Annotated in this window: 49 protein-coding genes (1 of these 49 running past the window's edge); 25 read left to right on the top strand and 24 right to left on the bottom strand. The window is 39.0% G+C overall.

The genetic code is table 11. The annotated features are described in order from the left end of the window. From JN080_RS14805 to JN080_RS14775, 7 genes are all read left to right on the top strand, one after another. Window positions 1-609, top strand: the final stretch of a protein-coding gene (locus JN080_RS14805) for an EAL domain-containing protein (protein ID WP_256236784.1). Its footprint begins 1494 nt before the window's first position; 609 of the gene's 2103 nt are visible here — the last part of the coding sequence; its start codon lies off the left edge, out of view; it ends in the stop codon at window positions 607-609. A 69-nt stretch (window positions 610-678) separates the two neighbouring features. Further along, window positions 679-1101 (top strand): MCP four helix bundle domain-containing protein, encoded by a 423-nt coding sequence (locus JN080_RS14800; RefSeq protein WP_256236783.1) that lies wholly within the window; start codon window positions 679-681, stop codon window positions 1099-1101. 77 nt (window positions 1102-1178) lie between these two features. Beyond that, window positions 1179-3923, top strand: a complete 2745-nt coding sequence (locus JN080_RS14795) for a response regulator (protein ID WP_256236782.1) — start codon at window positions 1179-1181, stop codon at window positions 3921-3923. 26 nt (window positions 3924-3949) lie between these two features. Further along, complete coding sequence (locus JN080_RS14790; RefSeq protein WP_256236781.1) at window positions 3950-4792, top strand: CheR family methyltransferase; 843 nt, start codon at window positions 3950-3952, stop codon at window positions 4790-4792. 209 nt (window positions 4793-5001) lie between these two features. Next, window positions 5002-5199 (top strand): aspartyl-phosphate phosphatase Spo0E family protein, encoded by a 198-nt coding sequence (locus JN080_RS14785; RefSeq protein ID WP_256236780.1) that lies wholly within the window; start codon window positions 5002-5004, stop codon window positions 5197-5199. A gap of 401 nt (window positions 5200-5600) precedes the next feature. Continuing rightward, window positions 5601-6584 carry a tRNA dihydrouridine synthase gene (locus JN080_RS14780; protein ID WP_256236779.1) on the top strand — a complete coding sequence of 328 codons (984 nt, stop codon included), beginning with the start codon at window positions 5601-5603 and terminating at the stop codon, window positions 6582-6584. 203 nt (window positions 6585-6787) lie between these two features. After that, window positions 6788-9067, top strand: a complete 2280-nt coding sequence (locus tag JN080_RS14775) for an excinuclease ABC subunit UvrA (RefSeq protein WP_256236778.1) — start codon at window positions 6788-6790, stop codon at window positions 9065-9067. 367 nt (window positions 9068-9434) lie between these two features. Here the strand turns inward: JN080_RS14775 and JN080_RS14770 are convergent, their stop codons facing one another. Beyond that, complete coding sequence (locus JN080_RS14770) at window positions 9435-10394, bottom strand: aldolase catalytic domain-containing protein (RefSeq protein WP_256236777.1); 960 nt, start codon at window positions 10392-10394, stop codon at window positions 9435-9437. Between the two features lie 457 nt (window positions 10395-10851). Beyond that, window positions 10852-11505 (bottom strand): carboxymuconolactone decarboxylase family protein, encoded by a 654-nt coding sequence (locus JN080_RS14765; RefSeq protein WP_256236776.1) that lies wholly within the window; start codon window positions 11503-11505, stop codon window positions 10852-10854. 316 nt (window positions 11506-11821) lie between these two features. Between JN080_RS14765 and JN080_RS14760 the strand changes: the two genes are divergently transcribed. The 5 genes from JN080_RS14760 (at window position 11822) to JN080_RS14740 (ending at window position 16977) form a co-directional block, all read left to right on the top strand. Then, a complete protein-coding gene (locus JN080_RS14760) occupies window positions 11822-14206 on the top strand; it encodes a polyprenyl synthetase family protein (protein ID WP_256236775.1) in 2385 nt (794 codons plus the stop codon). Window positions 14207-14366: 160 nt separating this feature from the next. After that, window positions 14367-14531, top strand: coding sequence for an aspartyl-phosphate phosphatase Spo0E family protein (locus JN080_RS14755; protein ID WP_256236774.1), 165 nt, complete (start codon window positions 14367-14369; stop codon window positions 14529-14531). Between the two features lie 97 nt (window positions 14532-14628). Then, window positions 14629-14802, top strand: a complete 174-nt coding sequence (locus JN080_RS14750; protein WP_256236773.1) for a hypothetical protein — start codon at window positions 14629-14631, stop codon at window positions 14800-14802. A gap of 140 nt (window positions 14803-14942) precedes the next feature. Continuing rightward, window positions 14943-15704, top strand: coding sequence for an SDR family NAD(P)-dependent oxidoreductase (locus JN080_RS14745; protein WP_256236772.1), 762 nt, complete (start codon window positions 14943-14945; stop codon window positions 15702-15704). Between the two features lie 163 nt (window positions 15705-15867). Then, a complete protein-coding gene (locus tag JN080_RS14740; protein ID WP_256236771.1) occupies window positions 15868-16977 on the top strand; it encodes an FtsZ/tubulin family protein in 1110 nt (369 codons plus the stop codon). 297 nt (window positions 16978-17274) lie between these two features. Here the strand turns inward: JN080_RS14740 and JN080_RS14735 are convergent, their stop codons facing one another. The 5 genes from JN080_RS14735 to JN080_RS14715 form a co-directional block, all read right to left on the bottom strand. Beyond that, on the bottom strand, window positions 17275-18768 hold the full coding sequence (locus JN080_RS14735; protein ID WP_256236770.1) for a peptide MFS transporter: 1494 nt from the start codon (window positions 18766-18768) through the stop codon (window positions 17275-17277). Window positions 18769-19038: 270 nt separating this feature from the next. Beyond that, a complete protein-coding gene (locus JN080_RS14730) occupies window positions 19039-19464 on the bottom strand; it encodes an HIT family protein (RefSeq protein WP_256236769.1) in 426 nt (141 codons plus the stop codon). A 459-nt stretch (window positions 19465-19923) separates the two neighbouring features. Further along, complete coding sequence (gene bcaP / locus JN080_RS14725; RefSeq protein WP_256236768.1) at window positions 19924-21318, bottom strand: branched-chain amino acid transporter BcaP; 1395 nt, start codon at window positions 21316-21318, stop codon at window positions 19924-19926. Window positions 21319-21625: 307 nt separating this feature from the next. Beyond that, entirely contained in the window at window positions 21626-22024 is a 399-nt protein-coding gene (locus JN080_RS14720; RefSeq protein WP_256236767.1) for a hypothetical protein, read from the bottom strand. 33 nt (window positions 22025-22057) lie between these two features. Next, the gene (locus JN080_RS14715) at window positions 22058-22642 is read right to left on the bottom strand and encodes a helix-turn-helix domain-containing protein (RefSeq protein ID WP_256236766.1); all 585 of its coding nucleotides are present in this window, start codon (window positions 22640-22642) and stop codon (window positions 22058-22060) included. Between the two features lie 306 nt (window positions 22643-22948). Here JN080_RS14715 and pruA point away from each other — a divergent pair, with 306 nt between their 5' ends. From pruA to JN080_RS14700, 3 genes are all read left to right on the top strand, one after another. Beyond that, on the top strand, window positions 22949-24490 hold the full coding sequence (gene pruA / locus JN080_RS14710; protein WP_256236765.1) for an L-glutamate gamma-semialdehyde dehydrogenase: 1542 nt from the start codon (window positions 22949-22951) through the stop codon (window positions 24488-24490). A gap of 88 nt (window positions 24491-24578) precedes the next feature. Then, window positions 24579-25778: an ornithine--oxo-acid transaminase gene (locus JN080_RS14705; protein WP_256236832.1), complete on the top strand. Its 1200-nt coding sequence runs from the start codon at window positions 24579-24581 to the stop codon at window positions 25776-25778. A gap of 224 nt (window positions 25779-26002) precedes the next feature. Next, window positions 26003-26875, top strand: a complete 873-nt coding sequence (locus JN080_RS14700) for a DMT family transporter (protein WP_256236764.1) — start codon at window positions 26003-26005, stop codon at window positions 26873-26875. A gap of 97 nt (window positions 26876-26972) precedes the next feature. Here JN080_RS14700 and JN080_RS14695 read toward each other — a convergent pair whose 3' ends face one another. Then, entirely contained in the window at window positions 26973-27119 is a 147-nt protein-coding gene (locus JN080_RS14695) for a hypothetical protein (RefSeq protein WP_256236763.1), read from the bottom strand. 366 nt (window positions 27120-27485) lie between these two features. Here JN080_RS14695 and JN080_RS14690 point away from each other — a divergent pair, with 366 nt between their 5' ends. Together JN080_RS14690 and JN080_RS14685 are read left to right on the top strand one after the other, a co-directional pair. After that, window positions 27486-29051, top strand: coding sequence for an NAD(P)H-hydrate dehydratase (locus JN080_RS14690; protein ID WP_256236762.1), 1566 nt, complete (start codon window positions 27486-27488; stop codon window positions 29049-29051). Window positions 29052-29080: 29 nt separating this feature from the next. Beyond that, window positions 29081-30526, top strand: a complete 1446-nt coding sequence (locus JN080_RS14685) for an HD-GYP domain-containing protein (RefSeq protein ID WP_256236761.1) — start codon at window positions 29081-29083, stop codon at window positions 30524-30526. 165 nt (window positions 30527-30691) lie between these two features. On the opposite strand, the gene JN080_RS14680 is transcribed toward JN080_RS14685, so the two are convergent. The 5 genes from JN080_RS14680 to JN080_RS14660 form a co-directional block, all read right to left on the bottom strand. Beyond that, window positions 30692-31849 (bottom strand): ABC transporter permease, encoded by a 1158-nt coding sequence (locus tag JN080_RS14680; protein ID WP_256236760.1) that lies wholly within the window; start codon window positions 31847-31849, stop codon window positions 30692-30694. Between the two features lie 9 nt (window positions 31850-31858). Next, window positions 31859-33058 carry an ABC transporter permease gene (locus JN080_RS14675; protein ID WP_256236831.1) on the bottom strand — a complete coding sequence of 400 codons (1200 nt, stop codon included), beginning with the start codon at window positions 33056-33058 and terminating at the stop codon, window positions 31859-31861. A 15-nt stretch (window positions 33059-33073) separates the two neighbouring features. After that, the gene (locus JN080_RS14670) at window positions 33074-34009 is read right to left on the bottom strand and encodes an ABC transporter ATP-binding protein (RefSeq protein ID WP_256236759.1); all 936 of its coding nucleotides are present in this window, start codon (window positions 34007-34009) and stop codon (window positions 33074-33076) included. 139 nt (window positions 34010-34148) lie between these two features. Further along, on the bottom strand, window positions 34149-34784 hold the full coding sequence (locus JN080_RS14665; protein ID WP_256236758.1) for a response regulator: 636 nt from the start codon (window positions 34782-34784) through the stop codon (window positions 34149-34151). A gap of 32 nt (window positions 34785-34816) precedes the next feature. Next, a complete protein-coding gene (locus tag JN080_RS14660; protein ID WP_256236757.1) occupies window positions 34817-36034 on the bottom strand; it encodes a sensor histidine kinase in 1218 nt (405 codons plus the stop codon). A 224-nt stretch (window positions 36035-36258) separates the two neighbouring features. Here JN080_RS14660 and JN080_RS14655 point away from each other — a divergent pair, with 224 nt between their 5' ends. The 7 genes from JN080_RS14655 (at window position 36259) to JN080_RS14625 (ending at window position 43877) form a co-directional block, all read left to right on the top strand. Next, window positions 36259-37023, top strand: coding sequence for a MerR family transcriptional regulator (locus JN080_RS14655; protein WP_256236756.1), 765 nt, complete (start codon window positions 36259-36261; stop codon window positions 37021-37023). Between the two features lie 13 nt (window positions 37024-37036). After that, window positions 37037-38707, top strand: a complete 1671-nt coding sequence (locus tag JN080_RS14650) for a glycoside hydrolase family 13 protein (protein WP_256236755.1) — start codon at window positions 37037-37039, stop codon at window positions 38705-38707. A 115-nt stretch (window positions 38708-38822) separates the two neighbouring features. Beyond that, window positions 38823-40883 (top strand): Na+/H+ antiporter, encoded by a 2061-nt coding sequence (locus tag JN080_RS14645; RefSeq protein ID WP_256236754.1) that lies wholly within the window; start codon window positions 38823-38825, stop codon window positions 40881-40883. Between the two features lie 37 nt (window positions 40884-40920). Beyond that, window positions 40921-41079 (top strand): hypothetical protein, encoded by a 159-nt coding sequence (locus tag JN080_RS14640; RefSeq protein WP_256236753.1) that lies wholly within the window; start codon window positions 40921-40923, stop codon window positions 41077-41079. 236 nt (window positions 41080-41315) lie between these two features. Continuing rightward, window positions 41316-41726: a hypothetical protein gene (locus tag JN080_RS14635; protein ID WP_256236752.1), complete on the top strand. Its 411-nt coding sequence runs from the start codon at window positions 41316-41318 to the stop codon at window positions 41724-41726. Then, entirely contained in the window at window positions 41726-43000 is a 1275-nt protein-coding gene (locus JN080_RS14630; protein ID WP_256236751.1) for an ammonium transporter, read from the top strand. Before JN080_RS14635 ends, JN080_RS14630 begins: the two co-directional genes overlap by 1 nt. A gap of 223 nt (window positions 43001-43223) precedes the next feature. Continuing rightward, window positions 43224-43877: a M50 family metallopeptidase gene (locus JN080_RS14625; RefSeq protein WP_256236750.1), complete on the top strand. Its 654-nt coding sequence runs from the start codon at window positions 43224-43226 to the stop codon at window positions 43875-43877. A 36-nt stretch (window positions 43878-43913) separates the two neighbouring features. Here the strand turns inward: JN080_RS14625 and JN080_RS14620 are convergent, their stop codons facing one another. The 11 genes from JN080_RS14620 to JN080_RS14570 form a co-directional block, all read right to left on the bottom strand. After that, a complete protein-coding gene (locus JN080_RS14620) occupies window positions 43914-44444 on the bottom strand; it encodes a phosphatase PAP2 family protein (RefSeq protein WP_256236749.1) in 531 nt (176 codons plus the stop codon). A 313-nt stretch (window positions 44445-44757) separates the two neighbouring features. Continuing rightward, window positions 44758-45129, bottom strand: coding sequence for a hypothetical protein (locus JN080_RS14615; protein WP_256236748.1), 372 nt, complete (start codon window positions 45127-45129; stop codon window positions 44758-44760). Window positions 45130-45574: 445 nt separating this feature from the next. Continuing rightward, complete coding sequence (cidR, locus tag JN080_RS14610; RefSeq protein ID WP_256236747.1) at window positions 45575-46471, bottom strand: cidABC operon transcriptional activator CidR; 897 nt, start codon at window positions 46469-46471, stop codon at window positions 45575-45577. 296 nt (window positions 46472-46767) lie between these two features. Then, on the bottom strand, window positions 46768-47691 hold the full coding sequence (locus JN080_RS14605) for an AEC family transporter (protein ID WP_256236746.1): 924 nt from the start codon (window positions 47689-47691) through the stop codon (window positions 46768-46770). A gap of 498 nt (window positions 47692-48189) precedes the next feature. Next, window positions 48190-49287 carry an acetyl-CoA C-acyltransferase gene (locus JN080_RS14600; RefSeq protein WP_256236830.1) on the bottom strand — a complete coding sequence of 366 codons (1098 nt, stop codon included), beginning with the start codon at window positions 49285-49287 and terminating at the stop codon, window positions 48190-48192. Then, window positions 49283-50743 (bottom strand): AMP-binding protein, encoded by a 1461-nt coding sequence (locus JN080_RS14595; protein ID WP_256236745.1) that lies wholly within the window; start codon window positions 50741-50743, stop codon window positions 49283-49285. Before JN080_RS14595 ends, JN080_RS14600 begins: the two co-directional genes overlap by 5 nt. 33 nt (window positions 50744-50776) lie before the next feature. Next, the gene (locus tag JN080_RS14590; RefSeq protein WP_256236744.1) at window positions 50777-51340 is read right to left on the bottom strand and encodes a biotin transporter BioY; all 564 of its coding nucleotides are present in this window, start codon (window positions 51338-51340) and stop codon (window positions 50777-50779) included. A 241-nt stretch (window positions 51341-51581) separates the two neighbouring features. Beyond that, a complete protein-coding gene (locus tag JN080_RS14585) occupies window positions 51582-52691 on the bottom strand; it encodes a GerAB/ArcD/ProY family transporter (protein ID WP_256236743.1) in 1110 nt (369 codons plus the stop codon). A 19-nt stretch (window positions 52692-52710) separates the two neighbouring features. Next, on the bottom strand, window positions 52711-52944 hold the full coding sequence (locus tag JN080_RS14580) for a hypothetical protein (RefSeq protein WP_256236742.1): 234 nt from the start codon (window positions 52942-52944) through the stop codon (window positions 52711-52713). A gap of 6 nt (window positions 52945-52950) precedes the next feature. Then, window positions 52951-54144: a Ger(x)C family spore germination protein gene (locus JN080_RS14575; RefSeq protein WP_256236741.1), complete on the bottom strand. Its 1194-nt coding sequence runs from the start codon at window positions 54142-54144 to the stop codon at window positions 52951-52953. Window positions 54145-54170: 26 nt separating this feature from the next. Next, window positions 54171-55769: a spore germination protein gene (locus JN080_RS14570; RefSeq protein WP_256236740.1), complete on the bottom strand. Its 1599-nt coding sequence runs from the start codon at window positions 55767-55769 to the stop codon at window positions 54171-54173. A gap of 253 nt (window positions 55770-56022) precedes the next feature. Here JN080_RS14570 and glpK point away from each other — a divergent pair, with 253 nt between their 5' ends. Then, on the top strand, window positions 56023-57513 hold the full coding sequence (gene glpK / locus JN080_RS14565) for a glycerol kinase GlpK (protein ID WP_256236739.1): 1491 nt from the start codon (window positions 56023-56025) through the stop codon (window positions 57511-57513). The last annotated feature ends 158 nt before the right edge of the window (window positions 57514-57671 follow it).

Genomic DNA, 57671 nt, shown 5'->3' with positions numbered 1-57671 from the left:
TTAAAGATTGATCGGTCTTTTACAAAAGAGTTAACTGACACTCAATCGAATGGCGAGCTGTTAATCGCGGCCATTGTTTCATTAGCGCATAATTTAAATATGTCCGTTGTTGCGGAAGGTGTCGAAACAGAAGATCAGTTAAATATAGTAAAAAAGTATCAATGCGAAGAAGTCCAAGGGTATTTATACAGCCCACCCGTTTCTCCTGAAAAATTTGAGGCCTTTTTATTAAAATCGCAGCCCAATCTGTCCTCAAAACGAAAAGGGATTGTTTATTTAGAAAATAAGAAGACCATCATCCGTTCCAAATCTTCTCCTGATGAGCGGAAAAATGTACCAGAGTTTGATCCTGCCCTTAAGGTGCTCGATGCAGCGCTTGTTCGCACAAAGGTTTTATTTTCCCTCTCAACAAGAGAAATGGATGTTTTTAAACTATTAGTCAACGGACTCAGTAATAAAGAGATTTCAGATGAATTGTTTATAAGCGAGCATACAGTAAAGAACCATATTACCCGAATTTTTCAAAAACTAAATGTCAGTGATCGTCTTCAGGCAATGGCGAAAGTATACCAAGCATGTATCGAAGAAGGGGGAAACCTTCGGGCTTAAAATATCATTTAACTTTATTGGATTGACGACTATTCCGGGAGAAGAAAATTTAGTCCGAGGAGTTTCAACATGAAAATCAAAACGAAGCTGTTACTGGGCTTTAGTTCAAAACCACTGCTGATTATCCTTCTTATTGTAATTGGTTTTTTACAGGTCTCCAGTTTTGATAAATTAAGTAATGTAACGAAAAATAACTATGAATTATCGTTGTTAACGGAACAAATCCAAAGGGAAGTTAAAGATGAAGCGATAAGTTTAAGAAACATGGTGATTTTTACCGACAAAGATTCGATTCAGAAGGAAAGGACGATTTTACAAGCGTCCAGTGATTCTGTTTTTCAGGATATTGCCGAGCTTGAATCGAAGGTGAAAACACCGGAGCAAAAAAATATGGTGGATAACCTTAAGAAAACCAATAAAAAATTCAATGAATATAAAGATAAAGTAATCAATTTAGTATTAAAGGGCCAAAGGAAGAGGCGGTTCGGTTAATTGATAATAATAGCCATTCGATCCACGATGAATTTCTTAATATTACCTCTGTCATCACAAAAAATATGGAATCGAATATGATATCTTCATATGATGACATTTCACAAGGCTTTAAACGTCAAATCTTTATCACTACACTTATTTCTTTAATCAGCGTCATTCTTTCCTCCAGTTTTGTGATTTTAACAGTTTGGAAGTTTGCCAAACGGTTAGGAAAAGTTTCAAGTGCTATGAAGAATGTCGCGAACGGGAATGCCGACTTAACAACAAAGGTTGAGGTTCAATCGAACGATGAAATTGGCGATGTAGCAATTTCCTTTAATCAGATGGCGGAGTCGCTGGAGGTTCAAATGAAAAAGGAACAAAATCTCCTTTGGAGTAAGTCTAATATCGCAGAGATTGCAACGAGCCTGTCCGGAATGCGGGATTTGGATTCATTCGGAAAAACTTTACTATCCAAATTAGTCCCCTTACTGGGGGCAAGCCAGGCTGTGTTTTATGTGAAAAATATGGACGAGGAAGATCATCGGCCTTGCTTTACATTTTGTGCAGCTTATGCGGCGCAGGAAAGAAAACACCTTTCTGAAAAATTTAAGCTTGGAGAAGGATTAATTGGACAAGCAGCGCTTGAAAAAAAGCCAATCATTTTAACCGAAGTCCCAGCTGATTATCCGCAAGTGAACTCCGGGTTAGGTGGAGCAGCGCCGGGTGCGATCTATGTTTATCCGGTCCATTTTGAGGGAGAAGTGAATGCTGTTCTAGAACTTGCAACTTTTAAACCATTTAGTGAAACACAGCAAAGTTTCTTAGCAGAAACGATCAATTCCTTTGGAATCATTCTTGAGGGTATGTTGGGGAGAATCCAATTGGCTAAGCTGCTCGAGGAATCTCAGGTATTAAATGAAGAGATTCAGGCACAGTCTGAGGAGCTGCAAATGCAGCAAGAGGAATTAAGAGTTACAAACGAAGAGTTAGAAGAACAAGCCGAAGCGCTTCGCCATTCAGAACAAATGCTGCAGATTCAACAGGAAGAGTTGGAACAAACGAATTTAGAATTGAAGGAAAAGGCAGAAAGCTTAGAAGTTCAGAACAAAAAATTCGAACATACCAACAGGGAAGTGGAAAAGGCACGAGCTGAACTGGAAGAAAAAGCAAAACAGCTTGCTTTAAGTTCGAAATATAAATCGGAGTTCTTAGCCAATATGTCTCACGAGCTTCGGACGCCGTTAAACAGTTTATTAATTCTTTCAAAGCTGCTTGCAGATAATCAAGAGGGAAATCTTTCGGAAAAACAAGTGAAATACTCAAAAACCCTCTATTCCTCCGGTTGTGATTTATTAACACTTATAAATGATATTTTGGACCTTGCCAAAATTGAGTCCGGGAAAACTGAGGTAAATCCAAGTAAAGTAGTAATACAGGATATTGTTGAATTTGTTGAGAACCGTTTTCGGCCGATTGCAAATGAAAAAAATCTGCGATTCAACATTGTTTTCGAAAAGGATGTTCCACCATTTATCTATAGCGATGAACAACGACTCCTGCAGGTATTGAAAAACCTATTGTCCAATGCATTTAAGTTTACCCATGAAGGAGAGGTAACACTTGAAATTGGCAGGGTTTCAAAGGACCTATCTGTGTATTCATTTTCTATTTTGGATACAGGGATTGGGATTCCAATGGACAAGCAGGAACTTATATTTGAAGCGTTCCAACAAGCTGATGGGACGACAAGCCGGAGATATGGCGGAACTGGTTTGGGGTTGTCAATTTGCCGGGAGCTTTCTATTCTCTTAAAAGGGGAGATAGAGGTTCAGAGTGAAGAAGGAAAAGGAAGCAGGTTTACTTTTTATGTTCCCGATTACTTCGAGGAAGAGATTCATACGGAATTGCCGGAATACGCGAACGAGGTCGCAAGTACGGCAGAAATTAAGGAAAAAACAGGAGACATTACGAATCCTTCACCTGTTCAAATAGACTCTAAAAGCGATTTTGTTTCAGAGACCAACGGAATTAAGCGGCTATTAATTGTTGATGATGATATAAGGCAGCGCAACAGTCTAATGGAACTGATAGGGGATATCGATGTCATTATAAAAGCCGTTTCTTCGGGTGCGGAAGCACTGGAAGAGCTAAAAGTAAACAAATTTGATTGTATGATATTGGATTTAGGTTTAACCGACACTAATAGATTTGATTTATTAAAAAAAATCAAAACGAACGATGACAATCAAAATATTCAAGTATTCATTTATACAGGGCGAGATTTAACAGCGAAAGAAGAAATGGAACTTAATAAATATGCTCACACCATTATCATTAAAGATGCACATGCGCCGCAGCGTTTGAAAACTGAATTGGAATTGTATTTACAATCAAATGGTGAAAAACAAGAGAGCAATGAATCGGCGGAACCGAGTATTTCTCACACCCCAACAGGTCTCGAAGGAAAAAGAATTCTCCTTGTTGACGATGATGTCCGTAATGTCTATGCCATCATGAGTTACCTTGAACGGTATAAAATGGATATTACTTTTGCAGAAAATGGCAGGGAATGTCTTGAGGTTCTAAGGAAGAGACATGATTTTGACATCGTCCTTATGGATATCATGATGCCTGAAATGGACGGATACGAAGCAATCCACAGAATAAGACAGAATCCGGCTCTCACCGGTTTGCCCATCATTGCGTTAACCGCAAAAGCAATGAAAGAGGATCGTGATAAATGTATCAGTGCAGGTGCTTCGGATTATATTGTGAAACCATTTGATCCCGACCAGCTTATTTCTTTGATCAAGGTTTGGCTTTATCAGAAAAAATAACAAAATGAACAGTTTTGAGGGAAAATATGAAGAATGACCTAAACGATTCAAATAAGACGCTTGAGAAAATCGAAATCGATCTACTGCTGCAGGGATTGTATTCCTGGTGCGGGTATGATTTTAGAAATTACGCCTATCAATCAATTAAGAGAAGAATTTGGCACCGGGTTCATGCTGAAAATTTATCGAGTATTACAGGATTACTTGAAAAGATTTTGCATGATCCTGCCTGTTTAAAAAGATTGATCAGCGACTTTTCTATTAATGTAACGGAAATGTTTCGTGACCCGATATTCTTTTTAACATTCAGGGAAAAGGTTGTACCGTTATTACGCACATATCCCTCCATTCGTATCTGGCATGCAGGATGTTCAACAGGTGAAGAGGCCTATTCCATGGCTATCCTCCTTCAGGAGGAAGGCTTATATGAAAAAGTAAAAATATATGCTACGGACATCAATGCGGAAGTTCTTAAAAAGGCGAAAGCAGGAATTTTTCCAATTGAAAATATGAGAAAATACACCAATAACTATATTGCTGCCGGTGGGAAAAGGGCCTTTTCTGATTACTACAATGTAACGAATAACGGTGTTAAGTTTCACCCGTATTTAACGAAGAATGTAGTTTTTGCTCAGCATAATTTGGTTACTGACAGTTCATTTAATGAGTTTCATGTGATTTTATGCAGAAATGTATTAATCTATTTTAATAAAACTTTACAAAAAAAAGTGCATGATCTATTTTATCAAAGCTTGGGGATACTTGGCATCCTTGGCCTCGGGGATAAAGAAACTATCATGTATACAGATAAAGCTGATCGGTATGAATCGATTAGTGTAAGCGGGAAGATATATAAGAAGGTTAAATAAAAAAGGCGGCTGATGCCTTTTTTATTTTGCCATGAGAATATCCAGAAGGTATTCCTATATAATAAACCACTAATTTTTCTTATATAGGAATACCTTCCTTATTTCCGGGATTTAAAAAGATGGGAATGACAGGGGATATTTAATTTTCTTCGATTCTTTCATAATGAATATACCAAACTTAGACAGTATGAAGAAGACGGAGGGAGAAAATGGCGGACTCCTTATTGCAAATTGAAAAAATATTGGAACGGATCAAAGAAAAGAAAATCGAGTTGCAAAAACTGGTCTCAATAAATGGGTTTAATAACCCAACAGTTTTAAGATGCAGCGAGGAGTTAGATAAGTTAATATATCAATTTCAGTTAATAGATCACAGTCTATCCAGTTACGAAATGGAACAATTTTAATAAATTAAAAAGGGGGATTTTGAGTAGGAACTGGAATTGAGAACGGTTTTTTTCTAAAAAGGGATTGTTCGCATACACTCCGTACAAGTGGAATGTGCAGCCAAAATAATGATAAAATAAATTGAAAGGGCCAATTATTTGGCCCTTTTCACCGCTAAAATGGAAACAATCAATGATTACATAATTATATTAATTCTTCGACAAAATCCAACAAACTTCGGGTCGTGCCAGGCACCAAAAATCTAAAAAATTTTTTACAAATAATAAATGTCCAAATGTATTTGTGTTTGATAATAAGTTATTAAGCATGATATAAGTGTAAAAGAAGTGGAACATTTGGCTTTATATTTTTTGACCGAGAGTTTGAAGTTGTATCCATAGTGAGAGGATTTGAGTTTGAAATGATAGATAATTTTTGGCGTGATTTACCACGACCATTTTTTGTACTTGCACCAATGGAAGATGTGACAGATGTTGTTTTTCGTCACGTAGTAATTGAAGCCGGTCGACCGGATGTATTTTTCACAGAATTTACAAACTCGGATAGCTATTGTCATCCAGAGGGCATGAAAAGTGTGCGTGGCCGTTTGATTTTTACAGAAGATGAACAGCCGATGGTGGCACATATTTGGGGGGATAATCCCAAATATTTCCGCCAAATGAGTATTGGTATGGCAGAGCTAGGATTTAAAGGCATCGATATTAATATGGGCTGCCCTGTACCGAATGTGGCATCGAGAGGGAAGGGCAGTGGCCTTATTCTGCGTCCAGACGTTGCGGCAGAACTTATTCAAGCAGCAAAGATAAGCGGACTGCCTGTCAGCGTGAAAACACGACTTGGCTATAAGGAGGTTCAGGAGTGGGAGGAGTGGCTAACGCATATTTTAAAACAGGATATTGCGAACCTTTCTATTCATTTACGTACAAGAAAGGAAATGAGCCAAGTAGATGCGCATTGGGAGCTAATTCCGGAAATCAAAAAAGTACGTGACCGTATCGCACCAAATACCCTGTTAACAATCAATGGAGATATTCCTGACCGTCAAACTGGGCTGCAGCTTGCTGAACAATATGGTATTGATGGCGTTATGATCGGACGAGGTATTTTTAAAAATCCTTTTGCTTTTGAAAAGGAGCCAAAAGAGCATAGCAGTAAAGAATACCTTGATCTTTTAAAACTGCAGCTTGATCTTCAAGATCGATATGCGGAAGTACTGCCGCGTTCAATCACAGGGCTTCATCGCTTTTTCAAAATTTATGTCAAAGGATTCCCTGGAGCTGCTGAATTAAGAAATCAATTGATGAACACGAAATCAACAGATGAAGTGCGTGCATTGCTTGATCACTTTGAGAAAAATATTGATGTAACGGGGACAGTGAAATGATGTAACTCTCAAAAAGTTAGAGAAAAATAAAAAACAGCCCAATTGAAGATGTTTGGGCTTTTTGCTGAAAATTTCGTGGAACAAACCTGTTCTTCGGGTTGTCACAGGGACTTTTTGTTAAAAGGTATTCCCCTTGTCAGAGTTGGCTAGACTTGTAGCGAACTGAAAGAAGCATAGTAGATAAAATCAGAAAGGTTGACAAAATGTCAGAAATAAAAGATGAAATTATTTTAAGAGGGCTTAAAGAACATAATTTAAAAAATGTAGATTTAAACATACCAAAAGAAAAAGTCATTGTATTTACTGGGCTTTCAGGCTCAGGAAAGAGCTCAGTCGTTTTTGATACATTAGCAACAGAAAGTAGAAGACAAATGACTTTGAACTACCCTCTCTATGTCAGAAATCAAATGCCAAGGTATGAGCGACCCCACGCCGATCTTATGCAAAACGTAAGCCCTGTTGTAGTAGTGGAACAAAGACCTATTGGGGGCAATTCCCGCTCAACAGTAGGCACCTATATGGATATAAATCCATTAATTAGGCTTTTGTTCTCGAGAATAGGAAATCCATCAATCGGTTCTGCCAACGATTTTTCGAGCCAAAGTTCTTTTGGTAGATGCCCAGAATGTGGTGGATATGGGGAGGTAATTGCGCCAGACCTAAATAAGATGATCGATTATGATAAGTCACTTCGAGATTATGCAGTGAAATTCAAGCCATTATCGCCTGCTGGTTGGCAAGGTAATTGGATGATGACCTGTGGATTATTCGATCCAGATAAACCCTTAAAGGACTACTCAGAAGAAGAACTCCACCTACTATTATATGGTCCCCGAGAAGGTGAGAGAGCCTATGCGCCGTTTCACACAAAACATGGAGATCAAAACGCAGAGTGGGATGGGTTATTGCCTAGATTTACGCGCCTTTATATAAATAGAGACATCTCAAAACTAAAACAAGTATCCCAAGATGACGTCTTAGAAGTGTCAACACATTCATTATGCCCTACCTGCCAAGGTTTAGGCCTAAACCCAATGGTATTAGAGTGTAGAATAAATGGCCTAAATATCGCAGAATACGATCAATTAGAGCTTCCAGAAATACTAGAAGAACTAAAGAACATAAAAGATCCAATGGGAGAATCGATCGCACAACAAGCATTCCCACATGTAAAACAACTAGTCGACATGGGACTAGGATATTTGAGTCTATCAAGAAAAATGGGCACCCTGTCCGGTGGTGAAGCCCAAAGGGTAAAAATCGCTCGTCATTTAGGAAGCAGTCTAAACAATATCACATACATTTTCGATGAACCAAGTGCAGGACTCCATCCAGAAGAAGTGGATCTGTTAATTCAGATGCTAAAAAGGCTAAAAGACCAACATAATACTGTCATCGTAATCGAACACAATCTAGCAGTAATACAAATAGCGGATGAAATAATAGAAATGGGACCAGGAGCAGGTGTAAATGGAGGAGAAGTTGTCTATCAAGGAAAATTAGAAGGACTAAAAAACTCTCCCACCGCAACAGCCCTAAACCACAAGCTAAAAATAAATAAAAATCCAAGGGATATAAAAAGTTATTTTACAATAAACAGAGCAAGAAACAATAACTTAAAAAATATAAGCGTAAATATTCCCAAAAATGCCTTAGTCTCCATTTGCGGAGTATCAGGTTCAGGTAAAAGCTCCTTGATGATGGAAGCATTCACAGAAAAATATCCAGAAACCATTATGGTAGGACAAGGCGGTATAGGAATCTCCAACCGTTCGACCCTAGCTACATATATGGGAATAATGGACGATATTCGTGCCACATTTTCAAAAGAAACAGGACAACCAGCAGGTTTGTTCAGCTTTAACTCGCGAGGAGCATGTCCTATCTGCAAAGGAAAAGGAGTCCTAACGCCAGATGTAGCATTTGCAGATCCGGTGACAATCCCTTGTGAAGCATGTGGCGGTACGAGATATTCAGACGAAGCTCTTGTATATCGATATCAAGATAAAAATATTGTAGAGATTTTAGATTTAACAATAGACGAGGCTATTCATTACTTTAAAATACCAAAGATCATAAAAAGAGTGCATACGCTAAAAGACGTAGGATTAGGGTATCTGACCTTAGGACAGACGACAAGTTCTCTAAGCGGAGGAGAAATTCAACGACTAAAACTCGCAAGCCACTTACAAAAAGAAGGACAAATTTACCTATTAGACGAGCCATCCTTAGGACTACACACAGAAGATAATGAAAGACTCTTAGACGTATTTCAAAATCTCGTAAACAGAGGGAATTCTGTCATAATAATCGAACACAATCTAACCTTTATAGCGGCGAGCGACTGGGTAATAGAATTGGGACCAGGAGGAGGAAAACAAGGCGGACAAATAATATTTGAAGGTACACCAGAAGAGATGTTAAATGCAGAGACGTTGACAGCGAAATGGTTAAAGGATGGAGTTAGAAAACATTTTATTTAAAATGTGGATTTATTATTTGAACCTCCCCACTTATCGAAGTGGGTGATTCTTGCTAATGAAAGATAAATTGCAGGTGTTGTCCGTAACCAATCGAGACTCCAACCGAACCGTTACTGCAAGAAGTCGTTCCCGCTTCTCTAAGTCTAGTAATTCAGTCATAAACGGCAGAAAGACCTTGTCTAATGATTGCTACGTTGATTTCATGCATCGGCTCGATTTTCCATCCGATTGCTAAAATACTCAACTAAGCAATTGATCCGAAGAAAAATCATGCAGTTCATGCGGCATAGGAACTCGCCACATGGACTGCATGATTTCGGTTTCTCCATGAACTGTAATCAACCAAAGGTGCCTTTTGTAATCTAACCTACTTCGAAGCAGGAGCCAGAGTGGCTTCAGGTGATGTTACCTTGTCATAAAAGTCTACGAATTTGTCGCGATCGGCGCTATCACGATAAGCCATGGCTACGCGTGGGTGTTCATTAAGTGCACCAGAAATCATGTAAGGAATGATATAGCCCCACTCCCACTTTTGACGCATTTCTAACATATGCTTTTCAATTACACCAAGAACTGGCTTAATCTCATAGTTTGCTTTTTGTATGTAGCTAACGAGAAGCTCTGTGTGACAATTGCCAGCCGCACGACCCATACCATAAACAGACGAATCAAGGAAAGTAACCCCATTTCGCATTGCCGTTAATGTATTGGCGAATGCTAACTGCATGTTGTTATGCGTATGGATTCCAAGCTGTTTATTAGGGATCATCGCCTTAAACTTTTTCACTTGATGTTCAATATCTAAAGGATCCAGGCTTCCAAAAGAGTCGACAATATAGACAACATCTACTGGGCTTTCCTTTACCAATTCAAACGCTTCAAGAAGCTGATGTTCAGGTACACTGGATAAAGCCATTATGTTAAGTGTAGTTTCATATCCCAAATTATGAAACATTTGTACCAGCTCAAGGCCTTTATCAACTTCACGGACATAACATGCTACTCGAATCATATCTAAAACACTTTGCTCACGTGGTAAAATGTCATTTGGATCTACACGCCCAATATCAACTAAAGCAGATAGTTTCGTAAATTTTTTTTCAGGGATAACTTCCTTCAGAAAATTATCATCAAGAAATCTCCACGGATTAGGCTCAGTCGCTTTTAAAAGCTTAGGGGAATTTTTGTAGCCAAGCTCCATGTATTCCACACCGGCTGCACTAAGGCTATTATACAAGTCTTGAACAAATTCGACGCTAAAATCCCAATTGTTAACCAAACCTCCATCGCGAATGGTACAGTCTAAAATTTTGCTGCAATGTTCCATGGTAGTAATTACCTCCTGTTTATCATTTTTGTAGTATTTTCCTTAATGCTTTTATGCTTTTAAGCTTTTACGTAATAAAGTATCTTACTACTATATCATGATTCCTTAAAATATTCAATATTTTTAAAAAGTTTGTCGTTATAAGGAAATAGGATATATCAATCCATTTTAAACACATTCCGTTAAGGCAGCTTTTCAAAGATGATTAGCTTTCATTTACTTTCATTTCGACTAAATTCATTACTATTGATGAATCTTGACAATCACAAATAATAGTAGCATCTATATATAAATGCTTTCCTTGGAACACTATTCTTTCTGTAATATTATAGAAAGAATAGTGTTTTTTTATGTACCTTGCAAATAGCTGTTTGAATACCAACAGATTTTCAACTAAAAAAGCCGATTCCCTGAATTGATAATGAATCGACTTTTTTAAAGTTTGCTTGTTTTATGATTACTCTCCGAAGCTTTCAATCATATTTGACAAGTGAGCGTATGCTCCACCAGCAAGTAATGCAGAGGTTACTAAAACAGCTTCTGAAAGTTCTGCATTGGTAGCTCCGGCTTTAACAGCATTTTTCGTATGAACATCGATACAATAAGGGCATTGTGTCGCATGGGCAACCGCTACTGCAATAATCTCTTTAAATTTTGCGCTTAGTTTTCCTGTTTTCGTAGAGGCAGCACTGAAATTAGAATAGCCTTTAAAACCAACAGGTGCATTTTTACTTAAGGTCCCAAGTTTTTTTAGATTGGATCTAGCATAAAGTGTATCCTGAGCTTCGGGGTCTTGAGCATTTTGTATATGTGTACTGTGGGTAACAGCTCCGCCTGCTTCCACGCCAGCAACAACAAATACAGCCTCCACTAGTTCTTCAAGTGTTGCATCTTCTTTTTTTGCTTTACGTGTATGGGAATCAATGCAATAAGGACATTCCGTTACATGGGCAATTGCCACTGCAATAATTTCTTTTTCCTTCCGGCTTAGTGCGCCTTCTAAAAAAACGGCTTTATTAAATTCATTAAACGCCTCAACTTGTTCAGGAGCTAAATCTTTTAATTTATTTAGATGACGTGTATTTGCTTTATCATATAAATTGTTTGACATTTTCAAACATCCTCTCTACTTGTTGCATTTATTAGTATTTACAGTTCAGTAACTAAGAATTCGGAGAAGTAAACCGTCAAATATAATTTTAATGGCTATATGTATTATAAAATAGAATGGAAAAAAAAAACAAATGATTGATCTTAAATATCATTAGTAGCTTCTGGTTATAAAGCTGCTTTTTTAGTACTATATTTAACTATATTTTGGTAGTCTTAAAGAAAAAACAGCTGGGACCATGCTTGGAATATTAATCTTGGATTTAGTTATTTTGAAAAAAAAATATATAAGCCAATAGTAAGTAGAGGTATATGGTATGAATGAGGAGTTAATAAAAAATGTCGATGCATGTTATCGGCTAGCTGAGCAGAAGGCTGCAGATTATTTTAAATCACTCACTGTGCAGGTTTTAGAAAAGACCTATGTGACTACCCTAATAAAGGATATACAATCCTGGAAACGCAACCATATTCATCATCATTCATGGTTATCTTTTTTTTCGGGTAGAAAGGGAAAACCTAATCACATGGGATATTACAATTATATCCAATGGCTGGATTACACAGGCAAGCTAGATAATTACTTAGATCGAAGCATCTCCTATCTTTTCATGCGGGATCTAGGTAAAGCCCTAGACTCGGCTGAGACGCAGACCAGGGTTCGGAGTGTAGTCGACAGTTTAAAAGATTATCTGACTCATTCCACTTCAACAGACCGAGGAGACAAAACAGAAACGTTTAGCATGGCAGGGCTGTACCGGATGGCCCAGAAGGAAGGCATTGAATCCACCATAATCTGGGTGTTCAACAAACTTAAGATGGTATCCTCCAACATCCCAAAGGGGATGGATGCTGAGCAGGCCCAGCGAAAACTTATTAAAATCATTGCTGGGGTACTCATGCACGAGGTTGAAGAGATGGACGATGAGATATCATCTGCAGAACGTTCACAGAAACTTGATAAAGCAATTAGGCTAGGCTATTCCTATGGTCTGACCTATCCCTTTGTTGACGATCTTCTGGACGCCAAAGTCTTATCACCCAAAGAGAAAAAACAATATTCCGATTTGATACGGACCACGCTAATTACAGGATCTGTACCGGAAATGGATGAGTGGACTGGAAATAACAAGGACCTGATCAGATTTATTCATTCGGAATTACGAGATGCTTTTGAGTATATTAAGGCCCATCAGCGACAAGAGACAAGAAAAAATTTTTTTGAGCAATCCTATGTTTTTTTTAATTCTCAGGAAGTGGACCGTGAAAAGGAGCTATCAAATGCAAATTACACAAATGAAGAGCTTTATATCCCGGTCATTTTAAAATCCTCATCATCAAGATTGATTGTCCGTTCAATAATCAGTGCTCCTATGGATGCAGGCTTTGACTATCGAACATTTTATTATGGAATTTACAACCAGCTGGCTGATGATTTTGCAGATATGTTTGATGACATGAAGGATGGCGCGGTAACACCTTATACCTACTATATGAAATACCATGATATGCGGCCCGATCTTATAAACCCCTTTGAATTATACTGGACGGTCATCAGCTATTTGATCCATAATGTGTACCACTCAAACACAAAGACCTGTGAAGTTATTCTGGATCGTGCAATAAACGGTTTAAAACGATTTAAAGAGCGGATGGGAACCAATAAATACAACGAAGTTATGGAACTGTTTGCCTCGGGAAGTCCGAAATTCAATAATGTTATCCAAAAGATGGTTCGCAAAGCAGATGATGTGGATTTCTTTGATAAGCTGCTTCGGGATCATATCATTTCCATTCTAAAGAATGAACAGAAGGAGCAGGAAGATTTCCTTGATACTATTGAAACCGTGCGTAATCATATCTGTAACATCATACCTATCCCTAAAGCCGATCAAATTTCTTTACTGAAAGAGCCAATAATTGCTGCTGCTAACTACAGTCTGAAAGGTGATGGTAAGCGACTCCGACCAATCATGACTTGGGTCATGGCCGTTGACGGATATGGATTAAATAGTTCAGCAATCGTGCCACTTATGAGATCATTGGAATATATGCACACCGCATCCTTAATCTTCGATGATTTGCCTTCCCAGGATAATGCGCCGATCCGCAGAGGACGTCCAACCCTGCATGAGCTGTATAATACAGCCATTGCTGAATTAACAGGTCTCTTTCTGACGCAGAAGGCAATTGAGGAACAAGCATCTCTTGATCAGTTCGATTCGAAAACTGTGCTTAGCCTGATTAAATATTCGGCTAAAATGACAGAGGATATGTGTAAAGGACAGGCGATGGACTTGGATTCCAAAGGGAAACAATTGACACTGGAACAATTGAATATGATGAGCTTTTTCAAAACTGGAATCGGATTCGAAGCTTCGCTCATAATGCCCGCAATTCTTGCTCATGCAAAGGAGCTGGAAATGGAAGCTTTGAAAAAATTCGCCTATCATACCGGCATTGCGTTTCAGATTAAGGATGATCTGCTTGATGTTGAGGGAATTCCGTCCCTACTCGGAAAACCTATTGGAAAAGATGCTGAAAACAACAATTCGACTTTTGTGTCAATGCTAGGTTCTGATGGTGCCAGAAAAGCGATGTGGGAACATTATTGTCTTGCATTGGAAGCACTGAAAGAAGTACCACGTACGACCACTTTTCTGAAGCATTTATTGAACTATATTGTGAATCGGGAACATTAAGTTTGTTATGGCTATTAATCGGGTGGAATAACTAGTCATTAGAAAATTGCCTTTTTATCTAATTCGCAAAAGATTGTCGATATTTGGTGATAGGTTACATATTACCGAATCTTCTTTTTCTTGGTAGAATAGTATTGTTGTATACAAGGGGCGGTTAACAATGAATAATGAAACTTTACTTAAAGATATAGAAAAGCTTCGGAAAAGAATGATTGCAGTTGGGGAGTCCCAGGGACTTGCTTCTGAAGAAACGATCAAGCTTAGTAAAAAACTTGATATTTTAATCAATTTGCAAATGAGAAACCGCGGGAAGATATCTGCTTAATAATAACGAGAAAAGCAATTTTAAACCTGTAAATAAATATTTTAATGATTTTGTGCAGATACTACTTTTGAAAATATTTTAAAAGGAAGTGTTATAAATGCCAAAAGCTAAACAATACGTTGACCAAAGCATTTCATCAGTACAAACGACTGTTAGCACATTAGAACAAGCACTAAATTCTGCGGAAAAACCAGATAACAAAGAAAAGATTCAACAAGCAATCAATTCGCTTAACTCTGCAAAGCAGCAATTATCCGGGTTTCAAGATTAGCAAATGGCTAGATATAGATTGTTAAGAAATTACATGCAAACACTTTATTCTTAGTAAAACAGAATAAAGTGTTTTTTTGATTCTTAATGATAGCCAATATAAACTATATCTAGTTAGCTGCATAAAAAGGAGTTTTAAAAATGGACTTGCATTTACAAGGGAAAAATATTCTTATTACAGGTGGTTCAATGGGGATAGGAAAAGCCATTGCCCAGGGATTTGTCTCAGAAGGGGCCAAGGTTTCGATTGCTGCTCGCGGGTTGGAGGCTTTAGAAAAAACGAAACTAGAACTAGGTGGGAACATAGCAATTTTTCAAGCAGATCTAACAAATGCAAATGAGCGGGAAAAACTAATCCAATCGTATATTGAGCAAAACGGATCGATAGATGTGTTAATCAATAATGCTGGTGGCAGTAATGGGGGGAGTGCAACGGAAACGGAGATGGATTTATTCTATCAGGCACTGGAGCTAAATTATTTTTCAGCTGTCCATTTAAGTAAATTAGCTGTCAAGAATATGAAAAAATTTCAAACAGGATCGATTATCAATATTACGTCTGTTTTCGGGCGGGAGAGTGGCGGAAAAGTAACCTATAACAATGCAAAGGCCGCCCTCATTAGCTTTACCAAATCATTGGCTGATGAAGTGATTCCATTTGGAATTAGAGTAAACAGTATTGCCCCTGGAAGTATCCTTCATGAAACAGGGAACTGGAAAAAACGCCAAGAGGCAGATCCGAAAGGCATAGAAGAGTTTATTCGTCGAGAAATTCCGGCTGGACGATTTGGCACGCCTGAAGAAATTGCCAATGTAGCTGTATTCTTAGCTTCTGAAAAAGCTTCTTGGGTTGTGGGAGCGAGTATGAATGTAGATGGTGGGCAGTCAAAAATGAATTTTTAAATAAAGCTGCCTAGTGAGCGGAAAAGGCTGTCGGGTTATCGAACAGCCAATTAGGCGGTAAAAAAAGTGCTTTTTTCTCCCACTTTTTTTACCTATTCTAAAATGAAAAAGTCTAATTTCATAAAATTTGAGTATTATCATAGTAAGACAAGGAGGGGATATGGTGAAATCAATTGGAATCTTGGGTGTCGGTCAAGCAGGCGGTAATATAGCTGAGATAGCATCAACCATGGGCTTTCAAACCGCCCTTATTAATACGAACCAAAGGGATGGAATCGTTAACACAAGAGTAGATAAGAAGTTTTTTCTCCCAGGTTTTAATGGTGCCGGGCAAAATAGGTCCATAGGAATAAAAGCCGTTAAGGATAACCATCGTGAGATAACTGAGTTTGTAAAGCGTTCCTTTAAAAATATTAAGCTATTACTGGTGGCCTTCTCTACTGATGGCGGGACTGGATCCGGTATGAGTCCACTCTTAATTGATTTGTTAGTGGATCAACTGCCAGGCGTCATTATCGGGGCTATTGCGATTTTACCTGACCGAAACGTATTAGCAGGCAACAGGATCAATGCAGCGGAGTGCATTGAAGAAATTTCAAAGATAGAGGCGATTTCTTCTGTGTTTCTGGTAGATAATGATCAAATGCGTAAGTTGAACCCACAATCCAGTAAACATCAAATCTACCTTTCTTCCAATTATCAAGTCATGGAAGCAATTAGTGGTGTACTGCAGGTAACGAAAATGAGTTCTTTATACGGTAACTTTGATGAGACTGATCTTTTTAATATCCTTAACACTAGAGGAGTAACAATTATATCCTCAGCAACGATCACTGACGCTAAAACTACCTCAGATGTATCCAGTAAAATTCAACAATCCTGGGCAAGTACCATATTTTGTCCCGTCGAATCAACTGGCGTCATTCGAGCTGGTCTCATTTATAATGGGCCCGAAAAAATGTCGAAGCTAATTAATGTTCCATCAATCTTTGAAAAAGTCGGAGAACCGCTTGAATTATTCGAAGGGACCTATATCTCGGAGTCTGATCCTGCGATCATCACCATCCTAGCGGGTCTTCCTTTCCCAACCCGCCGGCTGTTGGCTCTTGAGGATTTTCTTGAAAAGAATAAAGAGCGATTACAAAACCTAGTCAACAAGGAGCATACTCAGAAGTATGAATCGAAAATAGCTTGGGCATCCCACCTAAAAGCCAGATCACCAGAGAGACAGGCAGGATCTATATCAGCTAAGATATCTAAGTACAAAAGTTAACTAAAGGGGCATTCGTTTTTTGCCACAATTTCCATTCAGGATTGATTTCCATATTTAAAAATAAACAATGTGTCTACAGGTATTCACTTTCATATGAAGAAGAAACCGACCGAGTGGAAAAGTTTGTCGGTTTCTTTTATATTAAATTGAAGGGCTACTGTAGCAATTGGATTTGTCGCATCCTACGTGGATGTTAATTGGGAGAAAGAGGGTATTACTTAAAAAAGGCTACAGTGCTGATTCAGCTCCGTAACTTTTTTATCAGGTTGTGCTATTGCATGATGAAGGAAAAGGCTTTTACCTGATTCCTTTCATATAGCCTTGAATTTTTGGTGATAGTACAAATAATAAAATTGAGAGGATAATTGATGCGACACCGATCACTCCAAAGTAGGTCATTTCGGTCGCTGGTGTGTAAAATTTAACCAATTGTGCATTAAGTGCCTGGGCAGCAGAGTTAGATAAAAACCATAAACTCATCATTTGCGCCGAGAAAGCAGCAGGTGCTAATTTCGTCGTAGCCGAGAGTCCAACAGGTGATAAGCACAATTCCCCAATGACAACAATGAAATAACTAAGTACGAGCCATAATGGGTTCACGAGTGCGTGAGCTCCGCCAAACCATGCTGGCACTAAAATAATAAGGAATGATAAACCGGCAAACAATAAACCAAACGAGAATTTTTTGGGGATCGTTGGCTGGCGGTCATTTAATTTTACCCAAAGTGCACCAACGATTGGTGCAAAAACAATGATAAATAGTGGATTCAATGATTGAAACCATGCAGGTGAAATATGCATTCCTGCAAAATCCAATTGCGTCCGTTTATCAGCAAAATTCGCCAGAATGGTTGATCCTTGCTCCTCAATTGCCCAAAACATAACAGATGCTATAAAAAGTGGAATATAAGCAATAATCCGTGAACGCTCTTCGCGGGTTGTTTTTGGACTGCGATACATTACAACGAAGTAACTGGCGGGAATTAAAAATCCTAAGATCCCGACAAGGCCAATAAAGGATTGAACAGTTAAAAGTCCGGTGGAAATAGCAACCGCAACTAAAATGGCAATAATAATGAAAGCGACCACGATTTGCGTGAAAACTTTTTTCTTTTCAGTTTTGGCGATAGGGTTTGTAACATACCTGCCGGCAAGACCGAGACTAGTTTTCTTTGTAAAAATAAAGACCATTAAACCGATGAACATGCCGATTGCAGCCAAGCCAAAGCCTAGGTGGAAATTATACTTCATGCCAACCGTTCCGACAATTAGCGGGGAAAGGAAGGCTCCAGCGTTAATTCCCGTGTAAAAAATACTGAATCCGGCATCACGACGGACGTCTTTAATACTATACAATTCACCAACAATCGTTGATACATTCGGTTTCAGCAGCCCTGTACCAAGGATAATCAGAACCATCGATACAAAGAACATAGGTAAGCTCCCTGGTATAGACAAAGCGATGTGACCAAACATGATCAATATACCGCCGTAAAATACAGCTTTTGATGTTCCGAAAATCCTATCAGCCAGCCAGCCGCCGATAATTCCTGACATATAAACTAATGATCCATATATGGACGTAATGGCAAGGGCAGTCTGCTGGTCAAGTCCTAAACCACCTTTTGACACTTCATAATACAAGTAGTAAACAAGGATCGCTTTCATACCATAGTAAGAAAATCTTTCCCAGAATTCCGTGAAGAAAAGAGTGAATAAGCCTTTAGGATGTCCAAAAAATCCTTTCTGAGGCACACTTTCCACAATTTTCTGCCTATTTAAGTCTGACATCTTACAACCTCCTTATTCTATTCTACAATAATACTTTTAATTAAAAAGTTCGTCAATATTCTTTCTAATCAAAAAAGGTTGTTAAATTTTGCTTGTGATTGGATAATTGTGGAGTCCATGGATGTTTTTTTATATATGGTGTGCTTTTGGTAAAGAACATTTTAAAATGATAAATTTTCCAAATAAACTAATACTGTGGAATATATTCTAGTTGAAATCTCGGCAAAAAAATTGAGGCGATCCAAGATCCCCTCAACATATGTAGTGACATTATAGGTATTTTTTAATTTTTTCAATCACATCTGCATATTCTTCATCGGTCAAATATGTTTTACCAGGATTCATTTCGAAGGTTGAACCCCAATTTTCTTTTCCTTCATATTTAGGCACCACATGCATATGCAAATGATGCAATGTATCTCCATAAGCCCCGTAATTAATCTTATTCGGTTGGAAAGCCTTGTCCACAGCTGAAGCAGCCTTTTTTACATCCTTCATAAATGCTGCTAATTCCTGTTCGTTAAGTTCAAACAGTTCTTTCACATGATCCTTATAAACTACATTAACTCTACCCTTATAGGTTTGCTCTTTAAAAAGAAAGACTGTCGAGACATCAAGCTTGCCTATTTCAATCATAAGGTTGTCCCGTCGTTCATCCTCCATGCAATACATACAATCTTTGTTTAATTCCATCATTTTCAAATCCTCTCTTATTTCCTATTAACAATATTAATTAAAATATCCACTAATGTTGTCTGCATACATTGCTAAATGTATACTTTGATTGGGATACTAGTATATTGTAACAGTCTTTAAAAGGAATATACGAGTATAAGAAGCCAAACTACTAAGGAAACAAGAAGACTCTTCAAAGATTTGACACAGTTTGAAGATAAGGTATATATAAACTGTGTTACATTTATCGGCTGATTGCCACACAAGGGGCAAATGTAGAATTGCACCGAAAATATGTAGAATCCACCTAAAAACATGTAGAATACTTTCAAATATGTGTAGAATCAACTTTAAAATACGTAGAATCCGTTGACAAATATGTAGAATGGCACTAAAAATATGTAGAATCTTTTAGACTTCAGTTGAAGTGGGAAAAAAAACGCTCGGATCTATATCCAAGCGTTTTTGCCTATTCATCAACTAGCTTTTGTTATTTAAAGTGGAGTGTCTTCTTCCATAGCTAAAGTAAATAACTAAGCCGATTACGAGCCATATCAAGAAGCTGATCCAGGTTATGGATGGAAGTTGGATCACTAGGTATCCGCAGGATAAGAAGGCAAGAATCGGAATCCAAGGTACAAATGGAACGCGAAAGCCCGTTTTCGGCGCCCCTTGTGTTTTGCGGAGATACAAAATACCGATAGAAACAGACATGAATGCAAACAGCGTACCAATATTCGTTAATTCAGCAAGCTTCCCAAGTGGTATTAATCCGGAAAAAATAGAAACAAGAATGAATGTGATCCAAGTATTTACGACCGGAGTTTGCTTTTTCTTATCTATTTTTGAAAAAACCTTTGGAAGTAGTCCATCACGGCTGATTGAATAAAACAAGCGCGTTTGTCCATAAACCATTACCGTTAAAACCGTTGTGATCCCGGCAATTGCTCCTAGGGAAATGAATCCTGCAATCCAATCCTGGTGAATATAAGTTAGTCCAAATGCGACAGGATTTTTCACGTCAAGCAGTTGGTAGGGTACAATTCCAGTTAATACAGCTGAAACGGCTACATATAGAATTGTACAGACAACCAACGAAGCAATAATTCCGATTGGCATGTTACGCTGCGGGTTTTTAACCTCTTCTGCAGCTGTAGATACAGCATCAAAGCCGATATATGCATAGAAGGCTGTTGCTGCACCAGCGGTTACCCCTGAAAATCCAAATGGCATGAATGGAGTCCAGTTAGCTGGCTTCACATACCAAGCCCCGACCCCAAGAAACAGGAGAACAACAGCTATTTTAATAATAACCATGATTGCATTAAATCGGGCCGATTGTTTTGCTCCTCGTGTTAATAAGAATGTAATAAACAGAGTGATGAAAATGGCAGGTACATCAATAAACGTTCCATTTGCAGGGTCATATGCACTTGAGATTGCTTTAGGAATATGGATCCCAAATCCTTGGATCAATCCTTGAAAATAACCTGACCATCCGCTGGCAACAGAAGCACTGGCAAACCCGTATTCAAGAATCAAATCCCAGCCTAATATCCATGCAATGATTTCTCCAAAGGTAGCATAGCTATATGTGTAGGCACTGCCCGATACTGGCACAGTGGAAGCAAACTCTGCATAGCAAAGGGCTGCAAATATACAAACAATTCCAGATAAAATAAAGGAAAGGACTAGTGCTGGGCCGGCATGTTCGGCAGCCGCTACTCCGGTAAGAACGAAAATCCCGGTTCCAACGATTGCGCCAATTCCCAGCATCGCTAAATCAAAAGCGCCTAATTCTTTTTTTAAAGTAACATCCTTTTTGCCCGTGTCCCTTAGTAAATCTTGAATGGATTTTTTTCTAAACAAATCCATAATCTATTTCCTCCTATTACGTATATTTTGTCTAAATATTCTGATAAAATGAACCGAATAAAAATAATAACGAATTTTGTCGAATTTTTTCAACAACGAATTTTATAATATAACGTATGTTAGAAAAAATCAATATATTTGAAAAATAAAATTTATATAAATTACTTTTAAATCCAATTTGTGACGATAATGTTACAGTAGCATATTGTAAGAAAATAAAAAAACCTTCTCGCAAATAAGAAAGTTGAGAGAAGGTCCTAAAAATATAAGGAATTACTTTTAAACATAGATAACTCCAATAATTAAATCATTTAGTCTTTAACTGAATATAAGAAGAATCATTTTCATTCCATTTAAAAATTCCTTCGGTAAGCTTAATGATGGAATCAAATGGAGGGGGAACAATTTCTTCATTATTATTTTCAGCAGCTAGATATTCCTTCTTGAATTCAAGTAAATCACTCTTCGAGGCTACACGGAAAATCATATCTAAACTAATTTGGTTCGCAGTGATTTTATTTGCATTACAAATACATTCTTGAAATTTTTTATTATATTGAATCATGATCGGCAGGTCACTCACAAGTGCCACACCAAAAATATCCTTAATAATGTCCTCATATCTCAATTGTGATTCTGTAACACATTTTTTAACGCCTTCCTCAGGATTTTCTAAATAATAGATCGTTTCAATTTGAATTGCCATCTATATAACAACCTTTCATCTCAGTTATTTTAATTAAGCTCCAGACCTAGATTGAATTTGGGGACTAGAATAAAAAATGCACATGTTAAATTCACAAAACGCATTTGTTTCGTTCTGATAAACTTGGTTCACATCATTTGAAAAAGAGATGGCATCTCCTTTTTTCAAAGAGGATGTTTCTTCATGTCCAATTTTAATGGTTAAGGAACCTGAATGGACTGTTATAAACTTTAAAACACCAATCTCATTAGGCTCAGAAATATGTGTGCAGCCTGGCAGCATCCGAATTCGATAAATTTCAAGTGGGATTCCAGGGGATGCAAAAGTGTTATAGGTTTCAAATAAATCGTGATCCTCTTTTAAAAAAGGCTGTTCGTGCTCACGGATAATCCGAATTGATGAGTTTTTCATAAGGAATGAAGCAATCGGAATTTGTAATCCATTCGCTATTTTCCAAAGTACTGATACCGTTGGGTTTGAAGTGCCTCGTTCAATTTGACTAAGCATCGGTTTGCTCACTGTCGTTAATTCGGCAAGTTCATCCAATGATAATTGGCGCTGTTGACGATGAAATCGCAACCGCTGCCCTATTTGTGAAGATAACCAGCTTTTTTCCATAATTACTCCTTAGTAAGGCGTATGTTATATTAGAACATAAAATATATTATAACATATTTTTCGAAAAACAACTGAAGGGAGTATATGGCTAATTTCAAAATAAATTTACCACAAACGATGTGCTAACCAAGATTAATCAAGAATACTTACTATACACAAAAAAATTTTGCGCTTTTTACAAAATAAAAGATTTTACGCAAATTTTTTTTGCATAAAATTAAGGAAGTAATCCTCTATTATCAAGAAATTTATTTTGACACGGAACTTGCATATTAGATAAATGAAATAATCAATTGGGGGGAAACGATGATAACTTATTCACATGAACTAGAAACTGATTTCACTATTGAAAAAAATAAACTAGCTTTTCGAGAAGCAATTGCTTATGTAGAATCTCAATTTGGAAAAGATTATCCGGTTGTGATCGGTGGAGAGAAAATTTTTACCGAGGATAAAATTGTTTCTAAGAACCCGGCGAATAAAGAAGAAGTAATTGGCCACGTTTCCAAAGCAAACAAGGAATTAGCTGAACAAGCGATGCAGGCTGCATTAGAAACATTTGAAACATGGAAAAAGTGGAAGCCAGAACATCGTGCCAATATTTTATTCAAGGCTGCTGCTATTTTAAAACGCCGTAAACACGAATTTTCCGCTTGGATGGTAAAAGAAGCAGGAAAGCCTTGGGCAGAAGCAGATGCTGATACGGCTGAAGCAATAGATTTCTTAGAATACTACGGCCGTCAAATGCTGCGCCTTCAAGATGGAGTTCCAATGGTAAACCGCGAAGGTGAATTTAATCAATACAACTATATTCCACTTGGGGTCGGGATTATTATTTCACCATTTAACTTCCCATTAGCAATCATGGCCGGTACAACAGTTGCTGCGATTGTAACAGGTAACACGGTACTTCTTAAACCTGCTAATACAACAGCAATCATTGCTGCAAAATTTGTTGAACTGATGGATGAAGCAGGACTTCCAAAAGGCATTTTAAATTTTGTGCCGGGAAGCGGCGCAGAAATTGGAGATTACCTTGTTGATCATCCAAAAACTCGGTTTGTTTCGTTTACGGGATCCCGGGAGGTTGGCTGCCGTATTTATGAACGTGCTGCAAAGGTACACCCAGGCCAAAAATGGCTTAAACGCGTGATCGCTGAAATGGGAGGAAAAGATACAGTCGTCGTTGATAAAGATGCAGACATCGATTTAGCAGTTAACAGTATCGTCTACTCTGCATTTGGCTTCGCTGGCCAAAAATGTTCTGCTGGCTCTCGTGCCGTTGTCCATCAGGATATTTATGATGAGGTCCTTGAAAAAGCTGTTGCTCTTACGAAAACATTGACAGTAGGCAACCCAGCTGATGGTGCATATATGGGACCAGTGATTGATGATAAATCATTCAAGAAAATAATGAGTTATATTGAAATTGGAAAGCAAGAAGGTAAGCTAATGACTGGTGGTGAAGGGAATGATTCAAACGGTTATTTCATCCAACCAACCATTATTGCTGATTTAGATCAAGATGCCCGTCTGATGCAGGAAGAAATTTTTGGACCAGTTCTTGCATTCTGCAAAGCACGTGATTTTGACCATGAGATGGAAATTGCAAACAATACAGACTACGGCCTAACTGGAGCATTCCTTTCAAAAAATCGTGAGCATATTGAACGGGCACGCGATGAGTTCCATGTTGGTAATCTTTATATAAACACTAAATGCACAGGCGCAGTTGTTGGGCATCAGCCGTTTGGAGGCTTTAATATGTCAGGTACTGATTCAAAAGCAGGAGGACCCGATTATTTAGTTCTTCATATGCAAGCAAAATCAACATCTGAAAAACTATAAGACTATAAACGACAGCTTAAGTAATTCCGAAAGGCGGCAGGAACGTGGCCTTCGCCTTTCGGGGACGTTGAAAAGGGGGAAAAAAATGATGGCCCCAGACACTAAATCTAATGAAATCATTGAAAAAACAGATAAATTTGGTGCACATAATTATCAACCACTGCCAATTGTTATCTCAAAAGCAGAGGGAGTTTGGGTGGAAAGCCCTGAGGGAATCCGCTATATGGACATGCTCAGCTCTTATTCAGCTTTGAACCAGGGGCATCGTCATCCAAAAATTATTCAAGCGTTAAAAGATCAGGCTGATAAAGTAACGCTAACTTCCCGTGCATTTCACAATGACAAACTTGGTCATTGGTACGAAAAAGTTTGTAAATTGACTAATAAAAATATGGTACTTCCAATGAATACCGGAGCAGAAGCAGTAGAAACCGCTATCAAAACTGCCCGCCGCTGGGGCTATGATGTAAAAGGGATCCCTGATAACCAGGCAGAAATTATTGCTTGCATCGGCAACTTCCATGGCCGGACAATGGGGGCTGTATCCCTATCATCTGATCCTGAATACAAACGAGGCTTCGGTCCAATGGTACCTGGAATAAAATTAGTTCCTTACGGTGACATTGAAGCATTAAAAGCAGCAATCACAGCTAATACTGCTGCATTTTTAGTTGAGCCAATTCAAGGCGAAGCCGGAATTGTTATTCCTCCTGAAGGATATCTAAAAGCAGCATCTGCATTTTGTAAAGAAAGCAAAATATTGTTCATTGCAGACGAGATCCAATCCGGCCTGGCACGTACTGGGAAAATGTTTGCTGTCGATTGGGAAGACGTAACCCCTGATGTTTTTATTTTAGGTAAAGCCCTTGGCGGCGGAGTATTCCCAATTTCATGTATTGCCGCAAATTCTGATATTCTTGGCGTCTTAAACCCGGGATCTCACGGATCTACTTTTGGGGGGAATCCGCTTGCTTGTGCTGTATCGCTTGCAGCTTTAGAGGTACTTGAAGAGGAAAAATTAGCTGATCGTTCACTTGAATTAGGAAAATACTTCCTTGATCAGCTTAAAACACTTAAAAACCCAATTATCAAAGAGGTAAGAGGTAAAGGATTATTTATCGGGGTAGAACTTACTGAACTAGCAAGACCATATTGTGTACAATTAAAAGAAGAAGGCCTCCTATGTAAGGAAACACATGACTTGGTCCTCCGCTTTGCCCCACCGCTTATTATTAGAAAAGACGAAATTGATTGGGCTATAGAGCGAATTACAAAAGTTTTAGGATAAGGGTACAGGTAAGGATACAGGAGGGTACAGGGACGGTTCTCTTGTTATAAAAAAGGAAAGAGAGCCGTGAAACGTCCCCTTGAAAGAGGTGAAGTACGATGTATTCGATTCAATTATTTGAAAATGATGTACCAGTAGTACTCTTCCGCCCTTAGTGGAGTGAAGGTGACTACATCTCTCCGTTAGGGGCATTCTCAGCCTAATAAAAGACGGAGTGTACAAAAGTGAAAAACACTTGGTTAGGTTCTATATATTTAGCTTTAGCCGCTAGTATTTGGGGTGGAATGTACGTTGTTGTTAAAATTGTAGTAGCTGTCATACCTCCACTGGAACTTGTATGGATGCGCTATTTAGTGGCTATAGTCGCACTTCTCGTGATCGGCTTGATTACACGACAAAAATGGCGAATTCATAAATGTGATTTCTTACTAATCATAGCCATTGGGATTATTGGTAACACGATTTCGATTGTTACTCAGGAAACAGGTACAATGCTATCCTCAGCACAAATGGGAGCCATTATTACATCTTCAACACCAGTATTTATGGTTATATTTGCTCGTCTACTGCTTAAAGAACGGTTAACTGTAAAAAAAGGCCTCTCCGTTTTTTTAGCAACAATTGGGGTTTTTTTCATTGTTGGAGTCGATCATGTGAATTTGTCCAGTAAACTTGGTGGTATTTCACTGCTTGTTGCTGCTTTAACATGGGCGCTCATGTCAGTTCTTGTAAAGCGTGTGCCGAGTGATTATTCACAGATTGTGGTGACAACTTATTCCATCCTGGTAGCCCTAATTGTGTTAACCCCTATTGTATTAGGACGTTTACACGCAATTACTATCTCACAGCTAACACACCCGTCTATATGGGGAGGTGTCTTGTATTTGGGCGTTGTCTCAACAGCAGGTGGATTTCTACTTTGGAACCGCGGGCTACAAATGCTAAACGCCTCAAGCGGGGGGCTACTTTTCTTCTTTCAACCAGTGGTGGGGACAATACTCGGATGGCTTATGCTAGGAGAGAACATAGGTATAACGTTTTGGATCGGCTCGATCCTAATTCTCAGTGGCGTTTTATTCGTTATCAACGAGAAATAATCAAAGGGACGGTTCTTTCGTCACGAAAGAACCGTCCCTTTGAATTTCCAGAATCAGAAAAAAGCGATACTCCGTAATGGAAGCATCGCGCCCGTAATTATTCTTCAGTTGGCTTTTCCAATTGGTCCTGATGGCCTTTAATCAAACGGCTTCCAAAACTCGGGAGTGGTTTCTCCTCTTTTCGTTCTTTCCTCTTTCTTAGCCATTCTCGAACCCGTCTACGCAACCTTGAACGCTTCTTCATCGCCTTTCACCCCAATCACCTTCATCTTTCTCCTTCGGCAATCCAATGGGTATCCATTATGTGTTTTACAAGTATTGTATAGTTCTATTTTAACAGTTACTGGTAACTAAAACAAATGCCTGCTTTCCTTGGTTGCAGCTATGGAAGGAAAAATGTTTTTAGCAAAGGGACGGTTCTTGCGTCACGAAAAAGGCAAGAGAACCGTCCCTTCGAAATTCCCCCTTTGAAATTCCACGAAAAAGGCAAGAGAACCGTCCCTTTGAATTTTCCCTTTGAATTTTCCTTTGAATTTTTTAGGACAACCGTGCGCTGTTGTGAAAAATTCCTTATAATGAATGAAAAGGGTTAAAAGGGAGGGATTTTCAAATGTATGCTGCAGGGCAAAAGGAAATGCAGAAGATGGATCAGTATACAATGGAAAAGCTCGGTTTACCTGGGATTGTCTTAATGGAAAATGCAGGTGCAAAAGTGGTTGAGGAGATCCTCGCTAGTTCACCTTGTAAAAAACCGCGAGTCGTCGTGCTGGCCGGGGGCGGGAATAATGGCGGTGATGGATTTGTTATTGCCCGCAGGCTGTTTGATTTAGGATTAGAACCTCTGCTTTGTTTGTTAGTAAAGCCCGATCGGATTAAAGGAGATGCAAAGGTACATTTTGATGTATACATAAACCGGGAATTGCCGGTCTTCTATCTGCATGAAAAGACAATAGAGGAACTCCGCAATGAATTAAATCAGGCAGATATAATTATTGATGCAATTTTAGGAACTGGAGTAAATGGTCCTGTTAGAGAACCATTTAATCAGGTCATTTTGCTAATTAAAGAATATGCCGGGAAGAAGTTGGTAATTTCTGTCGATATCCCATCAGGCGTCAACAGCGATACTGGAAAAGTGGAAGGTCTCGCCATCAAAGCAGACAAAACAATTACCTTTGTGTTTCCGAAAAAAGGCTTTTTCTTGCAGGATGGTCCAAAGTACATTGGAGAGTGGAAGGCTGTTGATATCTCAGTACCAGGTGCAATTGCTGATGAACTGGGATTCGATCTGCCTATAATAATTACTGAAGTACTTGGCAAAGCCTCAGTACCAGTCCGGCCTAAGCATGGTCATAAGGGTACCTTCGGGCATGCCCTTATCCTGGGCGGGTCCCGTCAATTTGTCGGGGCGCCTATTTTTGCTGCAAAGGCAGCTTTATATTCAGGTGCGGGCTTGGTAACCTTGGCAGTTCCGGAAGGTATTTATCCAATGGCGGCTGCACAAAATCCAGAATCGTTATTTTTACCATTAACGGAACAGGAAGGATATTTTGCGGCAGATGCAATTGCTGAAATTTCACCAAGGCTTGATCAATTTGATAGTGTGGCAATTGGACCAGGAATGGGCAGGTTCCCTAGCGGGGAAAAGTGGATGAAAGCTTTTCTAGCTTCACTAACAACACAATCGATTGTCGTTGATGCGGATGCGCTATATTTACTGCGAAACGATTTGGAATTGGTGCAACAGTATGAAGGAAACGTTATTTTTACTCCTCATCCTGGTGAAATGGCTAGATTATTGAATAAAACAGTAAAGGAGGTCGAAGAGGATCGACTCGAAATTGCTGGTACTTTTGCAAAAAATTATCAGGTGAACTTGCTTTTAAAAGGACATCGTTCAGTCATTGCCACGCCTGATGGGGAGGTCTACATAAATCCGTACGGTCATGATGCCCTGGGAAAAGGGGGAAGCGGTGATGTGCTGACTGGGTTGATCACCTCTTTTCTTGCTCAGGGGGCAACCCCTTTAAATGCGCTTATATCAGCAAGCTTTTTACATGCAAGGGCTGGAGAAGAAAAAGCAAAAACCTTATCACACTACGGTGTAGCGCCTTTTGATATTATCGATGGCGTGAAGGAACTGTTAGCTGAAAGTGAGCAGTGCCCTTGCCCGTGAAAAAAGATTTAGATTTTTGGAGGATTACTATGAACTATTCCAGCTATCTTAAACCATTGATTGCTGTGTCATTTCCGTACATCCTATTTGAGGCTTTTCATTCTGGAATAATTAAAGATTCATCCTTCATGATGCCGAAGGGACATTTCTATATTGTCAGCATTGTTTCCATTCTAGCAAGTATGATAGCTATTGCGGTAGGGGTTGTTGGAAATCGGATTCGAAATAGTAAAGTGAGCTTCTTGTCACTGTCCTTCCTGTCTCTCGGGTTAATGTTTTCGGTTCATGGGCTGTCTACTCCACACTTCATCCTTGGCGATACCCAGTTACCTGGAATTACATCCCAATTAAGCATGTTTCTGGCGACAATCTGGATGTGGCTGTCATCCTTGCCATCTGATAACTCATTTGTGCATTTCCTTGGAAAACAGCAACGCACACTCCTTCCTATATGGACAGCAGCTTTACTCACTTTGGGCGTAATTGGAATGATGAATCCATATATTGTCCATTTCATTCCGGAGAATGCCATCCCTTTAAAAATTACTTTAACGGGTGTTTCCATATTGTTAAATTGCCTTACAATCTATCGCTATTTTCAATCTTACAGATATACTCGATTCCCATTACAAATATCGATTGTCTATAGTTCAGGGTGGATCATGGTTTCTCAGTTAATTATGATTAGAGGAATACAATGGAGCTTAAGCTGGTGGATTTATCATTTCTTATTACTGGCTGCCATGATTGTTATGGTAATTGGCATTGTTAAACAGTATGCTGTAAAAGGAACTCTGACGGAATCGCTCCGCTCCTTGTTTACGACTGACCCGTTTGAACGTGCAACGAACAGCCTCTCGCCTAGTGTTAAAGCCTTGGTTACGGTAACGGAGCAGAAGGATACCTATACAGCTGGACATACCTTTAGGGTTACCATGTATGCATTAAAGCTAGCTGAAGAGCTTCGCTTAAAGCCTGAACAACTTCGCGCTATTGTTCAGGGTGGACTTGTTCATGATGTCGGGAAAATAAGGGTACCCGATTCTGTCTTAAATAAACCGGGAAAACTTTTACCTGAAGAAAAAGCATTAATTGAAAAGCATCCTGTCGATGGCTATAACATGTGCAGAAATCTTGGATTTTTGAAGGAAGAGTTAAGCATCATCCGGTCCCATCATGAAAAATGGGATGGGAGCGGATATCCAGATCGATTAAAAGGCACCGAAATTCCTTACTTTGCGCGAATAGCAGCAGTTGCGGATGTATATGATGCATTGACTTCAGATCGTGCCTACCGCAAAGCATGGCAACATTCTGAAGCAATGAAGTATTTAATAGAAAATAAAGGATCTCATTTTGACCCTCAATGTGTTGAGGCATGGGAGAAGCTTTGTGACCGTAATCCTTCTGTTTACTTGTATCCATCTCAAAAGATTAAGGACGAAGGGACAATCCAGAAGCTTTCAACATTATAGATTACTAGATTAAGAAGCGGATAGCCAAATAGACTGCCCGCTTTTCGTATATAAAGGTTCATTTTGCTAAAATTGTCGTCTTCAATGAAGTTTGATACTACTTGAACAGATTGTGGCAATCGCGAAATAAATAAAATAAACTCCAAATACAGCCTATAATTGTGATTACTCATATCGTATTCTCGTCATCCCCACCACAAGAAACGTAACCGAAAAGGCTAGCAGCACACATACAGGTGCGACGATATCCATGATATTCCCGCCACGGGCCATTAACTCCGTAAAGCCCTTCATTGCCCATGTCTGTGGAATAAAGTCGGCTATTTTTTGCATAAAGGATGGTACAATATCAAGCGGCCAGTAAATTCCGCCCAGCATGCAGGTTGCGGTAATAATGACACTTCCCAGCGCACTTTGCTGTTCCGCTGTCTTCACGAACCCGGAAATAAACAGACCAAGACCTACAACACATAAGAGTAAAGCTGAAACGAGAACCAATACCCCTGCTAGATTTCCCCACTGTACGCCAAATAGCAGGGTCGAAGCAGCCATCAGAACTCCGAATTGAATCCAACCGATTAAAAAAAACGATAGGAAATATCCGGCCATTATTTCGAATTTAGATGTGGGTGTTGATAATATTCGAGTCCATACTCCTGTTTTTCTCGCTTCTAACAAAACACCTGTGACACTCATCATCACAATCATCACAAACATGATTGAAAAGCCGGCAGAACGTGCTGACATATTGCCCATTTCTTGCTTCTGTAGATTCTTTGTAACTGATACCTTTTGAATAGCAGGAGTAGTGGTGGAATCTTGTTTATCCAACTCACTGTACATTTCATTCCATGGCTTATGGCTGTAGCTGCTCCAAACTGTTGCGGCCTGAGTTTCAATTGCTATTTTTGAAACAGCATTTGAGACAATTTGGTCTACCATGGCGTTACTGGTGAAGTCGGGACTATGCTTAAAAATCACCTTGTGCTGATTATTTGTAACCAACCCATTTTGGAATCCCTTTGATACTAGCAGGAAGCCTGTCAGCTTTTTCTCCTTCACTTGTTTAACAGCCTCGTCTCGCCTCATTTCTTTTAAAGTGAAAAGCTGATTATCTATCAGCGAGTCATGAAGGCTTTTGGACAACGTAGTTTGGTCTTCGTCAACGAAGGCAATAGTTATTTTTTCTGTGGAGGAATCTCCCAGTAATCCGCCAAATAAAAGGGTGAACAACAGCGGCATGCCAAACATCAGGATATAAGACTGCGGTTTTTTAAATAACCGTTTTAATTCAAATGAACAAATCGCCCATATTCTTTTCATAATAGCCCCCTATTTTACCTGTAATCGCCATGTTCCAAGTGTAATTGATACAATGCCAATCATGAATAAAACGATCAGCGGCATAAGTAACGTGTTCCATGTGGTACCGGCCATAATATCGATAAAGCTGGATAACGCCCATTTGTTTGGCGCAATATTGGCCACCGTCTGCATGGCTTTTGGAAAAATAGTAAGAGGAATCATCGAGCCACCGAGAATAGCGAAAATTTGCACGCCCAACCCTCCAACCATCTCGGCTGTTTTCATATTCTTTATGATCGCAGCAAACAGCATCGCGAGCCCTGAAACGGCAATCGAATAAGCAAATCCGATTAACATCGTTTGAAGTACATTTTCTCCCCAATTAACCTGAAAAAGAAAATGCGTGACAGCTAGGAAAATACTAAACTGTGCCAATACGAAATAAAGATTACCAAGAAATTTTCCTGCTAAAATTGCCAGTTTGCTTGTTGGTGTACTCATTAAGCGTGCCAATGTTTCTGTATCGCGTTCATTGATAAATGATTTTGCTCCATTTTCTACATTAAATAAGAGGAACATCGCTGCCATTGCCGCTGCATAGTACTGCATCCCACTGACTTGTTTTTTTCCAATTGATCCTTCTTGAACAAAGCCTTGATTATGTTTTGCTAACTTTTCAAGTGAAGTTGATAATTGCCTAGCTAGGTTTTTGATATCATTAGGTGCTAACGTTTGAGCTGAATTTGTTAGCACTGTTTTTGTCGAAGAAGAAGTGGTAATAACTTGGTTTACAAACGTTTGTAACACTGTTTCGATGATATTGCCCTTCAATTCCTTGCCAGGATCAGTCAACAGCTTGGCTTGCTTTAACTGTCCATCCTGCAGGTTCCCGCTCCAATTGCTTGGAATCACAACGCCAACATCTATCTTCTCATCTCGTAACAAGGCTGTAAGTTCTTTTTCTGAATCAACCTTTTTAACAGCAACAAGCTTTTTTAGATCTTTCCCTGACAACACATCATTAACTAAAATTGCCGCGATGGGATCAGTATCTGTTTGAACGACACCAACAGTTGTTTTGGGCAGACTTGCTTCTCCCATCACACCGCTCAAGGCAGTGCCTAAAATTGCGGTTAAGATAATCGGGAAAAAGATCATCAGAAAAAATCCCTTTCGGTCTGTAAAACGTATCTTGAAATCCTTCCAAGCGATAATGAAACTTTTCATCATCTGTATTCCCTCCTAATCTCGTAATGAACGACCAGTTAATTGTAAAAACAATGATTCCAGGTTAGGCTCCTGCACTTGAATCGAGGAAACCTTGACATTGTTTTTTACAGCAGCAGTAACTATTTCACCAAGAGCGTGAGTGCCTGAACTCACAAAAATTTCGAAGCTCTTTTCCTGTTCATGACCAATTACACTTTCCGTAATTGACAGTGTATTCAATTCATCTATTAAGCTATGCTTGAAATCATTAACCTCCATTTTTACAATTGTACCGCCAGATAGTCGATTACATAAATCTTCCTTTGTTCCAACGGCAATCATTTCACCGTGATCAATGATTCCGATTCGTTTACATAAAAATTCAACTTCTTCCATATAGTGACTCGTATAGATAATTGTCAATCCTTCTTTATTTAGTTCTTTAACCGTCTCTAAAATATGATTTCTCGATTGAGGGTCGATCCCGACTGTTGGTTCATCCATGATTAATAATTCTGGTTTATGCATTAAAGCTGCGCCAATATTAATTCGGCGTTTCATGCCGCCAGAAAATGTTTCAATCTTATCCTTTGCCCGATCACTGAGCCCAACAAAGTCTAATACTTCATCAGCCCTTTTCCGCACATCCCTGCCGGATAACCCGTACATTTTTCCCCAAAAGAGCAAATTATCGAGTGCAGACATGGTTGGGTATAAGGCGATATCCTGTGGAACGACGCCAATTTTCCTTTTAATCTCCAAAGGATGATCATTTACGGAAAAACCACCTACAGTAATTTCCCCCTCATTATATGGAAGGAGACCGCAAATCATTGAAATAATGGTTGATTTTCCAGCACCATTTGGTCCTAGCAAACCAAAGGCCTCCCCGTTTTCAACTGAAAACGTTACTCCTTTCACTACCTCTGTTTTTCCAAAGCTCTTTCTAACTTTATTAACAGCAAGCATATTTGCTCAGCTCCTTGCGACTTATTTATATACCTATTGTATTAGGAAACCCTGTTTTTTCCATCTACCTTGCGATAGAATCTAAAAAAACAGGACGACTATTTATTAGTCGTCCTGTTATCTATGAATGTGCTAAAAGTCATGTCTCAAAAGTGGTGATTCCATATCGGACGGCGAAGATTGCTGCCTGCGTGCGGTCTCTTAGTTCTAATTTGCTAATGATGTTGGATACATGATTTTTTACCGTTCCTTCGGTAATAAAAAGTTTATCGGCAATTTCTTTATTGCTGCATCCATGACCTAATTGCACTAAAACTTCTAACTCCCGTTCGGTTAATTCCTTGAAGCTGGATGGAGGTTGATCGAAATTCTTTGGAGATTCCGGTACGTGTGTCCTTTTTAACTCTCTTAACACTTGTGTTGTTAAATCAGGAGGTAAAACCATTCCACCGGAGTGAACCGTCATGATCGCTTGGACAATGGTATCAGTGGCCATATCCTTGAGGAGGTAACCACTGGCCCCTTCCTTCAATGCTTCAAAAATAAGCTCGCTATCTTTAAACGTCGTTAACATTAACACCTTTACATTCGGCAGCTGTTCGCGGATCAGCTTTGTGCCCTCTACTCCATTTGTATTTGGCATGCGAATATCCATTAAGACAATATCGGTCCCCAGTTCTTTGGCCATTTCAAAAGCTTCTTTTCCGTCCTTTGCCGTTCCGACCACATTGATTTCCGGCCGTAGGTTTAAAATCGTTGCCAATCCGTCTCTCATTAGTTCTTAATCATCTGCGATAAGAATATTAATCATTGTGTCCCCCTCATACTCCAGCGAAATTGCTTTAATGGAAACCCCACATTTACGCGAAAACCTTGACCGGCATTACTTTCATATTGGATAGATCCCCCATGCTCTATTACGCGTTCGCGCATATTGATAAGCCCAAAACTTGGCTGTACCTGTGTAACTCCGGTTCCGTTATCATCAATAGCCAATTGGATAAAATCGGGCTGGCAATTAATGCTGACATGGCATTTGGTCGCATTTCCATGCTTTTTAGAATTGGTAAGCGACTCTTGAATGACACGGATAATGGCGGGCTGGATGGAAGTCGGAGTATTAATGGGGTCCCCGGCTATTTCTAAAGACACCTCAAGCTCTGTCATTTGTGAAAACTCTTTTAGTAAAGTTTGGAGTGTTGTTAAAAAGGTAGTGCTGACACCGTCATCCTCACGCAATGCCCTGACAGAGGTCCGAATATCGCCTAAGGCAGCTCTGGTCAGTCCCTCGCAATTTTTAATGGTTTCCTTACTTTTCTCTAAATCGAGCGGCATCAATTCCCGGGCTACTTGCAGTTGCACAATCAAAGCTGTCATTTTATGACCGACCGTATCATGAATTTCTCTGGCTATTTGGTTTCGTTCACGGATGACGGTTAATTCCTCCACTTGTTTTGAATAGGATCTGAGCTGTTCGTGTACGTCAGACAGTTCTTGATGGGAATTACTTAGAAGTTCGTATTGGTAAGCGGCCTTTTCCCGGGCTACTTGGAGCCTGTGGATCAGTCCGCCGACAACCGCGCAAAAAACAATAAACATAAAATTGACCATGTTATCGGCAAAATTAAATTGATTTGTTTTAATAAAAGTGAAATATAAAATGGAGCCCCAAAGCAGAAAAAACAAAAGGATGTAGGAATATAGGACCTTTCTTTTATCCGTCATAATAAATAAACTAACGGCCAGTATTCCAAACATGATTAAGTACAAATTCGATTGGCCGGCAAAGAAGAAGCCAAAGCAGGCAGTTAACCCTAAATCAAGGGCAATGAACCATGTTTGATAGGCTTTAAGTTGGACAGAAAAAGAAAGTATGTGGTTCCCAATAAATAGAATCGTTGCCGTAATGACAAAGATTCGGCGCCAAAGCTCACTGTCATCAATTATGAAATAATAAATAGATCCTAATAAAATAAACATTAAAGCCCTGGTTAAACTCAGGAGGCTTAAAGGTCGTCTAAACAAAATTTACATTCCCTCCTTAATTGTGGATGGAAAAAGTTGTGGGATTTCATAGTATATTTTACCATTTTTTGAAAAAATGAAATAGGATTTTTGGAAGATTACTAGCTTCCTCATTTTTAAAAAAATAGTTTCGCTTTCTTCAAATAAATTTTGAATAAACTATAAAATAGTGATTGACCTTCACGTTACGTAAAGGTGTATTGTTTTCTTAGGGGGTTATCAAGATGGAATACACGGTGCAGAAGTTAGCAAAATTAGCAGGAGTGAGCACCAGAACGCTCCGGTATTATGATGAGATAGGAATTCTTAAGCCGGCAAGAATGAATTCATCTGGATATCGGATATATGGCCAAGAGGAAGTAGATCGATTGCAGCAAATACTTTTTTATAGAGAGTTAGGTGTCAGTTTAGACCACATCAAGGATATTATCATGAATCCTTCCTTTAATGGAGAGGCTGCACTAAGGGAACATCGTGAAAAACTCCTTGAAAAAAGGGCACAATTAGACTTGTTAATTGCGAATGTAGAAAAAACAATTGCCTTTACCGAAGGGAGAATGAATATGTCAAATCAAGAAAAGTTCGACGGCTTTAAGAAAAAGATGATCGCTGACAATGAACAAAAATTTGGCAAGGAAGCCCGTGAAAAATATGGCAGCGAAACAGTTGATAAATCCAATGCGAAACTAATGAATATGACTGAAAAAGAATATAATGAAGTTAAAGAATTGGAGATGCAGGTAAGGGAAACATTGGCTCAAGCCTTCGCAACCAGTGATCCGGCAGGTAAGTTAGCTCAAAAAGCAGCAGAATTGCACAAGCAATGGCTGACCTTTTATTGGAGTGAATACAGCAAGGAAGCACACGCAGGTCTTGCAGAGATGTATGTCGCTGATGAAAGGTTCAAATCCTATTACGATAAAGATCAGCCGGGAACTGCTGAATTTCTACGAGACGCGATCCGGATCTTCACTGGCATCAAATCATAAAAGAGGGGCTTAAATGACGAAAAAATGGTGGAAAGAAAGCGTCGTTTACCAGGTATATCCCCGAAGCTTCATGGACAGCAACGGGGATGGAATTGGTGATTTAAAAGGTGTTACCTCCAAATTAACTTATCTAAAAAATTTAGGAATTGATGTCATCTGGCTGTCACCGATGTACAAATCCCCAAATGATGATAATGGCTATGATATTTCTGATTACCAAGCTATTATGGAAGAATTTGGTACCATGGCTGATTTTAATGAGCTGTTGGAGCAAGTGCACCAGCACGGCATGAAATTGATTTTGGACTTAGTCCTTAATCATACAAGTGATAAACACCCTTGGTTTGTTGAGTCTCGTTCCGCAAAAGTAAATCCGAAACGGGATTGGTACATTTGGAGGGACGGCAAACAGAACCGAGAACCGAATAATTGGGAATCCATTTTCAGTGGACCAGCTTGGAAATATGACGAACAAACAGACCAATATTTTCTGCATCTATTTTCAGAACGCCAGCCTGATTTGAATTGGGAAAACCCTGAGGTAAGAAGTACATTATATAACATGGTAAACTGGTGGCTGGAAAAAGGAATTGATGGTTTTCGGATAGATGCTATTTCCCATATTAAAAAAAAGCCGGGCTTCCCCGATATGCCTAATCCTGAGCAGTTGGATTGTGTTCCGTGTTATTCCTACATGATGAATGTTGAAGGAATTGATGAGTATCTTGCTGAACTCACTGCAAAAACATTTAAAAACTACGACATTATGACGGTGGGGGAGGCCAACGGCGTAAGCATCAATGATGCTGATCGGTGGGTTGGGGAAGAAAATGGCTATTTCAATATGATCTTTCAGTTTGAATTTCTAGGTCTCTGGGATAAGAATTCGGAGGGCACTGTCGATGTCCGCGGTTTAAAAAAGGTTTTGGCCAAGTGGCAGACGGGCTTGGAAGGCAGAGGCTGGAATGCTTTATTTATTGAAAATCACGATCAGCCGCGCCGGGTCTCCACTTGGGGAAATGACAGGGAACTTTGGAAAGAGTCTGCCAAGATGCTGGGAGCCTTATATTTCTTAATGAAGGGCACCCCGTTTATTTATCAGGGTCAGGAAATTGGGATGACCAATGTCCAGTTCCCATCAATTGAGGATTATAAAGATGTTGAAATGATCAACTATTACAAAGCTCAATTGGCAAAAGGCCACTCCAAAGATGAGATTATGAAGGCAGTTTGGAAGCGGGGAAGGGATAATGCCCGTACTCCGATGCAATGGGATGCAACAAACATGGGGGGATTTACAACAGCCGATCAAACATGGCTCGGAGTAAATCCAAATTATCGAAAGATCAACGTTGTGAGTCAATTAAACGACCCCGATTCTATTTTAACCTTTTATAAAAAATTAATTCGGCTAAGAAAAGAAAATCGAGTGTTTGTCTATGGCACGTTTGAATTGATAGCAGCCAATCACCCGAGATTGTTTGTTTACACACGAAGTTTAGGCAAACAGAAAGCGATTGTAATCAATAATTTCAGTGAAAAATCCAGCCGGTTTAAGGTCCCGTCTAGCTTAGCCTATTCTACTTCTCAGCTTGTCTTAAATAACTATGACCTGAACGATCAAAAATTACGGGAAAATTTTACCCTTAAGCCCTATGAAACAAGGGTCTATATCCTCGAGTAAAAATCCCCCTCGTCAAGCGAGGGGGATTTATTTATACATTTTCAGCACTCCATTTAAAATTAGCGATTGAATAGGATACTATAATAGAAAAGAAACAAAAGGGGAATGTGAATGAATGGAGTTATTTCTCGCTGTATTGCTGCTTTTAGCAATTATTGGACTTTCCAACATCATTAATCACTTTATACCGTTTATTCCGGTGCCGCTTATTCAAATTGGACTTGGAGTTTCACTAGCGGCTCTTCCATTAGGGATTCAAATCCAAATGGAGCCGGAGTTGTTTTTTGTGTTATTTATTGCGCCCTTACTCTTTAATGATGGGAAAAATGTTTCAAGAGCTGCATTATGGAAATTTCGAAAACAAATTTTAATGCTGGCACTTGGGCTTGTGTTTCTTACGGTAATAACGATTGGTTACTTCATCTATTGGATCATTCCAGCCATTCCTTTACCAGCAGCATTTGCCTTGGCGGCTATTCTATCACCAACGGATGTTGTCGCTGTTAGCGCCATATCAAGCAGAGTAAATATGCCGAAAGATATTATGCACTTGCTTGAAGGCGAAGGACTAATGAATGATGCATCTGGTCTAGTGGCGTTTAATTTTGCGGTTGCTGCGACAGTAACAGGTGCTTTTTCGTTAACTGAAGCAAGCTTAAGCTTTTTAGCCATTGCGATTGGAGGTTTTATTGGTGGGGCGATTGTTGCCTTCATTATTATTCGATTTAGAGTGTTTATACGCCGGCTTGGGATTGAAGATGTAACCATTCATATGGTCATTCAGATTCTTACTCCGTTCGTAATCTTTTTACTTATTGAGCATTTTCATCTATCCGGGATTTTGGCTGTTGTCGCCGCTGGTATTGTCCATTCAATCGGACAGGATCATAAACAGAGACCCACCGGCAATCTAGAAATTGTCTCAAAAAATACCTGGTCTGTGATTTTATACATTTTGAATGGATTAGTATTTGTGGTGCTCGGATTACAAATTCCAAGGGTGCTTAGTCAAATCTTTAAGGACCCTTTATTTAATAATCTTGAAGTGACCATGTATATTCTGTTGATAACTTCTGCTCTGCTTTTGCTTCGCTTTGTATGGATTTCGATAACATGGTGGAGTAGTTGGAAGTTGAAGCTTAATAAATTCACAAAGCCAAGTTTGAGGGAGATCGGGATTACAACGCTATCTGGGGTAAGAGGGGCTGTAACATTGGCTGGAGCGTTTTCTATTCCATTTGTGCTCGCTAATGGAGATCCTTTTCCAGAACGGCCCTTAATTATTTTTATAGCGGCAGGGATTATTTTAGTTACCCTAGCCGGGGCGAGTATTTTTTTGCCGATTATTGCTAAACCAAATGTTGTAGGGGTTGAAAATAACAAAGAAGAAATGGAAAAGACAGCCTATAACAGATCTCAGGAAGCAGCCATTTGGGCAATTCGGGAGGTAATGAATGAGAATAATCGCGAAGCAGCTTTGTCTGTTATCTCAACCTATAACCACAGGATTAATCAAGCTAGATATAAAGGGAATGAACAGGATTCACACCGGTTAAAGAAAGAAGAAACGGAAATTCGGTTGAAGGCCCTTGAGGCGGAGTCTCAATATATCACCTATTTAATAAAAGAAAAACGGATTGAGCGGGAAATCGCCTATCTTGCGCTAGAATATATTCGTCGGATGGAAATAGCTGTTACGAACCAAATGAGATATCGAGGTATGGTTATCTGGACATTGTTTAAAAGGAGTATGCTGCGAACAACCCAGATCTTTAATCCGAATAAACAGGAATTACGCAAAAAAAGGCGGATTAAACAGAAAAAGCTAATCCAGCTAAAAATAGAAATGGCGGAAGCAGCAATAAAAGTATTGAAAGGTGGAATAGTGCCTACCAATAAGCATATTTCTTATCTAGTAATTGGGGAATATAATAAGCTGATTACAGGGATCAAGCTCGTGAAAAATACAAAGGGCACAAAAGTTTTCAGCCGTTTAAAACGAGAGCTCCAAGACAAAGCGTTTCAAGTAGAAAGGGATGAAGTTCAAAATTTGTATGAGAAAGGAAACATCACGATTGATGTAGCCCGAAAGCTTCGGACGCAAATCAATATAAGAGAAGCATATTGGATGGAAGAAAATAGTTTGCCATACATAGAGAGGCACCGTTTTTCATAATGAAGCTGATTGGAGCCTGCAGAGGGAGAGAGTACTTGTGAAAGGAAAATATAAAATTATCACGCCAATGCTTATATTTGGAAGTATTGGCGTATTTGTTAAAGGAATCGATCGTTCCTCAAGTGAAATTGCATTCCTTAGAGGAATGATCGGGTGCCTTTCAAATCATATACGGCGCGCTTATCCTGGATTTTAACCTTTTTCAGTGCCCTCGCTTGAATAGCAAAGTATATTTGTGGCAAGTACATTAAATGCGATCTTTTGATAAAAATAGGGGAATGGTTTAAGTATTAAATTCTTGAAACATTTTTTTATAAAAAATTTATGTTTGAAAATAAAATAATCTGTGAATCTATAACTATTTATATTGACGTAAGAAAATATAACACATATAATCATTCTAAAGTTACAATTTATGTGAGGAGATATGACATGATTGTTGTGGATGAATTTTATAATCAAATTGTCTTTCAGTTTTCTTCAGAACAATTAGTCGAAATTTTACAAGATATAAAGATTCATAAGCAAAAAGAAATAAATATCCTCAAGGATAAAATTAAAAAGTTCGAGCAGACAAGAAGAGCGCATGAAGTGTGGTATCAATCGTTATCACCTATGCGAAAATTCTTCACAGGACGTCCGCCCAGCCATCATCAGGCAGTAGAATATATTGTGAACGTAAAGGAAAGATTCAGTACGATTGAAAAGATAAACAATCGGATTTCTCAATTAGATGAAACAATTTCTTTAGTAGAGGCCGATCAAGAAATAAAACAAGTTGTCCTATCACCTTTTATTATTGAAGAAATAAAAGCATGGAAAGAAAAGGAGGGGGCCAAATAATGAGCATGCAGGCCTTAAATTTCGGCTTAAATACGATCTGGGTGGTTCTAACAGCTGCGATGATCTTATTAATGGAAGGCGGCTTTGCTCTATTGGAGGCAGGCTTTGTTCGATCCAAAAATAGTGTCAATATCATAATGAAGGTTTTTGCTGATATTACGATTGGGACACTATGTTATTACTTAGTTGGGTTTGCCCTTATGTATGGAGCTGACTATCTAGGTGTTATTGGAAAAAATGGCATTATGCTTCATGGAGATTTCTCTTACCTACATCTTTCCGTTTCTAAAGATACATTTTGGCTATTCCAAGGAGCGTTCGTTATCGCTGTTATTTCCATTGTTTCAGGGGCAGTTGCGGAAAGAATAAACTTTCGTGCCTACCTCCTATATGTAATCCTCATGACAATGTTCATCTACCCGATTGCAGGCCATTGGGTGTGGGGAGGCGGCTGGCTGCAGAAGTTGGGGTTTGAGGATTTTTCCGGGTCAGCAGTCATCCACGCATTAGGCGGTTTTTCAGCACTGGCCGCGGCAATACTGATCGGACCAAGGAAAGGGAAATTTACGAAAGAGGGTTTAAGTACGATTGCTCTCCCAAGCAACCTTCCACTCGCATCGGTGGGTGCGTTTTTATTATGGTTCGGCTGGTTTGGTTTTAATGCAGGAAGTACCTTACAGGCAACTGATGTACGTATTGGACATATTGCCATAGTGACCATGCTTTCGGCTGCGGCAGGTGGAGCGATTACCTTAATCTATACTTTATTCCGTTACGGACGTTCAGATGCCCCGTCTGTTATTAATGGTTCTTTAGCTGGACTTGTTGGAATTACGGCAGGCTGTGCATTTGTTAGTGATGAGTCGTCAATTCTTATTGGCATTGTTTCTGGCTTGTTAATGATGGCAGCAACGAACTGGCTTGAGGCTAGGAAAATTGATGATCCCGTGGGCGCGTTTCCAGTACATGCCGTTTCAGGAGTCTGGGGGACCATTGCAGTTGGTCTATTCTCGACACAAGGCGGGGTGTTTACTGGCGGAGGATTTCACTTACTTGGGATTCAGGTTCTTGGTTTAGTAATCTTGTGCGCATGGGGCTTTTTACTGACGTGGGTCGGTCTAAAAGTAATTAAAATGTGGGTTCCGATTCGCGCAACTGCTGAAGAAGAGGAACTAGGTTTGGATATTAGCTACCACGGAATTATGGCAACACACACCTCTCCTGAATTTATCAAGTTGGAAGAGTACTTTGATAATGGTAAAAAGGGAAATTAAGGTATTTCTTGAATAGTTTGGAAGAAGCAGAACCCTAAGAATAGTTAGGATTCTGCTTCTTTTCTTTTAATTGGTTTGGTTTTGGACTTTTATCACTATATTTTTAACATTATAATAACAGTATTAATGCGGGAAATTGATATAATACTCAGGAAATTAGGGGCTTTTTACTGGTTCACTGGAATAGATTTGGTTATTACTTTGAAGAGATGTGGGATTGAAAATGAATAAACATGAGTTTTTTTATTATCTATTTGCAGCCTTTATTTTAGGTATTATACCTGTTGTAGGGAAGTATGTGACAGTTATTAATACTTTCTTGCATGAAGTTGGCCATGCTTTAATGGCATATTTGCTTGGCGGCAGGGTTCATTCCATCTCTCTGTTTGCGAATACGGAGGGAACTGCAGTTACAGCACATTCAGGACGAGTGCCCCGAAATCTTACAGCCTTTGCAGGTTACCCATTCTCGTCTTTTTGCGGATTTGTTATGATCTGGGCTTTAAAGAATGGTTATAGCAGCTACATCCTTTTAGGGTGGTGCAGTCTGCTTATCGTCGCCTTTTTTCTGTGGATTCGTAATCTTTATGGCTTTTTTTGGGCTATCAGCTTTGGAGCGATCAGCTATTATGTGATGTTTATTAATACAGCGTTAAAAGAGCCATTTGTTTATTTTATTGCTGCTGTTGTCGTCGTGCAATCACTTATATCCGCACTGATTATTTTATATTTTAGCATTGCTCAGCCTGATGATTCCGGTGATGCAGGACATTTAGCACGTTTAACCGTGTTTATCCCTGCGTTTGTGTGGGGGATCATCTTTGCTGGGCAAGCCGTTTATTTCCTTTTTAAAGAGATGCAGTTATTGCTTTATTAGTTAGTGAATTTGCGATTGAGTTATGGAAACTTAAGCTTAATTAACGATTACTAGATAAAAGCACAGAAAACCAACTAATGACCCTAAAATACCACCGGCGATGACGTCTGAAGGATAATGAAGACCTAAGTATATTCTTGATATAGCTACACAGATTCCTAAAGGAATAAGGACAATTGCAAGGTTTGGAATAAGTAATACAAACGGAATAATGACTGAGAAAAAAGCTGTCGTGTGACCGGATGGAAAAGAGTGATCCTGGAGCGGGTTTGCTGGGAACTTCGTTTCTTCTAATGTTATATACGGTCTTTTTCTAGGAAAAAGCTTTTTAACAAAATGGACAGGTAAATGACTTGATGCTAATGCAAGTGCACTTGCTAGAGCAGTCATTCTTGTTTCTTTAGATGAGAAGATAAGTAAAATGAGCATGATGCCGATCGTAAAGGAAGCTCCACCCAAGTGAGTAATCGTCCGAAAAAAGAAATTTAAATATTTTTTATCAAAATGCTGATTAACATTCTGAAACAAGTGGCATTCGAATTCGTAAAAGGCTTGAAGAACTCTCATTATTTCTCTTCCCCTTAAGTTAAAATAAAATTCTGTTTTTTCTACTCTCATTTTATTACATGAATCTAAACCTTTCTTTGCGGCAGTATTAAATAATTGTAAAGAATTGTTTTATTCGGATAAAATTTTGTGGTGACAGGGATCAGTCAAAGATGCCAAACTGTTTTAATGAAAAAAATACCTGACCCCTGTAAACATTTTGGGATCAGGTAAGATTGAGGATGATTATTGAAAAATACTTGAATATTTGAACATCTTGGGAAAGATGATTCACGTGGAATTATTTTTCTTCCTTCCTTTTAAAAAGCAGCTTTTACTTAAAGTAAGAAGTGCCGACAAGTGAATCAGGTGTCGTGCCTAGTGCTAAGAGACAGATTTTTGTACAATCCTTATTCTGGTTTTGAATGAAAAATTGTTTTAAAACCTGGAAGTCAGCATCATCTTTAAGCTTTTGAACTTCTTTTTTATAAAGGCGGAGAACAGATCCATATACAAAATTAGGTTTATCCTCACCAGGATCTTTATCCAAAAGTAACGCGCCTAAGTAATGATATTTAAATTGAAAGGCCCGGGTGAGATTTACCACATCCAAAAATTTTACAAAAAGCTCTGGATAATCCTTTTTAAGCTCCTCTAGTTCTTTGCTTGACTCTGTTAATTCATTAAGACTAGTAAAAGTAACCATATTTAATTTCCCCCTTAAAATTTTTCTAATATATTTTCCAACTACTATACTCATTCATTTACACGTTATAACCAAGGAAGCTTGGATGTATCGATTAATATAGGATTTCTGCCCTTTTGACTAATATTCCGACAATTAATGACATAAAGACTTATAAGGTTCGATAGCTGCTACATAAACCTGACCATAGATCTTTCGTTACTTCCTTTCCTTTTAAACTCTAAAATAACACTTTCGATTCAAATTCTATTAAGTTTTTCCTAGTAATCCAAGTGTATGACCGGTTTTGTCGAAAGTAAAATGGTTTTATTTTATCTTACATATAGTTATTATCTATGAAAGTGTTTTCAGCCATGTGAAATAAAGGTCTTTTATTTCGACAAAAACGTTTCTTTTTAAAGAAGCGCTTTCGACAAATGGCTATCTACTTGTTAATTTGAAAGGATTAAGCCTTTTGAAGCTCTATGGAAAGTTCTTTTTTTGTAAATTGCAGCCATTCATTTGCAGCATAGGAAAGATACTGATTTTTCCCCCAAATAATTGCAAGTTTCCAATTGATCGAAGGGTTGACTACTTTAATCGACTTCACGTTGCTGGTTAATTGCCTGCAAATGCTTTCTGGTAAAAGAGAGATTCCAAGTTTACTAGCAACCATTTCTTCTATAAAGGTGCGTTGCGAGCATTCTGAAATCGTGTGAGGGCAGAAGCCTACACTGTTACATGCAGAAATAATCAGGTCGTTTAGAACAAAGTCTTTATTTAATAAAATAAACGATTCATTTGCCAGTTCAGTCAAGTTAACCTCTTTCCTATTTGCTAACGGATGGGAAGAATGAAGGATTAGCTTTAGGTCTTCTTCCATAAATGAAAAATGCTCAAAGATATCATCCTTGGTAGGAAGAACGATAACACCGACATCAAGTAGATTTTTATTTACGTCATCTTCGATTTTCTTTGACCCATCCTCAACGATTTGATAAGTAATCCCAGGATACTTTTCATGAAAGCTTCCCATGATTTTGAGAAAAAGGTGTGCATCAAAAATAGGGGGTAAGCCAATTCGAATATGACCTTTTTTTAGTCCTAACAGATCGTCTAATCCCATTTCTAAATTTTTGAAGGCTTTGTCAATTAATTTTGCCTGCTCCAATATAATCCGTCCAGCATCCGTTAAGGTAACCTGCTTTCGAGACCGATCAAAAAGTGAAACACCCAACTCTTCCTCAAGGTTTTTAATCATTTTACTAATCGTTGGCTGTGTAATAAATAAATGATCTGCCGCACGGGAAAAGCTATTAAAATTTGTCACCGCAATAAAATATTGTAAATGTTTGATATCCACTGTCGTACACCTGCTTTTGATTAGTTGTAGGAAATATGATCCTATCCTTTTCCCTCCAGCTTAAAAGCTCTTTTTAGTAATTGTATTTTCTTGTGATGACAAACGATACTGAAGATTCTTAATCTTCCAACGGAACTAGTAGTAGGTTTGCCTGTTTATAAAAGATCATCGTAAAGGATGGATTCAATGTTATAATACAGCATATTCTGTACTAATGAAAATAATCTGTCCTAGGTTGAAAGATATGGATGACATCTATGAAAAAGGCGCCATCCAAATATAGATGGCGCCGGATTTCACTTTACGAATGCAATTAGGAACGGCAAGACGATAAAAGATATAAGTGTTGTCCAAAGGATGCATTTTGATACCATTTTTGATGACGCATTAAATTTTTCAGCTAAAATAACGGCATTAACCGCGACTGGCATACACGACAAAATAAAAAGAACAGAATGCACGATTCCTTTGATATGTAAGATTGAAAGACAGATTAAAGCGATAAATGGTGATAGGAGCAAACGTACAGACAAACCTGCCCAAAAGGATGCTTGAACTTTTTGGTCTAACTTGGAAACTTTCACGCTCACCATTTGTGCTCCTAAAATGGCTAAAACAACAGGTGAGTAGGCGTTTGCAATCATTGATATACCCTTAGCAACTCCACTAGGTAAGGGAAGGTCAAGGGTACGAAGAATTAGTGCTAGTATGGCAGCGTAGATAGCCGGTAAAGAGAAGACAGATTTGATGGCGCTTTTTACATTGAACTGGGAGCGCGCTGCAAAGTAGACGCCGATTGTATTGACGATTACCATTTGCGTAATAACATAAATGGATGCTTTATCTAAGCCGAGCTTTCCAAAAGCGAGCAAAATGAGTGGGAGTCCATAGTTGACACTGTTCGTGAAAGAAGAAACGAGCGTCAGCCCGGAAATCTCAGGTGAAGACAATTTTAATAGTTTTCCTAAAAGATTCGCAATTGCCCATAGGAATAATAAATTCAACAGAGAAAAAGCAAGCGTCATATAGACATCACTGTGAGAGACTTTGGCTGTAGTTAAGGTATCGAGAATAAGAGCAGGGCTTAAATAGTATAATGATATGGTTAATAAGGGTTTTGTTTCAAGGTTCTTGTACCGACCGAGCAGTGCTCCAATAATGACAGGTATGGATAGTGGCACAATGACTTGAAATAAAGTTGAAAAAACAGTTTGAATCATACATAGTCTCCCTTTCTATCTTTATCTTTTTTAAACTATAGCTTATAAGATAAAAATTATTAAGAGAAAATTTGAAAAAAATAGGCAGTAAACCAATTTCTAGCTGTTATTTGTCGGCCATAGGTAAAAGGAAGGTAGAAAACTTATTAATCATACGTTTGATTAATAAATTTAATTGTAAGCAAAAAAAACCAATTCACATCATTGTGAATTGGTTTGCGTTGGTAATTATATTAGATGAATGGTACAAACTCACCATAAAGCTTTTCAATTTTCTCGACTACTGTTTCAATTAGTTTTTTCATTTTGTTTTCCCCCTGATTGATCGTTTTATTATCGTCTTATTTGATACTCTTATTATCATACAAAGGGGTTATTTTCACAAAGTCGTTGAAAACGACAACATTTGTGAAGAAAACGTGAACATTATCTATGAAAACGTGTAAAGTATGTCTTTTTCTTAGTTTTTCTTTCTTTTACTCTATTTTTCTCTCTGCTTCACTTAACAGCTTCAAACAGCACTGCAACCCCAATTCCGCCACCGCTGCCGATTGCAGCAAGCACATATTTTGCCTCCTTGCGTCGTTGGACCTCATAGAATAGTCTCGTAACGAGAATAGAACCAGAGGCTCCGTACGGATGACCGATCGTTAACGCACCACCGGATACATTCAGTTTTTCAAACGGTATCGAAAGCTCTTGGGCGCAGGCAATGATTTTAGAAGCGAAGGCCTCATTTATTTCAATCAAATCAATGTCTTCCACTGATACGTTATTTCTTTTCAATAATTCTTGGATGGTTGGTACAGGAGCGAATCCGGGCAGAGAAGGCTCCACTCCTAGTACCTGGCTGTCGACAAACCGCAGGATCGGCTTAAAACCGAGCTGACGGGCTGTTTCTTCTTCCATTACTAAAGCAGCAGAAGCACCATCGTGAATACCGCAGCTGTTTGCGGCCGTGACAGTGCCATTTTCTTTTAAAAAAAGCGGCTTCGCACGTTTTAAAAGGGCTTCAATATTCCGCTCTCTGATAAATTCCTCGTCAATTTTCCACTGATCAATCGGGATGATTTCTTCCGCGAAATACGCACTTTTAAAGGCTTCCCAGCTGCGTTGATAGCTTACTAGTGCGTATTCATCCTGTTTGTCCTTTGAGATTCGAAATTTTTGAGCGACACATTCAGCTGCCACGCCCATATCGGGATCTCCAATTTTGTCCGGAGAGAATCGGGCCCGCGCTGGAAAAGGCGAGGTGCTCGTACTTTCAACCCCGCCGGCAATGTAACACTTGCCGGCACTACCCTGAATAAGGTGACAAGCCAGTCTGATTGCTTCAAGCCCGGCACTGCATTGTCGATCGAGTGTTAATCCGGGAACAGATAGTGGAAGTCCCGCTTCTAATACAGAAACTCGGGCTACGTTTCCCCCTGGTCCTGTTACATTACCAAGAATTACATCATCAATGTTCCCTTCAATACCATCTGCCAAATGCCGGAGGATGGGGGCGGCCAGCTCATATGGTGATAGATTTCGAAACATGCCATTCTTTTTACCAATCGGTGTTCGTTTTGTTTGGACAATTACTGCGTTTCTAATGGCTCTCCACCTTACTTTCTATCAACTCTTTCAGCTTTGCACGAGCAATTTTTCCGCTTGATGTATATGGCAATTCCTCAACGAAAACCCATTTACGAGGCACTTTATAGGAGGCAAGATTCTGCCTGCAAACTCTTTTTAGGTCTAGACGAGAAGCTGTTCCCTTAACAACAGCTGTGACGATTTGTCCCCAGTAAGAATCATAGAGGCCGATCACTGCGGCTTCTTCTACATCGGGATGAGTGGAGAGGACCTTTTCAATTTCTTCGGGAAACACATTGATGCCCCCATACAAAATCATATTCTTTTCTCTCCCTTTTATATAAAGGAAGCCATCATCATCGATATAGCCCATATCGTGAACCGTGACCCAGCCATTTTCATCCTCAATCGATTGTATCGATTCATCTGTTAGGTATCCGATAAATACCATATCGCTTTTCACATAGATCTTTCCGGTTTCATTAGGCTTTGCCAGCACAGAATCCGCAAGACGAATTTGAATTTCAACATTGTGGCATGGCTTTCCAACTGATCCAGGTTTCTGATAAGAGTCATGATCAGACGATACAGTGACAAAGCTGAGCTCACTCGCTCCGTAAAATTCATACATCGACAAGTTTGGAAACAGCTTTCGAATCTGCTTTTTTGAATGTTCTTCCCATTTGGCCCCGGAAGAAAGAAACTTTACAGGTTTGTCCGTGATGTGGTTTTCCGCAAGTAGGGCAGCAATCATCGTAGGTACTAAATACACAACGGTAATCGGCTGTGTTTCAATGATATCCAAAGTTTGCAAAGGGGAAAACTTTTCAAGCAGAAATACAGTGCCCCCAAGATATAATGTGCTGATCGCTCCATAAAGGAAATGAGAATAAATGAGGGATCCAGGAATAAGAGCTATATCCTGATTACTGATCTGAAAATCAACCTGATTGCAGTCAAAGCTGGCGGTCCAAGAAGCTTGAGAACGAATAAATCCTTTTGGTTCTCCAGTGGTGCCAGAGGTAAAACCCATATAAAAGGGGAGATTCCCTACAAAAAGTTGTGCCCGTTCCACTGGGAATTGGTTGATTTTCGCTAAGCAATTATCCCAAATTATCATTGATGAATCAATGTGACTTACTTGCTGGAACACTTCGTTTACTGTAACAAAAACGGATGGACGGGAAAGGCTTAGCCGTTTTTGTAACTCGCCTTCAGTCCATTTAGGGTCAAAGGGAACAGCAATCCAGCCCGCCATTGAGGCACCTGCAAAAAGCTGAAGAAAAGGGATTCCATTGGGCAGTAGAATTCCAATCGTTTTCCGGGTAACATGAAGGGAATCCAGCCAATTTGCTGTTTTACAAACAAGTTCATACCATGTTTGATAGTTTATTTGTTCAGTAGGTGTTTGAATCGCGATCTTATTAGGAAAATGGACCTTATTTACTGCGTATGTTTCCGTAATGCCAGCCATGGTGAACTCCCCTTTCTAGAAAAAAGAGACACATCATTGTGTCTCAGCGTGTTTAGCTATTTTTTGAAAAGAAACTGGTGATTTTAGTAGTCTGTAAGCTAAATAGGAAGCGAGAATTGCCTTTATAGCATCTCCAGGGATGTAGACAAGAGAGAGTTTGGCAGCCTGAAGAACTGGAATGTTCATTACAAATGCCTGAACAGGAACTCCGATTAAGTAGATTAAGAAAATCCCTACAGTAAGATTAACCAATAAAATATTCCTTAACTTTAAATTGCGAAAACGAGATACCAGAAATCCTACGCAGCCTGCAGTAATCGGGTAAGAAAGCAGGTAACCGGCACTAGGTCCAACAAAAACACTGAGTCCACCCCGACCTCCGGATAAAAGTGGAATGCCAGCAGCGACAATCAATAAGAAAACCACCATTGAGAGTGCCCCGCGCTTTGCGCCTAATACGGTACCGGCAAGAAGAACCCCTAGTGTCTGTAGAACGATCGGAACAGGTGTAAACGAAAGCATAATTGGCGGAACCAAGCCCATTGCCCCCATAATCGCTGCAAATAAGGCGATATATGTAATATCTAAGACCTTCATAATTTCCCTCCATTGTTTAAAAGATAAATAACTATTTTTATAATTTTCATTTTATTTGCTAATGACATATATGTCAACTATATTTTTTTTTAGTTAACATATATCTAATCCTAATCCCACTACCAGAGAGCTTTCGATTTCAAATAAAAACAAGGACAAAAAGCTGAATCGGTTGTATTTTACTTTGGATCAATGATAGCAATCCTCCTTTTTACAGCGCTATTTTGAAGTGGGTTTTTTGCTAGAGTTTGTGGGCTTTGGAAGCAGAACTCTTTACTCTCATTTTCCCAATAACCAACAATAACAACGGAAGAATAAAACAAATAGTTAGGGAATAAGATGTTAACGTTGTTTTAATGAATAGATGAATATGGGCAATATTTGGACTCATAAAAATGGCAAAAGTTATAATTAAAAACGCCAATGGAAAGGTAAGGATTTTGTAGCTTTTTAAGTCAAAAAGCTGAGCTACCCCAAGCGAAAGTCCGTAATAACAAATGGTTATCTTAAAATACAATGTCAGCATCCAAATAATAGCAACTGTGACTTCTACTCTTTGGATAATGGTTCCTATAATTATTTTTTTTCCTAACATATACGAAGGATAGGATTGTCTTGCAGTCAAATTGACACCTAAAACGAAAATGCTCAAAGCAATCACAATTGTTATGATAATGGCTCCAATTAAAAATCCTTTATAAAAGGATTTCTGCATCTCAGCCTTGTTCGTAACATACGGTATAATCATCAGTAAAATGCCGAGCTGCAAAGGGTTTCCCAAATTCCCGTATGAACCTTTTATAACTGGTTTCAGACCTTCTTCGAAAATAGGCTGAATATTTTCAATCTTTATTTGAGGGATTAGAAACAAGATTAATACTAGAAGCAGAATGACAATCCATGGAAAAAAGATTACCACCGAACGGCAGATGACTTCTAGACCTAACCGAACACCAATTAAGCTCGCAAATACAAATATAATCATTATCATTTGCACGGGTGTGTCAACTAATATTTCAGTTGTCAAAAAATCCCCTAAATCTCTAACCTGTCCACTAGCAATGACGTAAACATAAAAAAGATAGGGCAGGGATGCAAGTTTGCCCATCCATTTTCCTAATATTTTTTCATTGTACTCAACATACGTCATAGATGGATAAAGGGATGCTAATTGGTTAAAGGAGAAAATAAACAAAAAAGTAATCAGAAGGGTAAAAATAGCAGCAATCCAGGCATCCTGTTTTGCTGTTACTGCAAGTGGTGCCGGGGCAACAAGTATGGCACTCCCGATTGTAAATGTGGTCACCATTATTAGAAATTCACCAGAATTAATTTTTCCTTTTTCGAGCATACTTTAATCATCCACCTCTCTATGAGAGAATTCGTTCAATGAAAATTGTTACGGGACTATAAATCTTTATAATTAAGTCAATAGGAGATGGAATTGGTACATTCAGGCTTAATAGAACACTCAACGTTAGACCTGCTGAAAGCAGCAGGAAGAAAACAATGATTTCTCTCCACCATTTTTTTTTCATGAGGGGAGGTATTTCAAATAAAGAAATAACAGCCCCGATAACTAAAATTGCCAGGATTGCCCACATTGTTCATTACTCCCCGATTTCTTTTTGAAAGGATTTTGTAATCGTTCCTAAACGGCGAATCTTTGCATTCACCTTAACGGATACTTCTATGTTTTCAAATTCTTGCTCCCAATTTGGTTCAAGGCGTTTCCAGGCTTTAGGATCCGCTCGGTGAATCACCTCACCAAAACCAAAGATATCGCTTTTATAATCCTTTTGAACCTTTTTTATTGCTCCTTCAATTTTGTCTTTAATCTCGCTTTGGTATTTTTCTTCTAATTTTTTGATGTTTTCCGGCTTAGATACATCGATTGTGCACTCAACGTCGCCGACATTTCCCTCTGAGAAGACAGAAATAGTAATTTTCGGTTTCCCCTGTTCCACTTTTCCCTTTACTTTGGTTTTTGAACGAATGGTTTCAATCGCTAATTTTCCGTCCTCACATGGCACATTTGTTGCTGTACTTGACACTTTATCGATAATATAGTTAAAACCACTGCTTTCCTTAACATTTAGCCATCCTATGAGTTTATCTTTTTTAAATACACCTATAGAGTCAATTCTTAAGCCAGTCTTTGGAGAGATATTCTGTACATTTTTGAAGTCACTGCCATATTCAGGGTTGCCATAGACGTAAACTCCCGTTAATATAGGTTCTTTCCCTTTGCTGACAAGGTTGTTTATTAACTCATCTAAGGTGACTGCTGTTGTCGGTCCCCATTTTTTATCTGAATTATCTAATGCGTTAAAAAGTTTATTTGCCGGCAATTTTTCTTGATGTGTCATGACATTAAGAATATCGTAAGCAGTAGATCCCTTTGCGACCATCATATAGAAATCCGAACGCATTTCATGGTCCCGGGAAAGAAGATCCAGAGTTTTTCCAATTCCTTCTTTAGCCAGTTTCTCTCCAAAGACAACTACACGAAGATGGGATACATAAATTTCTCTTGGTGAATCAGTTGCCAGTTTTCTAATGGCTTCAAAAATGGTCGACCCGCTTTTCATAAATCTAATCACTTCCGTACGTCCGGAACTAGTTTTCCCGGCAATCTCTCCGGGATTAATCACTTGGGCGGACAAAAGATAGCCATTCTCTGTTTTATCAATTCCTAATGCAGTCACGATTGAGAGTTCATTCAGCTCTTTACTGCTCCAGCACCCAGTTAGTAAACTGATTAGGATAAGGAGCATAAGGAAGATACTTATTACTTTGTTCATTTTAATCCCTCTTTTAAAAGCTCCCATTATTTAGTCGGCGGTTTTGGAGCAGCTGAGTCTTCTTTTCTTGTATCCTTTTGATTAATCAGTCGGGGCCGAGTAGATAAAGCCCAGTGGGGAAGTCGAATGATATTATCCTTTTGATCCTTTAATATAAATGGTGCATTTGGAGCCATATAGGGGATTCCAAATGACCGTAAGCTGTTTAAATGAAGAACCATCACAATTAACCCTAAGATAATCCCAAATAATCCAAACGTAGCTGCTAGAATCATAAACAAGAAACGGAGCATTCGAATCGAAATGGACATACTGTAGGCAGGAAAAATAAAACTACAAAGTGCTGTTATGGAAACGACAATGACCATCATCGGAGACACAATCCCAGCTTCAACAGCCGCTTGTCCAATTACTAATGCCCCAACGATCGAAATAGATGAACCAATTGCTCTCGGCATCCTCAAACCCGCTTCACGCAGGATTTCAAAAGTCAACTCCATTATTAGCGCCTCAACAAGAGCTGGAAATGGAACCCCTTCTCGTTGCGCAGCCAAACTTATGAGCAAAGGCGTCGGCAGCATTTCTTGATGAAAGGTGGTAATGGCGATATAGGCTGACGGTGACAGCAAGGCAAGGAAAAAAGCAAGATAGCGGAGGAGACGAATTAATGTCCCAATATCCGCGCGTTGATAGTAATCTTCACTGGATTGGAAAAAATGGACAAAAAGAGCAGGAACGATAAGGACATAGGGGGTCCCATCAACAAGAATAGCAATCCTCCCTTCTAAAATCGCAGCAGACACAGCATCAGGACGTTCACTATTAAGAATAGTTGGAAATGGAGTGAAAACTTCATCCTGAATGAGCTCTTCAATATATCCGCTTTCAAGGATCGCATCAATGTTGATTTTATTTAACCGACTTTGTACTTCTGCGACCGTTTTCTCGTTGGCAACTCCTTTAAGGTACATAATGCTAACATCTGTTTGAGTCCTTTTTCCGATTTGTTTTGTTTCTAGTCTAAGATTCGGATCTCTTATTCTGCGCCGTATTAAAGCTGTATTCGTTCTTAGTGTCTCTGAGAACCCATCTTTTGGTCCTCTGACAACCGTCTGTGCGGATGGTTCCTGAACACCGCGGTCCGCCCAACCTTTTAAACTAACTGCAAGACCTTTTGGATATCCATCAATTAATAGGATTGTATCCCCAGATAATAGGTGGAAATATAGCTTTTGAAAATCACTTATTTCCTGCAAAGACCCTACAGGAAGAGAAATTGATTTTATAACATCGTACCAATTTAGGGAATTGACAACATTTGGACCTATATTGGCAAATCTAATTTTTTCCATAAGTATGTCAAGAATAAAATTCTGAACTGCATCTGTGTTAGTTAATCCTTCCGTAAAAATAATGGCTAATTTTAATTCTCCATTTTCACCTGCCTGGAATTCCCTTGTCGTAATGTCTGAACTATTTCCTAACTCCTCTTTGATCAAGTCAAGATTCGTTTTAAGATCTGAGAAAATTTGGTTTTCCGTTTGTGTCTGCGAAAATTGGTTTTGGCTTTCTGACTGTTTATCTTTTAGTAATTTCCTTAATTTAATAGGTATCCGTGATTTCATTGTTAATCACCTAGATCATAAATTTGTTAGGGAATAGGACTTCACAATTCGGACGCTTGCGCTTTTCCTATATAATCCGCAAAATATGGTAAATTATCCATCTGATTTAATTTTTTATTGACAGGTACCTTCTAGACTTTGAACCGTAATGAGCGAAAATGTTGTTACAATTCTTCTGGTTTTAGGTATATTAGCGATAGGAGCAAATAAATTAACAGATGGGCATATTCTTAGTTAAGAGGAGTGTTCTTTCATGGAAAGATACATCTTATCATTGGATCAGGGTACCACAAGTTCACGTGCGATCCTTTTTAATAAAAAAGGAGAAATTGTCCATATTTCTCAAAAGGAATTCACACAATATTTTCCTAAACCAGGCTGGGTAGAACATAATGCAAATGAAATTTGGGGTTCGATTTTAGCTGTTATTGCTGCCTGTTTAGCAGAGGCTAATGTAAAACCGGAGCAGGTAGTGGGAATAGGAATTACTAACCAGCGTGAAACGGCGGTCATTTGGGACAAAGAAACAGGTCAGCCAATTTATCATGCGATTGTTTGGCAATCCCGGCAAACGGCAGAAATATGCGAGGAATTAAAAGCAAAAGGGTATGACCAATTATTTCGAGATAAAACAGGATTATTAATTGATGCTTATTTCTCGGGAACAAAAGTGAAGTGGATGTTAGATCATGTGGAAGGGGCGAGAGAAAAGGCAGAGCGTGGGGGATTGCTATTTGGAACAATTGATACATGGCTCATTTGGAAGCTTTCTGGTGGAAAAGCCCATGTTACTGATTACTCTAATGCATCCAGAACCTTGATGTTTAATATTCACGACCTAAAATGGGATGAAGAGTTATTGAAAATTCTTACTGTTCCGGCTGCGATGCTTCCAGAAGTCCGTTCATCTTCTGAGGTTTACGCTGTGACTGCGGAATATCACTTTTTTGGCAGTAATGTTCCAATTGCCGGCATTGCAGGTGACCAGCAAGCAGCATTATTCGGTCAGGCCTGCTATGAAAAAGGAATGGCAAAAAACACTTACGGAACCGGTTGCTTTATGTTAATGAATACTGGTGAACAAGCTGTAAAATCAAAGCATGGTTTATTAACCACGATTGCCTGGGGGATTAACGGGAAAGTTGAATATGCATTAGAAGGAAGTATTTTTGTAGCCGGGTCTGCGATCCAATGGCTTCGGGATGGACTTCGAATGTTTACAAATGCAGCAGATAGTGAGAAATATGCTGCTAGAGTGGCTTCAACAGACGGCGTTTATGTGGTGCCGGCATTTGTTGGGCTCGGAACACCCTATTGGGATAGTGATGTCCGCGGTGCAGTCTTTGGCTTAACCCGCGGGACCACGAAGGAGCATTTTATCCGAGCAACCTTAGAATCTCTTGCCTATCAAACTAGAGATGTCTTGACTTCGATGGAAGCAGATTCAGGGATTTCACTTAAAGCATTAAGAGTAGATGGAGGCGCCGTTGCCAATAACCTTCTTATGCAATTCCAAAGTGACATATTAAGTGTGCCCGTTGAACGTCCGCTAATAAAAGAAACAACTGCATTAGGTGCGGCTTATTTAGCAGGATTAGCAGTGGACTATTGGAAAAGCCAGGAAGAAATTGCTGGGCAATGGAATATGGATCAAGCATTTACAACGGAGATGGGTGAAGAGGACAGGGAAAAGCTATACCAGGGCTGGAAAAAGGCAGTAAACGCTGCTATGGCTTTTAAATAAATGTTATTCGCCTAAGGGATGTATTACGGACAAAATTGAGTACTGAGACCAAGAAACTATCCGTAAGAGATAGTATTATGGACAGAATTGGCTGCTGAAACCTGGAAACTGTCCTTCATCGGCTTTATGAAGGACAAAATCGACTGCCGGAACCAAGG

Origin of the sequence: Bacillus sp. EB600, from assembly GCF_024494385.1 — a bacterium.
Lineage (GTDB): Bacteria > Bacillota > Bacilli > Bacillales > Cytobacillaceae > JAEVLT01.
This window is presented reverse-complemented; position numbering and strand designations above follow the sequence as displayed.

Coding starts and splice junctions, on each gene's coding strand:
- JN080_RS14715 (WP_256236766.1), bottom strand. CDS start 22,642: ATGGAAAAAAGCTGGTTATCTTCACAAATAGGGCAGCGGTTGCGATTT.
- JN080_RS14590 (WP_256236744.1), bottom strand. CDS start 51,340: ATGAAGGTCTTAGATATTACATATATCGCCTTATTTGCAGCGATTATG.
- JN080_RS14635 (WP_256236752.1), top strand. CDS start 41,316: ATGATTGTTGTGGATGAATTTTATAATCAAATTGTCTTTCAGTTTTCT.
- JN080_RS14720 (WP_256236767.1), bottom strand. CDS start 22,024: ATGGCAATTCAAATTGAAACGATCTATTATTTAGAAAATCCTGAGGAA.
- JN080_RS14800 (WP_256236783.1), top strand. CDS start 679: ATGAAAATCAAAACGAAGCTGTTACTGGGCTTTAGTTCAAAACCACTG.
- JN080_RS14570 (WP_256236740.1), bottom strand. CDS start 55,769: ATGAAATCACGGATACCTATTAAATTAAGGAAATTACTAAAAGATAAA.
- JN080_RS14795 (WP_256236782.1), top strand. CDS start 1,179: ATGATATCTTCATATGATGACATTTCACAAGGCTTTAAACGTCAAATC.
- JN080_RS14575 (WP_256236741.1), bottom strand. CDS start 54,144: ATGAACAAAGTAATAAGTATCTTCCTTATGCTCCTTATCCTAATCAGT.
- JN080_RS14745 (WP_256236772.1), top strand. CDS start 14,943: ATGGACTTGCATTTACAAGGGAAAAATATTCTTATTACAGGTGGTTCA.
- JN080_RS14645 (WP_256236754.1), top strand. CDS start 38,823: ATGGAGTTATTTCTCGCTGTATTGCTGCTTTTAGCAATTATTGGACTT.
- JN080_RS14595 (WP_256236745.1), bottom strand. CDS start 50,743: ATGGCTGGCATTACGGAAACATACGCAGTAAATAAGGTCCATTTTCCT.
- JN080_RS14665 (WP_256236758.1), bottom strand. CDS start 34,784: ATGAGAGACGGATTGGCAACGATTTTAAACCTACGGCCGGAAATCAAT.
- JN080_RS14680 (WP_256236760.1), bottom strand. CDS start 31,849: ATGAAAAGAATATGGGCGATTTGTTCATTTGAATTAAAACGGTTATTT.
- JN080_RS14580 (WP_256236742.1), bottom strand. CDS start 52,944: ATGTGGGCAATCCTGGCAATTTTAGTTATCGGGGCTGTTATTTCTTTA.
- JN080_RS14695 (WP_256236763.1), bottom strand. CDS start 27,119: ATGAAGAAGCGTTCAAGGTTGCGTAGACGGGTTCGAGAATGGCTAAGA.
- JN080_RS14620 (WP_256236749.1), bottom strand. CDS start 44,444: ATGAGAGTTCTTCAAGCCTTTTACGAATTCGAATGCCACTTGTTTCAG.
- JN080_RS14790 (WP_256236781.1), top strand. CDS start 3,950: ATGAAGAATGACCTAAACGATTCAAATAAGACGCTTGAGAAAATCGAA.
- JN080_RS14655 (WP_256236756.1), top strand. CDS start 36,259: ATGGAATACACGGTGCAGAAGTTAGCAAAATTAGCAGGAGTGAGCACC.
- JN080_RS14760 (WP_256236775.1), top strand. CDS start 11,822: ATGAATGAGGAGTTAATAAAAAATGTCGATGCATGTTATCGGCTAGCT.
- JN080_RS14625 (WP_256236750.1), top strand. CDS start 43,224: ATGAATAAACATGAGTTTTTTTATTATCTATTTGCAGCCTTTATTTTA.
- JN080_RS14780 (WP_256236779.1), top strand. CDS start 5,601: ATGATAGATAATTTTTGGCGTGATTTACCACGACCATTTTTTGTACTT.
- JN080_RS14735 (WP_256236770.1), bottom strand. CDS start 18,768: ATGTCAGACTTAAATAGGCAGAAAATTGTGGAAAGTGTGCCTCAGAAA.
- pruA (WP_256236765.1), top strand. CDS start 22,949: ATGATAACTTATTCACATGAACTAGAAACTGATTTCACTATTGAAAAA.
- JN080_RS14670 (WP_256236759.1), bottom strand. CDS start 34,009: ATGCTTGCTGTTAATAAAGTTAGAAAGAGCTTTGGAAAAACAGAGGTA.
- JN080_RS14755 (WP_256236774.1), top strand. CDS start 14,367: ATGAATAATGAAACTTTACTTAAAGATATAGAAAAGCTTCGGAAAAGA.
- JN080_RS14765 (WP_256236776.1), bottom strand. CDS start 11,505: ATGTCAAACAATTTATATGATAAAGCAAATACACGTCATCTAAATAAA.
- JN080_RS14750 (WP_256236773.1), top strand. CDS start 14,629: ATGCCAAAAGCTAAACAATACGTTGACCAAAGCATTTCATCAGTACAA.
- JN080_RS14630 (WP_256236751.1), top strand. CDS start 41,726: ATGAGCATGCAGGCCTTAAATTTCGGCTTAAATACGATCTGGGTGGTT.
- JN080_RS14615 (WP_256236748.1), bottom strand. CDS start 45,129: ATGGTTACTTTTACTAGTCTTAATGAATTAACAGAGTCAAGCAAAGAA.
- JN080_RS14685 (WP_256236761.1), top strand. CDS start 29,081: ATGAACTATTCCAGCTATCTTAAACCATTGATTGCTGTGTCATTTCCG.
- glpK (WP_256236739.1), top strand. CDS start 56,023: ATGGAAAGATACATCTTATCATTGGATCAGGGTACCACAAGTTCACGT.
- JN080_RS14605 (WP_256236746.1), bottom strand. CDS start 47,691: ATGATTCAAACTGTTTTTTCAACTTTATTTCAAGTCATTGTGCCACTA.
- JN080_RS14675 (WP_256236831.1), bottom strand. CDS start 33,058: ATGAAAAGTTTCATTATCGCTTGGAAGGATTTCAAGATACGTTTTACA.
- JN080_RS14730 (WP_256236769.1), bottom strand. CDS start 19,464: ATGATGGAATTAAACAAAGATTGTATGTATTGCATGGAGGATGAACGA.
- JN080_RS14770 (WP_256236777.1), bottom strand. CDS start 10,394: ATGGAACATTGCAGCAAAATTTTAGACTGTACCATTCGCGATGGAGGT.
- JN080_RS14705 (WP_256236832.1), top strand. CDS start 24,579: ATGGCCCCAGACACTAAATCTAATGAAATCATTGAAAAAACAGATAAA.
- bcaP (WP_256236768.1), bottom strand. CDS start 21,318: ATGGATTTGTTTAGAAAAAAATCCATTCAAGATTTACTAAGGGACACG.
- JN080_RS14785 (WP_256236780.1), top strand. CDS start 5,002: ATGGCGGACTCCTTATTGCAAATTGAAAAAATATTGGAACGGATCAAA.
- JN080_RS14690 (WP_256236762.1), top strand. CDS start 27,486: ATGTATGCTGCAGGGCAAAAGGAAATGCAGAAGATGGATCAGTATACA.
- JN080_RS14650 (WP_256236755.1), top strand. CDS start 37,037: ATGACGAAAAAATGGTGGAAAGAAAGCGTCGTTTACCAGGTATATCCC.
- JN080_RS14775 (WP_256236778.1), top strand. CDS start 6,788: ATGTCAGAAATAAAAGATGAAATTATTTTAAGAGGGCTTAAAGAACAT.
- JN080_RS14585 (WP_256236743.1), bottom strand. CDS start 52,691: ATGCTCGAAAAAGGAAAAATTAATTCTGGTGAATTTCTAATAATGGTG.